Genomic DNA, 56,755 nt, shown 5'->3' with positions numbered 1-56,755 from the left:
GATCGCCGCGCGGCTCGATCTTGCGCTTGGCGATCTGATCGGCAAACCGCTCACCACGATCTTCGCCGCGGCCGACCGCGAAGAACGCGGCAAGTCGCTCGCGTTGATGCTCGGCGCGCACCGGGCGTTTTCGGGGATGTCGCTGCGCGCCAGCCAGCGGCCCGAAGGCGCAGTGCTGCGGCTGGCAGGCCAGCCGGTCAAGGACGCGCAAGGCAACTTCATCGGCTTTCGCGGCACCGGCGCAGACATCACCGAGGAATTCTACCGCGAGGCGGAAACCGCGCGGCTGGCGCGCTTCGATTCGCTTACCGGGCTCAGCAACCGCCACCGCATGGCGCAGCATATCGACGCCACGCTGACCGCGTTCCGGCAGGCCAAGCGCAATTGCGCGCTGATGATGCTCGACCTCGATCGCTTCAAGCATGTCAACGATACGCTGGGGCATGCGGCGGGGGACGAACTGCTCAAGCAGGTCGCGGCCCGCCTTGGCCGCGCGATCGACCGCGAATGCGAGATCGGCCGGCTGGGCGGCGACGAATTCCAGGTGCTGCTGCCCGATATCGACGACCGCGGCGTCCTGGGGGACATCGCGATGAAGATCATCACGATGCTGCGCCAGCCCTATAGTCTTGACGAAGGCCGCTGCGTGATCGGTGCCTCGGTCGGGATCGCAATCGCGCCGCACGACGGGGTGAGCCGCGAGGATCTGGTGCGCGCGGCGGACCTTGCGCTCTACGCAGCCAAGAACGGCGGGCGCGGGCAGTTCCGGTTCTTCTCGGGCGAACTGGAAAACGAGACGATCTTTCGCCGCCGGCTCGAACAGGATCTGGGCACGGCGCTGCGCGATGATCAGCTGTTTCTGCGGTTCGAACCGATCGTCGAAGCGGGCGCCGGCACGGTCGCGTCGCTCGAAGCGCATGTCTGCTGGAACCACGCAGACCGCGGGATCATCGACGAAGAGGAATTCGTGCAGATCATCGAAGGCTCGGCGATGCAGGCCGATGTCGGGCGATGGGCCATCGCCGAAGCCTGTGCGCGCGCGGCGCAATGGCCGGGGACCGTCAGGGTTGCGGTGAATGTTCCGGTGGCGCTGTTCCTCGCCGATGACTTTGTCGCGCTGGTCGCCGGCGCGCTCGAAGAGGCAGGTCTTGCACCGACGCGGTTGGAACTCGAAATCAGCGAAGCGGTGTTCTTCGGCGATACCAGCGTGGTCGACCGCACGCTTGCGGCCCTGTTCAAGCTCGGCGTGCGGCTCACGCTCGACGAATTCGGGTCGGGCTATTCCTCGCTCGCCTACCTGCGGCGCGCGCCGTTCGATGCGATCAAGATCGATCCCAAACTGGTCGCCGAGGCCGAGCGTCACGACAGCCGCGAGATGGGCCTTGTGCGGGCGATTGCCGCGCTTGCCGGCGCGTTGCAGATGGACACGATGGCCGGCGGGATCGAAAGCGCAGCGCTGCTCGCGGCGCTGACGACGAGCGGTGTGCGCTATCTCGAAGGCCCGATCTTCTGCGAGCCGGTCGATGCCGAGATCGCGCTGGCCGAAATGGCGGGCGGCACATGGAAGATCGATCCCAATGCCGAACGCACGGTGCGCGCACGGCGCCGCACGGTGTTCCGCAAGATCCAGGTCATCCACGACGACTATGCCTATGAAGTCACCTTGCGCAACCTGTCGCGCACCGGCGCGCTGATCGAAGGCCTTGCCAATGTGCCCAAAGGCACGCAGTTCGTGGTCGACCTCGGCGGCGGCCAACTCGCCGTGGCAACGGTGACGCGCACCAACGGCGATGTGCAGGGGCTGGAATTCGAGCAATCGCTGGTCGAGGATGGCGCGGGCGGCTTATGCACCCGCAACCGCGTCTCGCCCTATGCGCTCGCCGCGGCGGGGACGCCGGTTGCGCCCTTGGCCCCGGGGAAGTTTGCCGGCTTCGCCAATATCGGCGCGATCCCCAAGTTCGGTTATGCCGCATCGCCCGGCGCGGAGATCGGGTGACGGGCAAGACGGTGAGCGCAGTTGCGTTTTTGGCGCATGACATTGCCGCGTTCCGACGCTAATCGGCGGGGGCAATGACTGACCTCTCCAAAATCCGCAATTTCTCCATCATCGCCCATATCGACCATGGCAAGTCGACGCTGGCGGACCGGTTGATCCAGTTCACCGGCGGCCTCACCGCGCGCGAGATGTCCGAGCAAGTCCTTGATAACATGGACATCGAGAAAGAACGCGGGATCACCATCAAGGCGCAGACCGTGCGCCTCGAATACACCGCCAAGGATGGCGAGACCTATCAGCTCAACCTGATGGACACGCCCGGCCACGTCGACTTCGCCTATGAAGTCTCCCGCAGCCTCGCCGCGTGCGAGGGCGCGCTGCTGGTGGTTGACGCGGCGCAGGGCGTCGAAGCGCAGACGCTCGCCAACGTTTACCAGTCGATCGAGCACGATCACGAAATCGTCCCCGTCATCAACAAGATCGACCTGCCCGCCGCCGAACCCGAGAAGGTCAAGGCCGAGATCGAGGACATCATCGGACTCGACGCGTCGAACGCCGTGCTCGCATCGGCCAAGTCGGGCATCGGCATCGAGGAAGTGCTCGAAGCCGTGGTCGAACGCATCCCGCCGCCCAAGGGCCGGATCGATGCCCCCCTGACCGCCAGCCTCGTCGACTCCTGGTACGACCCCTATCTCGGCGTCGTCATCCTCGTGCGCGTGATCGACGGGAAACTGACCAAGGGGCTCAACATCAAGTTCATGCAGGGCGGCACGCAGCACCTTGTCGACCGCGTCGGCTGCTTCACGCCCAAGCGCACCGACCTTGCCGAACTCGGCCCGGGCGAGATCGGCTTCATCACCGCGCAGATCAAGGAAGTCGAACAGGCCCGCGTCGGCGACACGATCACCACGGTCAAGGGCGGCTCAGAAGTCGCGCTGCCGGGCTACAAGGAAGTCCAGCCGGTGGTGTTCTGCGGGATGTTCCCGGTCGACGCTGCCGATTTCGAGAAGCTGCGCGAAAGCATCGCCAAGCTGCGGCTGAACGACGCCAGCTTCAGCTTCGAAATGGAATCAAGCGCGGCGCTGGGCTTCGGCTTCCGCTGCGGGTTCCTCGGCCTCCTGCACCTCGAAATCATCCAGGAACGCCTCTCCAGAGAATACGATCTCGACCTCATCACCACCGCGCCATCGGTGGTCTACCGCATCCACCTTGGCCATTCGCGCTATGAAGATGCCAAGGTGATCGACATCCACAACCCCGCCGACTGGCCCGATGAAAACCGCATCGACGCGATCGAGGAACCGTGGATCAAGGCGGTGATCTACACCCCCGACGAATATCTCGGCGCGATCCTGAAACTGTGCCAGGACCGCCGCGGCATCCAGACCGAACTGACTTATGTCGGCGGGCGTGCGCAGGTGTCCTACGAATTGCCGCTCAACGAAGTCGTGTTCGATTTCTACGACCGGCTGAAGTCGATTTCGCGCGGCTATGCCAGCTTCGATTACGAACAGATCGGCACGCGCGAGGGCGACCTCGTCAAGATGAACATCCTCGTCAACAACGAGCCCGTGGATGCTCTGTCGCTGATCGTCCACCGCGCCAACGCCGAAGAACGCGGCCGGGGCATGTGCGAGCGCCTGAAAGACCTGATCCCCCGCCACCTGTTCAAGATCCCGATCCAGGCCGCGATCGGCGGCAAGGTGATCGCCCGCGAAACCATCGCCGCGCTGCGCAAGGACGTGACCGCCAAGTGCTATGGCGGCGACATTTCCCGGAAGAAGAAGCTGCTCGACAAGCAGAAGAAGGGGAAGGCCAGAATGAGAGAATACGGCAACGTCAGTATTCCTCAGGAAGCTTTCATCGCAGCGCTTCGCATGGGTGAAGAGTAACCTCTCTCATTCTGAGCGGATGGGAGTGAAGCCCCGCGCCTAGCGCAGACGTTCGCGCTGCGAACGGCAAGCTAAAAGCGAGAGGCTGTAACTCCGGCCGGCGGGTGGCCGCAGGCCATCCCGTTCGACGTCATGGCCGCGGCTTTGCCGCGGCCTTTTTTATAGGTTTATCAGTCGCATGTCTTGCGCCTTTGCACGATCGCATTCATCATGTGCCAAACGATATGAGGGCAATTGATGGATTCGGTAACACAAGCACTCGTTTTGGACTTTGCAGAAAGCAACGGTCTGAAAGGCATGTCGGATGACAAAAAATTCGAACACTTTGCAGCGTATAGTGTCATCTCTTCGAGATACTCGGAGGAGTTCGACACTATCGATCTAGTAGCTGGCGATGGCCAAGATTTAAACGTCGATGCGTTCGCAGTGAAAGTAAACGGACGTATAGCCAATGATGCGGATTACATTGATGACGTTTTGCAGTTAAATGGCTACCTAGATGTAGAATTTATTATCGTTCAAGCAAAGTCATCATCCAGTTTTGATGGTTCCGCAATTATCGCTCTCGGTGATAACTTGGTTAATGAGGTATTTGCTGATGAACAGAACCTCCCATTCAATGATGATATTAAAAAGTTAATTGAAATCAAGCAGCGAGTTTATAAAAACGCCTCTCGGCTGAAAGATAATCCCTCATGCAGAGTGTATTATGTCTGCACCGGCAATTGGCTTGAAGACACATATCTTGTTGAGGCAATTAAAAGAAAAAAGCAGGAGCTCTTTGATACAAACTTGTTTTCTCATGTCGAATTCGAGCCCATCGGCGCCAAGCAGCTTCAGGCGCTCTACCGGGCGACTAAGACCAGCATCTCTCGTCAAATAGAATTTGAGAAGTTGGTCACTCTTCATAAAATAACGGGTGTTAGTGCATCATATCTTGGAGTGTTACCGGTCAAAGAATTTTTGAAATTACTCGTTGATGATGGCGGAGACATCATTAAGTCCGTTTTCGTCGACAACGTTAGAGACTTTCAAGGCGACAATCCCGTCAATGCTGACATAGCAAAGACGATAACTGACCGGCTTTTTGACCAATTCGTTTTGCGTAATAATGGAATTACTATCGTTGCCCGAAATATTAAAGTAACATCAAGTCAATATATTTTAGAAGACTACCAGATCGTCAATGGATGTCAAACAAGCCACGTAATATTTGGAAACAGGGATATCATAGATGGCGATCTATATATTCCTATTAAGCTAATCCATACTAATAGTGAAGACGTTGCACAGAGCATCATAAAATCTACAAATAAGCAGACAAATGTAGAGGAAAACGATCTTCTTGCCTTAACCCAATTTCAAAGAGATTTGGAAGATTTTTACTCTGGAGTGCAGGGGGAGGCAAAGCTTTTTTACGAGAGGCGTGCAAAGCAGTTCGCTTCAACTGTAGGCATAGAGAAAGGTCGGATTGTCACTATCGGAAATCAATTAAAGTTTTTTGCGTCGATGTTTCTTAATTTCCCTCATCAGGCAAGTCGCTATCAGGGGACGCTGCTGAAGTCGGTTAAAGACAGAGTTTTTCAAGCAGATCACCGACCTGAGCCATACTTTGTCGCTGCGCTTGCAGCTTACCGATTTGAGATAGCGTTACGCAAGTTGAGCATAGAAGATCGTAACATTAGGCCGTTTAAATATTTCCTGCTTTATGCTTTTCGTGTTCGTTATGAAGAAAATGAATTTCCGGGAGCAAAAAATAAGAAAATCGCATCATATTCAGGTAGACTTCTCGAAAAGATTGACGATGGCATTAAGTCAAAATCAGTTTTCGATGAGTGCGTGGCGATTGTGCGAGAGGCTCTTCAAAACCTTAATTTGCCTATCGAGAGAGATAGCGCGAAATCACGCCCCCTCGTTGACGAGGTGAGGAAAGTTGCCGAATTACGTCGGCCTGATCCTATGGCAAAATGATTAGTTCGCATTGGCTTCCAGCTTGCCGTTTGCTACGCAAACGACTCCGCTGCGAGCCTTCCCCGCCTAAGGCTCAAAACTGTCATCCTTGATCGTCCAGCGCGTCTTGGGCGGCGGCGCGGGCTTCGGCTTGCCATACGAGTACCCCTCGGGCGGATGCTGCGGCGGCGCCTCCTCCTCCTGCGAAGGCCCAGGCAGCGCAGGCACGGCGGGCGGGTCGAAATGCGTCGTCGGCGTGTCGAGGGTCACCTCGACCATCGCGGCGAGGCGCGCGTCCGCGCCGTGGGCGGCGAGGTCGCGGTCGCGTAAGCTACAGAAATGCGCGAAGGCGGCGAGCGCCTCGTCCGAGAGCACCGCGCGGCGTTGGGGGCGTTCGCGTTCGATGCGGCGGCGGATGTCCTCGATCTTGCGATCGATGCTCGCGCGCACGTCGGCGGCCGAGACGAAGCCCTGTTCGGCCTCCCATTCCTTGCGCCATTGTTTCTTGTGCCGTTCGAGCGTCTGGCGGTCGACCGCGTTGAGCCGCCGTGCGCCGCCGCCGGTGGCGAAGCGTTCGGGGGCGCGGTTGCGCAGGATGAACATGAGGAGGCCGTCGTTGCGCTTGATCCGGGTGCCGATCAGCTTGCCATAGGAATAGACGGGTTCCTCGGTGCCGTTGAGGGCGCGGTCCATCGCGACATCCTCGACCCGCTGGACGCCGAGATCGAGCGCGGCGGCCCAGGCGGCGCGGAACGCCTCGGCCCCCGGCTGGCGGCGCAGGTGGTAGGCGCCCTCGGTGCTCATGTCGACCGCGCGCGCGGCGGCCTCGACGCTGCCGGTGTCGGCGAGCGCTTCGATGAAGCCGCGCTGGCGGGCGGGAGTCCAGCCGTCGTGGCGGTTGCACCGGCGCGGGACGGGGGCGAAATCGGGCAGCTCGCCGGGATCGACGGCGCGGCGGGTGGTGCGGGGGTCGGACTTGCGGGTCATGGCGGGCCTTTCGCAGGGTGGGGCGCGAAGGGCCGGTTGGAGCAGGAAAGCGCGCAGTAGGAAAATCTGGGGTCGGTGGGCGTGAGGGTATGCAGCTTCACTTGGCGTTCAGCGCGGGCCTCGTTATACGGCTGGCCATGTCGAGACATCTCCCCCGCCAGATCGCGCGCGCCGCGCTTGCCGCCGCCACCTTCGCCAGCCTTTCGGCCTGCGCCAGCAACGATGCGGGCAAGGACGTTGCCTATGTCGCGCGCGATGTCGAATCGCTCTATGCCGAGGCGCAGAAGCGGCTCGACCGGGGCAATACGCTGCAGGCGGCGGCGCTGTTCGACGAGGTGGAGCGGCAGCACCCCTATTCGCCGTGGGCGCGCCGGGCGCAGCTGATGAGCGCGTTCAGCTATTATGTCGCGCGCGATTACAACAAGGCGATCCAGAACGCGCAGCGGTTCCTGTCGATCCACCCGGGCAACAAGGATGCGCCTTATGCCTATTATCTGATCGCGCTCTCCTATTACGAGCAGATCAGCGATGTGAACCGCGACCAGAAGATCACCGAGCAGGCGCAGACCGCGCTGCGCGAAGTGAACCGGCGTTTCCCGCAGACCGAATATGCGGCTGACGCGCGGCTCAAGCTCGACCTTGTCGCCGATCACCTCGCGGGCAAGGAAATGGAGATCGGCCGGCATTACGAGCGGATGGGCCTGTGGCTTGCCGCCGACATCCGGTTCCGCAACGTGGTCGAGAAGTTCCAGACCACCAGCCACACGCCCGAGGCATTGTTCCGGCTGACCGAGACCAGCCTGGCGCTGGGCGTGCGCGAGGAAGCGGTGAAATATGCCGCGGTGCTCGGCGCGAACTATCCGGGTTCGGAATGGTATGAGCGCGCCTTCAAGCTCGTCGACAAGAACGCGAGCGGCGTTTCGGCGTCCTGACGGCCCGGCCGCCGCGCCCCGTCAAGGGCGCGGCAGGCGAGGGTTCAGTCCGTGCGCTTCCACGCCCATGCCAGATGGCAGGGCAGGATATTGAGCCATTCGAAACCCCAGTCGACGCGGTCGAAATACCGCGCGCTGAGATTTCCTGCGACCTTGCTGAACTGGTAGGTCAGAAACGCGCCGCCCGGACGGATCGCGCGCGCGGTCGCCGCAGCAATCGCCGGGCCGACCCCGTCGGGCAGCGTCGAGAAGGGCAGGCCGGACAAGACATAGTCGGCATGCGCGTGCCCGTGCGCGCGGATGATATCTTCGACATCCTCGGCCGATCCGTGCACCGCGACAAAGCGGCTGTCGGTGATCGTGCGCTTGAGATAGTCGATATAGAGTGGGTTGGTGTCGATCACGATCATTGTGCCGTCGCGCGGCAAGCGGTCGAGCACCGGACGGCAGAAGGTGCCCACGCCAGGGCCATATTCGACGAACAGCTTGCACGCCGACCAGTCCACCGGGGCCAGCATCCGCGCGATCGTGAAGCGGGATGAGGGGATGATCGAACCGACCATCCGCGGATGCTCAACAAAACCCTGAAAGAACACGCCCCACGGCCCCAGCACCCGGCGCAGATCGCGGCTCCAGCGGCGCAATCTGCCTTCGCGCGCGATATTATTGACAGTCATGGAGGCCACGCGATCCCTTGTTATCTTCGCCACTGCGGCAAAGGCGCAAGGCGCGCGTTCGCAAATCCGATCACGCTTGGCAAGCGCCCGGCGCTCCGATTGGCGACGAGATGCGGCATAACATCGCCCGCCGGCACCGGCACGGCGGCCGGGCCGCTCCTTTCGCATAATCCCATGGGATCAATGGCATTCCAGCCACACCTCGACCTGCGAGAAGTCGCCCGCAGCAAGGTGCTCGGGGCGGATCCAGAAATAATAGGCCCCCCCGTCGCCCCAGCACCAGTCCATCGCATCGTCGCTGGCAAGTTGCAGCAGCAGCAGCTTGCCGAACGCGGGGTCCTCGATCGGATCGCTTTGCACGCCGTCATGATAACCGCCCATCCGGTGCGGCCGATTGTTGTAGAGCGACCGCCAGCCGGGTTCCTGCGCGCGGGCATAGCCATCGGGCAGAAGCGCGCGCCGCGCAGGGTCGAGATAATATTCGATCGCGACCTGATCGAGCCCGCGCGGCGGCGCAATCAGGATCGTTTCGCGCGGCGACATCAGCGCCGCGGGAAAACCATCGCCGCGGTGCCGCATATGGCGCAGTTCGAGATAGTCGAAATGCTTGCCCGCAAAACTCGCTGCGAGCTGCTGCCAGTGATCTTCGCCCAGCGGGGTATCGGGATCGCTGCGCGCAAGCATCGCAGCGATCTGGTCGCAGCCACCGGCAATCTTTTCGCGCCACACCAGCCAAGCTTCGTGAAGCGCCGCAATGTCGGCGAGCAAGGCATCGGCATCGCCCTGCGCCCAGCGCCCCGGGGCCGCTTCGAGAAAGGCGAGGCGACGCTGCTGCCCTTCGTTGAAATCGCCTGCCGCGCTTTCGCCCAGTCGCAGGCGCGCCTGTTCGCATTCGGCGATCAGCAGCGCCAGCCCGCCTTCGGCCAGCAGCGCATCGCGGGCTTCGGGATCGACCGGTTCGCGCGGTAACCGGCGCAGGCTTGCCGCCAGCGTTTCGACCGCGCTTCTCGCCTGTCCGAAGGTCATCGGGCGCAGCGCGGGGGCAGGCGTTGCATCGTCGATCCCGGCTAGCGGCACATCGGCATAAAGCAGTTCGGACAGATTGGCGGGGCTTGCCGATTTCCAGCTTGCCCCATCGGTTTCATGCACCGTCAGGCGATTGGGCATGGTGACGATATCGACCGGCCAGCGCCGCCAGACCGGCGGCACGTCTTCAGCGGCGAGCCAATTGTAGCTGCCCCCAGTATAGACCTTGTCGTGCACCGGGCCGCAATCATCGGGCGGGCGGCGTTCCGGCCCGATTTCGGTGATGTGGATCACGCGGTGCAGATCGCCGTCCTCGGCGGAAAAATGGTTGGGATTGACGAAGAACAGCAGCCAGCCATCGCGCGGCCCGATGCCGCCCCACAGATCGGCAGGCAGATCTGCGCAGGCAATCTGCGCCAGAAAATGCAGCGGGATGGCCCCGCGCTGCGGATATTGATCGTCCACCCCGCGCGGCCATGCGATGCTTTCGGGCATCATCGGCAATCCGCCCAGCCACGAGCGCGGCGGATCGCTGCGCAGCGGCACCTGCCGGCGCAGCACCGCGGTGACGCTTTCGGCCGGTTCGGGCAGGGTGGTGGCGTGGTCGGGGGCGATGGGCTGTGGCTCCGGCTCGGGCGGCAGCACGGCGTCCTGCATGGCGGATGGTTCGGGATTTTGGGCGCGATTATCGTGCGCGGCGGCATCCGGGCCGGAATCATGATCGCTATCGGGAGCGGCAGGAGCGGCATCTCCGGGGTGATGCGCAGCGCGCACCCGCGCCAGCCGCGCGGCATAGGCCTGCGCGGTCTGCGCCGCATCCGCTTCAGGCTCGGCGGCGGGCGCGGATCGTGCCTTTCTGCCGCTGCCGTGATCGGGCGATGTCGCGGGATCATCGTCACCCCGCAGCGGCCCCGATCGGGCATTGCGGCGTTTGATGGCAAGGCGGACGAGCACGATCAGCGCGAGCGCGCCTGCCACCGCCAGCAATACCGGCAAGACCAGGAATGTAACGTCCATTGCCGCAAACCTCTTTGCCCTTCGCGGGCGCTGCCCAATCGCGTGCCCTTCCCTTATCGGCGGCTTGGTTAATTTGTTCAAAAGGCGGGATTGCACGCACCGCCACAAAATCGGCGCGCCGCGTCTTGCGGTTGTTCGCAGATTGGCCCACCTGCCTGAGTGACGCGCGTGCGAAGCTGCGCTATTCGTGAAAACAATCCATGCTGACCCGTCTTTCGATCCGCAACATCGTCCTCATCGAAGCGCTCGATCTCGATTTCGCGCGCGGCCTTGGCGTGCTCACCGGGGAAACCGGGGCGGGCAAGTCGATTTTGCTCGATGCGCTGGGCCTGATCCTCGGCGACCGCGCCGAAACATCGCTGGTGCGCAGCGGTGAGGACAAGGCGAGCGTGATCGCCAGTTTCGAATTTGCTGCGCTGCCGCCTGCGATCGCCGCAGCGCTCGACGATGCCGATATCACGATCGAACCGGGCGAACCGCTGATGATCCGGCGACAGGTCAAGGCCGATGGCGGGTCGAAGGCGTTCATCAACGACCAGCCGGCGAGCGTCGCCTTGCTGCGCGAGTTGGCGCCCGCACTGGTCGAACTGCACGGCCAGCACGATGATCGGGGACTGGTGAACCCGCGCGGTCACCGTGCGCTGCTCGACCGCTATGCCGGGACAGAAGTTGCCGGGCTCGAACGCGCCTATGCCGACTGGGCGCGCGCCGAAGCGCAGTTGGCGCAGGCGCGCGATGCCGTGGAACAGGCCAGAACCGATCAGGACTTGCTGATCGCGCATCTGGCCGAACTATCCGCGCTCGAACCGCAGGCGGGCGAGGAGGAACGCCTCGCGCTGGCCCGCGCCGACATGCAGAAGGGCGAGAAGCTGTCGGGTGATCTCGATGCGCTGCGGCATTTGTGGGACGGATCGGATTCGCCGCTGGCGAGCTTGCGCGTCGCTGCGCGCAAACTCGACCGGATCGCCGATCAGCACCCGCTGCTGGCCGAGGCGCTGGCCGCATTGGACCGCGCGGTGATCGAAGCGAGCGAGGCCGAAGACAAGCTGCGCTCCGCGGCCGAGGCGCTGGTGCACGATCCGCTCGAACTGGAGCGCGCCGAAACGCGGTTGTTCGAACTGCGCGCCGCCGCACGCAAGCACCGCTGCGAGGTCGATCACTTGCCCGAACTGGCGCGCACGATGCGCAGCCGATTGGACGCGATCGAAGGGGGCGAGGCGCAACTGGACGCGCTCGAAGCGGCAGCGCGCGAGGCCCGCGCCGCCTATGTCGCGATGGCCGAACAGGCGCGCACTGTGCGGACGGCGGGCGCCGCGCGGCTCGATGCGGCGGTGGCGGCGGAATTGGCACCGCTGAAACTTGATGCCGCGCGGTTCCGCACGCAATTGACGCCGCTGCCCGAAGATCGCTGGAACGCACACGGGATGGATGCGGCGGAATTCCTGATCGCGACCAACCCCGGCGCGCCATTTGCGCCGCTGGGCAAGATTGCCAGCGGCGGCGAATTGTCGCGCTTCATCCTCGCGCTGAAGGTGGCGCTGGCGGAAAAGGGCGGCGCAGCGACGATCATCTTCGACGAGATCGACCGCGGTGTGGGCGGCGCGGTGGCCAGCGCGATTGGCGAACGGCTCGCGCGGCTGGCGGCGAACGAGGGGCAATTGCTTGCGGTCACGCACAGCCCGCAGGTCGCCGCGCGCGGTAGCCAGCACTATTTCATCGCCAAGGCATCGAGCGGCACGGTGACGCGCACCAGCGTGGTGTTGCTCGACCATGCCGGGCGGCAGGAGGAAATCGCGCGGATGCTGTCGGGCGCGGAAGTCACGCCCGAAGCGCGCGCGCAGGCGGATCGTTTGCTGGAAGGGGTGTGAGATGATGCGCTGTATTGCTGTTGTCTCGGCGGCGCTGCTGGCCGCGGCCTGTTCGCCCGCCACCCCTGCGCCCGAGGAGGCCAAGACCGCCGTGAAGCCCAACAATGCGAGTTTCGGCACCGACGCCAATCTGGCGGCCTCCACGCCCGATGCGGTGCTGCGCTATGCCGATCATGCCCGCGGCTTTGCCGAATTGCGGCTGCCCCAAGGGGCGGGGCCGTTTCCTTTGGCGGTGATCTATCACGGCGGGTGCTGGAAGACCGGGATTGCCAGCCAGGCCTATATGGCGCCGCTCGCGACGCGCTGGCAGGCGCTGGGGATCGCGACGCTCAATGTCGATTACCGCGAAGTGGGCGATGGCGGCGGCTGGCCGGGATCGTTCGAAGACTGGGCCGCGTCGGCGCGGCTGATCGATGCGGTGGCGGCGCGTTATCCGGTCGACCGGGACGCGGTGACGCTGGTGGGCCATTCGGCAGGCGCTCTGCCCGCGCAGTGGTTGGCACGCAGCGACGGGGCCGATGGGCCGGTGGGTGCGAGGGCGGCGGTGCCGGTGGCAGGGGCGATCGTGCTCGATGGGCCGGCCGATGTCGGGGCCGAACGCGCGGGCTTCGATGCGCTGTGCCAGTTCTCCGCGGTCGATCCCTTCATGGGCGGCGCGCCGGAGCGGTTCCCCGAACGCTACACCGCGATCTCGCCCGCAACGGTTGCGCCCAAGCTTGCCGAGCTTCTGTTCGTGCAGGCGAAACTGCCCGCACCCTCGGCAGCGACGCAGGCATCGCTCGCCACCGGGGCGGGGCGGGTGACAGTGCGCGAGAACGCGGGGGCGAGCCATTTTGCGATCATCACGCCGGGCAACCCCGCTTACACCGCGAACGAGCCCGCGATGCTGGCCGTGCTGAAGCGCGGGCGGTGACACGATGACCGGCGAACTCTCCGAAGCACAGGCCGCCAACGAGCTGATGCGGCTCGCGCGCGAGATAGCGCGGCACGACCGGCTGTATCACGCCGAGGACAGCCCCGAGGTTACCGACGCCGAATACGACGCGCTGGTGCGGCGCAATGCGGAGCTGGAAGCGGCCTTCCCGCACCTCGTCCGCGCCGACAGCCCGTCGCGCAAGGTCGGCCACGCCATCGCCGCCTCGCCGCTCGGCAAGGTGACGCACGAAGTGCGGATGATGAGCCTCGACAATGCCTTTTCGGCCGAAGAGGTCGCCGAATGGCTCGCGCGGATGCGGCGGTTTCTGAGCCTGCCGGCTGACGCCGCGATGGCGGTCACCGCCGAGGACAAGATCGACGGGTTGTCGTGCAGCTTGCGTTACGAGAACGGCACGCTGGTCCGCGCCGCCACCCGCGGGGACGGGCAGGTGGGCGAGGACGTGACCGCCAATGTCGCGCATATCCCCGACATCCCGCAGCAGCTTCCCGCCGGCGTGCCGCAAGTGTTCGAGGTGCGCGGCGAGGTCTATATGGAAAAGGCCGCCTTTGCCGCGCTCAATGCCGCGCAGGCCGAGGCCGGGGGCAAGTTGTTCGCCAATCCGCGCAACGCGGCGGCGGGCAGCCTGCGGCAGAAGGACGCGGGCGTTACCGCCAGGCGCCCCTTGCGGTTCTGGGCGCATGGCTGGGGCGCGGCAAGCAGCGTGCCGGGCAGCACGCAGAGCGAGGTGGTCGAGAGCTTGCGCGAATGGGGCTTTCCCGTCTCGCCCCTGTTCACCACGATCACCGGCGGGGCCGAGGCACTGGTCGCGCATTTTGCCGCGATCGGTGCGGGCCGCGCGGCCTTGCCCTATGATATCGACGGGGTGGTCTACAAGCTCGACCGATTGGACTGGCAGGAGCGGCTGGGTTTCGTTGCCAAGGCCCCGCGCTGGGCGCTGGCGCACAAGTTCCCGGCCGAGCGTGCCGAAACCACCGTGCAGGGGATCGACATTCAGGTGGGGCGCACGGGCAAGCTGACCCCGGTGGGCCGCCTTGCCCCGGTGCTGGTCGGCGGGGTGACCGTCACCAACGTCACGCTCCACAACCGCGACGAGATCGCGCGGCTGGGCCTTCGCGTCGGCGACCGCGTGGTGATCCAGCGCGCGGGCGACGTGATCCCGCAGGTCGTCGAGAACCTCACCCGCGAAGAACCGCGCGCGCCCTTCGTCTTCCCCGATCATTGCCCCGAATGCGGCAGCGAGGCGGTGGCCGAGGAGGGCGAGGTCGATGTGCGCTGCACCGGCGGGCTGATCTGCCCCGCGCAGCGCACCCAGCGACTGGAGCACTTCGTCAGCCGCAAGGCATTGGATATCGAAGGCCTGGGCGAGAAGACCATCGCCCAGTTCTTTGCCTTGGGCTGGCTTGAAAGCCCCGCCGATATCTACCGCCTGCGCAGGCGGCGCAGCGATATCCTCGGCCTTGAAGGCTGGCAGGAAAAGTCGGTCGACAATCTGCTCGCCGCAATCGAGGCCAAGCGCGCGCCCGATGCCGCGCGGCTGCTCTTCGCACTCGGCATAAGGCACGTGGGCGAAGTCACCGCGCGCGACCTGATGAAGCGGTTCCATGAACTGCCGATCTTGCGCACCCTTGCCGAGCAGGCGCGCGCCGGCGAAAGTGATGCCGCAGCCGAATTGCTCGCGATCGACGGGATCGGCCCATCGGTGGTCGAGGCGCTGGGCGATTTCTTCCACGAACCCCACAACGTCGCAGTCTGGGAAGACCTGCTAAACGAAGTCACCCCGCCGCGTTACGAGGTGAAAACCGTCGCCAGCCGCGTTTCGGGCAAGACCGTGGTGTTCACCGGCAAGCTCGAAACGATGAGCCGCGATGAAGCGAAGGCGCAGGCTGAACGGCTGGGCGCGAAAGCCGCAGGCTCTGTCAGCGCGAAAACCGATCTGCTGGTGGCAGGGCCGGGGGCGGGATCGAAGATGAAGAAGGCCGCCGAACTCGGCATCGAGGTGGTCGACGAGGCAGGCTGGGCCGCGATCGTTGCCGAGGCGGCGGGCGGCGGCTGATGGATCTGCTGCGCGAACTGCACCCGCAGGCCGTGCGGATCGCGCAAATGCTGCGCAGCCGCGGCGAAAAGCTCGCCGTGGCGGACGGCGCGACCGGCGGGCTGATCGCGGCGGCGATGCTCACCGTTCCCGGTGCGCTCGATGTGTTCAAGGGGGGCGGGGTGGTCTATTCCTTCCGCGCGCGCGACGTGCTGTTCGGCCTCCCGCGCGAGGCTTACGAAGGGATGCGCGGCGCGAGCGAGGAATATGCCTTGCTACAGGCGCGCAGCATCGCTGCCAATTTCCGTAGCGACTGGGGCCTTGCGGAAAGCGGATCGGTGGGTGGATCGGCCCATCCCAGCGGCGCGCCGTCGGGGCGCAGCGTCGCCGCGCTGGCGGGGCCGGGGGGCGAGCACACCCGCCAGATCGACACCGCCAGCGATGACCGGATCGCCAACATGGCCGCCTTTACCCGCAACGCGCTCGCGCTGCTCGAAGACGCGCTCGCCCGCGCTTAATCGGTCGGCATCAGGTAAATCTCGCGCACCGCCGAGGTTTCGGATTGTTCGAGCGCGAACATCACCGCGCCGGCGATATCCTCGGGCTGAAGCTTGGTGGGCTTGGCTTCATCGAAGAAAGCGGTGTTGACCATGCCGGGTGCGATCACGGTCGCGCGCCCGCCCCATTCGCGCATTTCTTCGGCGATGTTTTCGGACAGGCCGTGGACGAACCACTTTGTCGCCGAATAGACCGATCCTTTCATATGATCGCGTCCGGCCTTCGATCCCGTCAGGATGAAATGGCCCTTGGTCTTGCGCAAGTACGGCATCGCGGTGTGCGCGGCATAGAGCACGCCGAGGATGTTGAGATGGATCATCGCGTGCCAATCATCGGGATCGCCGTTCTCGATCCCCGGCTTGTCGGTGCCCTTGCCGGCATTGGCGAAGACCGCGTCGATGCCGCCGAACTTGTCGGCAACCTTGGCAAAGGCATCGGCCAGCGCATCGCGGTCGGTCACATCGCAGGCGACCGCCAGCGCGGCATCGCCGATGTCTTCGGCCAGCGCGGACAGCTTGTCTTCGGACCGGGCGAGCAGCGCGACGTTCCAGCCCTTGGCAGCAGCAGAGCGGGCGGTGGCGGCGCCGATGCCTGACGAGGCACCGGTGATAAGCAGTGTGCGGGACATGGATTGGAGTTCCTTGAAGGCGGGGGGAAGGGCGTGTTCCCCGCCTCAACCGGCCTGCCGCCGCGGTGTTCCGTGTGTCCGCCTGCGATGCGATGATGCGCCGCAAGGCCGCGATCTGCGGTGGATCAGCGTCGCGCCTGCCGCCGGCGCAGCCACAGGATCGCCCAGTCGCCGCGTTGCAGCCGCGCGGCCATGCGGAAACCGGCAAGGTTCATCGCGCGCTTGACCGCGGCCTCCTGTTCGCCGGCGAGCAATCCGGCGAGCAGCAGGTGCCCGCCCGGCGGCACCGCGCGCGCGAAATCGGGGGCAAGGCTCACGAGGGGACCGGCGAGGATATTGGCGATCAACAGGTCATACGGCCCGCGCAGTTGCAGCAGCGGATCGTCCATCCCGTCGGCAACGATCATCACCGCTTCGCCCGCGCCCGCGCCCATCGGCACATCGTTCAATCGCGCATTCTCCTCGACCACACTGGTGCAGACCGGGTCGATATCGGTGAGCGTGAGAAGCGCGCGCGGCCACAGCGCCAGCGCGGCAAAGCCGAGCAGTCCGGTGCCCGTCCCGATATCGGCGACATTGCGCGCGGCAACCCCGCTCGCCTTCATCGCGCCGAGCATTTCGAGGCACCCCGCGGTGGTCTTGTGCTGGCCGGTGCCGAAGGCCTGGGATGCGGGGATCACGAAGTCGATCAGTGCGGGATCGGCGGGGTAATCGGGCGTGTGCACGTGAAAACGCCCGGCGCGGATCGGCGGCGCGTTGTGCTGGCTCAGCGTCACCCAGTCCTCGGGCGGGAGTTCCTCGACCGTGATCGCGGGAGCCTCGCCTTCGAACAGCCCCGCGAGCGCGGCCTTCTCGGCCTTGCCGGGCTTTCTCGGGAACCAGCCTTCGAGCACCCAGTCATCGGGCCTGTCTTCGGCTTCCTCGCGCCCGGCAATGACGAGTTCGTAATCCCAGTCGTCGATCAGATCATGCGCGAGCAATGCGGCCTGCACCACGGGCTTGGGCGCGTGGGCGGTGAGTTTCCAGGTGGTGCTCATGATGCGGCCTTTTCCTTGGCCAGCCGGCCATCCAGCGCCTTGGTCTTGCTGTCTGCATAGGCTGCGCAGGTCATCCCGCCGGCAAGCGTGCCGGTGCCCGCGCGGGCGATCATGTCGCTGGCCGAGGGGTGCGGGGTCAGCAGCATCGTGCATGCAAGCGGGCGCAGCCGCGCGATCCCCTTGCGGAACATCGCGACGTAATCGGGGTGGTCGGTGAAGCGATAGGCATCGGCGCTGACGGGAGAAAGGCTGTCGGCATAGACGATGGTGTGGCAGCCGCCGACATCGCAGCTTTCCCACTGCCAGCTCACCGCGCCGACGGTGTGGCCGGGCGTATTGATCGCGGTCAATTCCAGACCGGCGATTTTCACAACCTCGCCGTCTTTGACAGTGCGGATTGGCCCGGTGACGGGGGCCATCGGCGGGTGGAGGCCCGCCTGCGGATCGCGCGGATCGTCTTTCCCGGTGCGGATCACATCGGCGGCCCCTTCGCCCACCACCACAGGAGCACCGGTCAGCCCCTGCATCCGGGCAAAGCCGCCAACGTGGTCGAAATGCTCGTGACTGGCGAGGATCGCTTTCACATCGGACAGCTTGACGCCGATCTTGGCGATGTTGGCCGCGACCGCCTCTGACCCCTTGGCGGTGCCGGTGTCGATCAGCACCGCGCCCTCGCGCCCGCGGATCAAGAGCGCGGTGATCCCGCAGGTGCCGACATACCATGTGTCGCCGTGGATCTGGAACGGCTCGGTCGGCTTGTCCCAATCGTCGCCGTCCTCGCACACGGCGCCGAAGCGGGCGATGTCGCTCGAATGCTGCGCGTCCTCAATCTTGGCGGCAAGGTCGGCCGAACCGGCGCTGTTGCTGCAGGCGGACAGTGCCAGTGTGCCTGCGATAAGGGCGGTTTTAGCGGACAAAGCTTGCTCCATTCGCGTCGATCACTGCGCCGGTCATGCTGGGGGGCGCGTCCAATGCGCAGAAGGTGATGATGCGCGCGATTTCATCTGGCGTGGCGACGCGGCCCAGCGGAATGTCTGCGAGCAGCGCAGGCCCGCCGCGCGATGCCAGATAGTCATCGGCCATGCTGGTGTCGGTGAAGCCGGGGGTGACTGCAAAGCTGAAGATGCCGTCCTTGGCATAGGCGCGGGCGATGGTCTTGTGCATCCCCACCATCCCGGATTTCGCGGCGGCATAGTGCCAGTGCGCAGGGGAATCGCCGCGATAGGCCGCGCGGCTGGCGACATGGACAAGCCGGCCGGGGGCGGCGCGTTCCTGCCAGTGCAACACCGCCAGCCGCGATAATTGCGCCGCGCTGGTGAGATTGACGCGCAGCGTGTCTTCCCACGCGTCGAGCCATTCGATGTCCGAGCGTTCGAGCCGGTTGGCCTCGAAACGGCCCGCATTGTTGACCACCGCGTCGATTTCGCCGCCCGCGATTTTTAGCGCCTGATCCCACAGCGTTTGCGCGGCGAGCGGATCGGCGAAATCGGCGGCGATCATCGGGATGCCGCCGGGGCCTTGCGTGCCTACGCGGCTGGCATGACCGATCACCTTGGCACCGCGCGCGGCCAGCGCTTCGAGCGCCGCCCTGCCAATTCCGCGGCTTGATCCGGTTACAAGAATGTGTCCCATGCAAGCGCCTATCCGAAACTTTGCAAGTCATGTCCACTGCTCGCCGCTTGCCTCGTGCGACAGCCGCGCTAAGTGGGATGCCAAATACCAGGGACCAGACGGGATCACCATGAACCAAAGACCGCTTTCGCCCCACCTGCAGATCTGGCGGTGGGGGCCGCACATGCTCATTTCGATCCTCCACCGCGCCACCGGCGACGGGATGGCGCTGGTCGGGCTCGGCGTGCTGGTGTGGTGGCTGGGCGCGCTTGCGAGCGGGCCGGAAGCCTACGCCACCTTCCAGGGCGCGATGGGGTCGCCGCTGGGCCTGATCGTGCTGGTCGGGCTGTCGTGGGCGTTCTTCACCCACATGATGAGCGGCCTTCGGCACTTCGTGCTCGACATCGGAGCAGGCTACGAACTCGACACCAATCGCATGTGGTCGATCGCTGCGCCGATCATCGCCATTCTTCTGACCATGGCCTTCTGGGCCGTGATCCTGACACGCTGAGGAGCAGGTCACATGGGTAACGGAACCTCCATCGGCCGCGTGCGCGGTCTTGGCGCGGCCCACCACGGCGCGCATCACTGGCTGCTCCAGCGCTTCACCGCGATCGGCAACGTCGTCCTCATGAGCTGGCTGATCGTAAGCCTCGCACTGATGGGTGACTATGGCTATGCCAATGTCGCCAAGTGGCTGGGCAATCCGCTCAACGCGACCGCGATGATCCTGCTGGTCTTCAGCCTGTTCTGGCACGCGCGTCTTGGGCTTCAGGTGCTGATCGAGGACTATGTCCACGAAGCCGGCACCAAGTTTGCGGCACTTGCCGCGCTCAATCTTGCAACCATCGGCGGCGGCGCCTTCGGGATTTTCAGCGTCGCCGCGCTCGCATTCGGAGGTAACGCCTGATGGCCACCGCAGCACCCAAGGGCACTGCCAATGACGTTGGCGGCGCGCACCTGACCGGCGCCTACACGATCGTCGATCACACCTATGACGTCGTCGTCGTGGGCGCAGGCGGATCGGGCCTGCGCGCGACGATGGGCGCGGCCGAGGCCGGCCTGCGCACCGCGAACATCTCCAAGGTGTTCCCCACGCGTAGCCACACCGTGGCCGCGCAGGGCGGGATCGCCGCGTCGCTCGGCAACAATTCGCCCGACCACTGGACCTGGCACATGTACGACACCGTCAAGGGGTCGGACTGGCTGGGCGATCAGGACGCGATCGAATATCTCGCACGCGAAGCCCCGGCGGCGGTCTATGAACTCGAGCACGCGGGCGTGCCCTTCAGCCGCAACGCCGATGGCACGATCTACCAGCGCCCCTTCGGCGGGCACATGCAGAACATGGGTGCCGGCCCGCCGGTGCAGCGCACCTGCGCCGCCGCTGACCGCACCGGCCATGCGATGCTTCACGCGCTCTATCAGCAGAGCCTGAAGTATGACGCGGACTTCTTCATCGAATATTTCGCGCTCGACCTCATCATGGACGAACGCGACGGGGTGAAGCAGTGCGTCGGCGTGATGGCGATGTGCCTTGATGACGGCAAGATCCACCGCTTCCGCGCGCAATCGGTCGTGCTGGCGACCGGCGGCTATGGCCGCTGCTATTACACCGCCACCTCGGCGCACACCTGCACCGGCGACGGCGGCGGGATGGTGCTGCGCGCAGGGCTCCCCTTGCAGGACATGGAGTTCGTCCAGTTCCACCCGACCGGCATCTACGGCGCGGGCGTGCTGATCACCGAAGGCGCGCGCGGGGAGGGGGGGTACCTCACCAACTCGCAAGGCGAGCGCTTCATGGAGCGTTATGCCCCGTCGGCGAAGGACTTGGCCAGCCGCGATGTCGTTAGCCGTTCGATGGCGCTGGAAATGCGCGAAGGGCGCGGCGTGGGGCCCGATGGCGACCACATCTACCTGCACCTCGACCATATCGATCCGAACGTGCTCGCCCAGCGCCTGCCGGGGATCACCGAAAGCGGCAAGATCTTTGCCGGTGTCGACCTTACCCGCCAGCCGCTCCCCGTCACCCCGACGGTGCATTACAACATGGGCGGCATTCCGTGTAACTATCACGGGCAGGTCGTCACGCTTGGCCCGGATGGCAATCCCGATACCGTGATCCCGGGCCTCTATGCCGTGGGCGAGGCTGCGTGTGTTTCGGTGCACGGCGCGAACCGCCTCGGCTCGAACTCGCTGATCGACCTTGTCGTCTTCGGCCGTGCGACCGGGCATCACCTGCGCGACAATATCAAGGCCGGCGCCAAGCAGCCCGAACTGCCCGCCGACAGCGCGGACTTCGCGCTGACCCGGCTCGATCACTTCCGCTATGCCAAGGGCGGTTCGCCCACCGCGCAGATCCGTGCCGAAATGCAGAAGGCGATGCAGAAGCACTGCGCCGTGTTCCGCGACCAGAAGCTGATGGACGAGGGCGTGGCCAAGCTGGCCGAGCAGAACAAGCGGATGGAGGACATCCACGTCACCGACCAGTCGCTGATCTGGAACTCGGACCTGATCGAGACGCTCGAACTCGACAACCTGATGGCGCAGGCCAACGTGACGATGGCATCGGCCGCCAACCGCAAGGAAAGCCGCGGCGCCCACGCGCACGAGGACTTCCCCGAGCGCAACGATGCCGAGTGGATGAAGCACACCATCGCCTGGTTTGACGGCTGGGGCGGGCGCGGCAGCAACAGCCGCATCGATTACCGCCCGGTCCACGAATACACGCTGACCGACGACATCAAGTATATCGAGCCCAAGGCCCGCGTTTACTGACGGATCAACCGGCGTTGATAAAGCGGCGGGCGGGGAAGGCCATCACCTTCCCCGCCCGCTTTTTTTCATCCGGTTATCCGGTTATCCGGTTATCCGGTTCGCCTGTCCGATCAGCGCGGCGTGCCGGCGTCTGCCACCTTGGGGCGCGCCGGGTAGGCGCAGCCGCGGCCCAGGCCCCAACCTTTCAGAAACGCGCGGCGCACCATGCCCGCGGTGTAGGCCGCCTGCAGCGCGCGGTCGTTGCTGGCCGCGCCGGTCACTTCCCGCACGATCCCGCGGAACGGCATCAGCGAACCCACCATGCGCTGCGCGATCCGGCCTTCGCTGAAGCGGTCGTTGCCGTCGTCGGTGGCGATGTCATAATCGCCGCCCAGCACCGTATCGAGCTCCGCGATCGCGCTGACCAGCGCATCGCACTTGGTCATCCCCGCGGTGGTATAGGGATCGAGCGCCGCGGTCTTGAGCACCGCGGGAATGTCGCGCCGGTCGATGTTGAGATCGCGCAGCGGGGTTCGTGCGACCTCCTTGACATCGGGTTCGGGCACGACCTGCGCGCTGGCAGGGGCGGCAAGCGCGCCGGCGATGGCAACCAGACCGGCCAGCGGCAGGGCGCGCAATGCGGGGCGAAGGGACAAAGATTTCACGTTCAAGCTCCTTGGAAGAATACGTCGCAGGCGTTGTTGTCCCTGCTCTCCAGCCCCAGCTTCAGCGCCGCCATCCGCTGCGCGCTGCTGCCGTGGGTGAAGCCTTCGGGATTGACCGACTGGCCGGCATTGCGCTGCAAGGTATCGTCGCCGATCGAACTTGCCGCCTGCAATCCTTCCTCAAGATCGCCGGGCTCGATAAGGTTCCGGTTCTTGCCCGCCCACATCCCGGCATAGCAATCGGCCTGCAATTCCATCGCCACCTGAAGCTGGTTTGCGGCGCGCGGGTTGCGTTGCTGCGCGCTGCGCACTTGGCTCGCCAGACCGGTGATGTTCTGGATGTGGTGGCCGTATTCATGCGAGATCACGTAGAGCCGCGCAAAATCGCCGCCGGTGCCCGACATGCGGGCCAGTTCGTCATAGAAGCCGGTGTCGATATAGATGCCCTTGTCCGCCGGGCAGTAGAACGGGCCCGCCGCCGAGGTCGCGCTGCCGCAGCCGTCGGTGGTGACACGGCCATTGCGGTAGAGATCGAGCGCGGGTTCTTCGAAGGGCAGGCCGACCTCGGCAAAGGTCGCGCGCCACGTGCGGTTGAGGCTGGCGAGCGCGGCGCATGACTCCTGCGCATATTCGCCGCTTGAGCACACTTGTTCCTCGGTCAGATCGTCGCCGCGGTCGCCGCTGCCGGTCTGCTGCTGCACGCCTTCGACCATCCCGATCGTCTGCATCGGGTCGAGCCCGAAGAACACCGCGCCCAGAAGCGCGATCACCAGCGTCCCGCAGCCAAGCCCGCCGGCGCCGATCCCGCCGCCCCCGCTTGAACGGACATTGATTTCCGACGTATCGAAAGGCCCCAGACGCATCCCATTTTCTCCGTTCATCCCGTTGCGCGACGCAAAGTGCTGGACAGCCGACAATGGCACGGCAAAAGCGACTGCATCAGGCCAAACGTGCAGGAGTTACGGTGAATGCTCAAGAACCGGCGTGCTCTCATCACCGGATCGACTTCGGGGATCGGCCTCGCCATCGCGCGCGCGCTGGCGGCGGAAGGGGCCGAGGTGATCATCAACGGGCTGGGGGATCAGGGACAGATTGCCACGCTGTGCGAGGAACTTGGCGCGACCTATAACGGCGCCAACCTGTTGGATACCGGCGCGATTGCGGCGATGATGGACGCGGTCGGCCCGGTCGATATTCTCGTCAACAATGCCGGGATGCAGCATGTCGCCCCGGTCGAGGAATTTCCGGCCGAAAAATGGGACGCGATTCTCGCGCTCAATCTGTCCGCAGCGTTCCACACCACGCGCGCCGCGGTGCCGGGGATGAAGGCGAAGGGCTGGGGGCGGATCATCAACACCGCAAGCGCGCATTCGCAGGTCGCCTCGCCGTTCAAGAGCGCCTATGTCGCCGCAAAGCACGGGCTGGCCGGTTTTACCAAGACGATCGCGCTGGAACTGGCGACCCACGGGATCACCGTCAACTGCATCTCTCCGGGATATGTCTGGACGCCGCTGGTGGAAAACCAGATCCCCGACACCATGGCCGCGCGCGGCATGACGCGCGAACAGGTGATGAACGACATCCTGCTCGCCAAGCAGCCGACCAAGCAGTTCATCACGCCCGAAGACGTGGCGGCGATGGCGGTGTTCCTGTGCAGCGATGCAGCGCGCGGGATCACCGGCGCGAATTACGCGATCGACGGGGGCTGGACCGCCGAATGATCGCCTTGATGCGCCAATTGCTGGGGCTGGCGGCGGCGGGACTGGTGCTGACCGGCTGCGCGCCCGCGCCCGCCGCGCGCGCGCCCCAGGTCGACCGCGACGAGATCGGCCTGCGTCTGTCCTCTGATATCGCGGTGCTGGCCGCCGACGACATGCGCGGCCGCAAGCCCGGCACCCCCGGCGGACGCGCGGCCTATACCTATATCGAAAAGCGGATGGAGGAGGTGGGGCTGGTGTCGGGCACCAACGACCCCGGCTCCTACTGGCGCCTGCCGGTCGATCTGCTCGCCACCGAGCCGCAGACCGCGCAATTGGTCCTGACGCAGGGCAAGCGCCGCGTGGTTATTCCCGCAACCGATGCAGCGGCATACACGCTGCGCCGCCGCGCGCTCGCGTTCGGCGGGCCGGGGACGGGGGTTCCCGTGGTGTTCGTCGGCTATGGCGACGGATCGGTGCTGGGCGAGGCGCTGGCGGGGGCGGTGGCGGTGATGCTTGCCGATCCGGGCCGCGATGCCGACCGGCGCGACGCCTTGTTCCGCCAGCGGGCGACTGCCGTTGTCACCGTGCTGCCGGACCGCGAAAGCCTCACCCGTGTTCGCGCCTTGCAAGAGCGCGCGCATGTGCAACTCGCGAACGAGGAAAGCGATACGCTGGCGGCTTACGTCACCGATTCGGTGCTGGCCGACATGATCGGTGCGCGCCGCTGGGAAGGATTGAAGCGCGAGGCCGAGGCGGGCACCTTGCCCCCTTACGAGCTCAACCTTGCGATCAGCATCGAGGCGACCTCGGACCGCCGCGAATATCCCAGCCAGAACATTCTCGGAATGATCCCCGGCACCGCGCCGGGCATGGGCGCGGTGCTGGTGCTGGCGCATTGGGACCACCTTGGCGAATGCGGCGCAGCAGAGGCGAGCGATCACATCTGCAACGGCGCGGCGGACAATGCCAGCGGGGTGGCGATGATGCTCGAACTGGCGCGGCGGCTGAAACAGGGCCCGCCGCTGGCGCGTGACATCTATTTCCTGGCGACCACTGCGGAGGAACCGGGGCTGCTCGGCACCCGCGCCTTCGTCAAGGACCCGCCGCTGCCGCTCGGCAGCATTGTCGCCGCCTTCAATCTCGACATGATGGCGGTCGCTCCCAAAGGCAGCCCGGTGGGCTTCATCGGGCGCGGGTTCGATGCTGCGCTCGATGCCGCGGTGCTCGATGCGATCGCTGCGAGCGGGCGCGCGGTCGGCGACCAGGCGCTGGCCGACAGCTTCGTGCAGCGGCAGGATGGCTGGGCGCTGGTGCAGGCGGGCGTGCCGACGGTGCTGGTGTCGGGCACCTATGGCAGCCGCGCGGTGCTCGACCCGTTCATCGCCGCGCGCTACCATCAGCCGGGCGACGAGGCCGACGCGGTCGAACTTGGCGGCGCGATCGAAGACACGCTTCTGCACGAGGCGCTGATCCGCCGCATTGCCGATCCTGCACGCTATCCTGCGACCGATCGTTCGGGCCCCAAGACCCGCCCCTAGCGCAAAAGGCAATCCGCGGTTACATGGGCCGCCACGAATCTCCCGCCAGAGGAGATGCCTCCCTATACTCTCGCGAAAGTGGCGCTCATGGATATCCCGCTCGGTCTGACCTTCGATGACGTTCTGCTCCGCCCGGCGGAATCGAGCGTGCTGCCGAGCATGGCGGACACCTCGACCCGGCTGACGCGCGAGATCGCGCTCAATATCCCGGTCTTGTCCTCGGCGATGGACACCGTGACCGAAGCCGACATGGCGATCGCGATGGCGCAGCTTGGCGGGATCGGCGTGCTCCACCGCAATCTCGATGTCGAGGCGCAGTGCGCCGCGGTGCGCGCGGTCAAGCGCTATGAAAGCGGGATGGTGGTCAACCCGATCACGATCCACCCCGATGCGACGCTGGGCGATGCGCAGGCCCTGATGCAGGCGCACCGGATCAGCGGTATCCCGGTGGTCGACGCGGCGGGCAAGCTGGTCGGCATCCTCACCAACCGCGACGTGCGCTTTGCCGAGAACGCGCAGCAGCCCGTGCGCGAGCTGATGACGACCGAGAACCTCGCCACCGTGCCGCTGGGCACGAGCCAGGAAGACGCGCGCCGTCTGCTGCACGCGCGCCGGATCGAGAAGCTGCTGGTGGTCGACGATGCCTTCCACTGCATCGGCCTGATCACGGTCAAGGACATCGAAAAGGCGGTCAATTACCCCCACGCCACCAAGGACGCGACCGGACGCCTGCGCGTTGCAGCGGCGACCACCGTGGGCGATGCCGGCTTTGCCCGCACCGAAGCGCTGGTCGATGCCGAAGTCGACGTGATCGTGATCGACACAGCGCACGGCCACAACGTCGAAGTCGCGCGCGCGGTCGAACGGGTCAAGCGTCTGTCGAACACGGTGCAGGTGATCGCGGGCAATGTCGCCACGGCAGAGGCGACCCGCGCGCTGGTCGATGCGGGCGCCGATGCGGTCAAGGTCGGGATCGGGCCGGGGTCGATCTGCACCACCCGCGTGGTTGCGGGCGTGGGCGTGCCGCAGCTGACCGCGATCATGGAAAGCGCTGCCGAAGCCGCCAAGTCGGGCGTGCCGGTGATCGCCGATGGCGGGCTGCGCACTTCGGGCGATGCGGCCAAGGCGCTGGCCGCCGGCGCATCGAGCATCATGGTCGGATCGATGCTGGCCGGCACCGCCGAAAGCCCGGGCGAGGTGTTCCTCTATCAGGGCCGCTCCTACAAGGCCTACCGCGGGATGGGCTCTGTCGGCGCGATGGCGCGCGGCAGCGCCGACCGCTACTTCCAGCAGGACGTTTCCGCCATGAAGCTGGTGCCCGAAGGCATCGAAGGCCAGGTGCCGTTCAAGGGCCCGGCAGCCAATGTCGTCCACCAGCTTGTCGGCGGGATCAAGGCTGCGATGGGTTACACCGGATCGAACACCATCCCCGAATTGCAGCAACGCGCGCAGTTCGTGCGGATCACCAATGCCGGGCTTTCCGAAAGCCATGTCCACGACGTCGCGATCACCCGCGAAGCGCCCAATTATCCCACCCGCTGAGGAAACACCATGACCCCCGCCGCAAGAGTCCAGGCGGCGATCGAGCTGCTCGATACCGTTATCGCGTCAGCCCGGGCCAAGGGCGCGCCCGCTGACCGGATCATCGCCGAATATTTCCGCACCCGCCGCTATGCCGGCTCCAAGGACCGGCGCGCGGTGCGCGATCTGATCTACCGCGCGATCCGGTTGTGCGGGCCCGTGCCCGCCAATGGCCGCGCCGCGATGCTGGCTGTCGCCGCGCAGGACGAAAGCATCGCCGCTTTGTTCGACGGCTCGCCCCACGGCCCTGCCGCGCGCGGCGAAGGCGAGAAGGTTGCCAGCACCGGGCTTGCCCCCAAGTGGCTCGCCGCAGCCTTGCGTGCGTCCGATCTTGGCGGGCGCGAGATTGCCGCGCTGCTCGACCGTGCGCCGCTCGACATCCGGGTCAATGCGCTCAAAGCCGACCGCGAAAGCATTGAACTGCCCGAAGCGGGTGAGCCGCTGACCAGCGCGCAGGGGCTGCGCTATCCCTCGGGCGTGCAGGTCGAACAATGGCCTGCCTACCTCGACGGGTTGATCGAAATTCAGGATCTCGGCAGCCAGCTGATCGTCGAGGCGCTGCCGGTGAAACCCGGCGATACGATCGTCGATCTGTGCGCGGGTGCGGGCGGCAAGACGCTGGCGCTGGCCGCACGGCTGGGCAATGCGGCAAGCCTCGTTGCCGCCGATACCGACAAGCGCCGGCTGGGCAATCTTGCGCCGCGCGCCGCGCGGGCGGGCGCGGCGGTCGATCACATCGTGCTGCTCGATCCGGGCAATGAGATGCGCGCTCTCAACCACTGGGTGCGCAAGGCCGATCATGTGCTGGTCGATGCGCCGTGCTCTGGCAGCGGCACATGGCGCCGCAGCCCCGAGGCGCGCTGGCGGCTCGACCCGGCGGAACTTGCGCGGTTGAACAGGCTGCAGGACCACGTGCTCGATCTGGGCGCGCATCTGGTGCGCCCCGGCGGGACGATGGCCTTCGTCACGTGCTCGGTGCTCGATGCCGAGGGGCCGGACCGCGTTGCCGCCTTCCTGACGCGCCATCCGGACTGGAGCGTGATCGAACTGTCGCTCCCGGTCGGCGCGCCGCGCGGCGGCGGTGTGCGGCTCGAACCGCTGCGCGACGGGACCGATGGATTTTTCATCGCGTGCCTTCGCGCGCCGTGATAGCATCGCTGGATATGGTCCAGCTTTCCGGTTCCCGGTCGCAAGCATTGAAGGAGCTTCTGATGCGTTTTGCAGCCCCTGCCGCCGCCTTGTCGCTTTGTCTGATGATGAGCGCGAGCATCTCGCTGGCAGGCGGCGCGGGAACGCCCGATCCGCGCGCGGCGGCATTGATCGCGCAAGGTCAGGCGCTGCTCGCCTCGGGCGAAGCGCAGGGCGCGACCGATGCCTTCGAAGCCGCACTGGCGGTCGACCCGGCCTATACGCCGATCTTCGTCGATCTGGCCGAAGCTGCGCGGCTGCAGGGCCTGCCGGGCAAGGCGATCGGTTACTACCGGCAGGCGCTGGCGCGCGATCCGGGCAGCTATGCCGCGATCGCGGGTGAAGGCGCGGCGCTGGTCGAAAAGGGCGCGCTGGAAAAGGCCAAGGGCAACCTTGCCAAGCTGAAATCGCTGTGCGGCGATGGCTGCCGCGAGACAGCCGCGCTCGAAGCCGCGATCGCGCGCGGCGTGCCGCCAAGGCTGGCGGTCGAAAGCAAGAACGATACGGGGCCGGCTGCGAACTGACCGCGGGGGGCGTCAGATCAGGTCGCGAAACTCGGCCAGCACTTCCTCGTAAACCGCACGCTTGAACGGGATGATCAGCTCGGGCAGCTGATCGGGTGCGATCCAGCGCCATTCGTTGAATTCGGCCGGATCATGCGCGTTGAGGTCGATATCGGCATCCTCGCCCAGAAAGCGGCCCAGGAACCAGTGCTGTTCCTGCCCGCGATACTTGCCCTTCCACACTTTGCCGACGAGTTCGGGGGGCAGATCGTAGCAGATCGGGCGCGATGTCTGCGCGATCACCTCGACCTTGTCCGCGGGCACACCGACCTCCTCCTCAAGCTCGCGCAAGGCAGCTTCGCGCACGTCTTCGCCCTTGTCGATCCCGCCTTGCGGCATCTGCCAGTAGCCGTGCGCCGAAGGGTCGATCCGCTGGCCGACGAAGACGCGGCCCTCGGCATTGACCAGCATGAAGCCCGCGCAGGGGCGATAGGGAAGGTGGTCGAAGCTCACGCGGGGTTCTCCAGCATGAAGCGCATCGCGGCGATGATGCGTTCAAGATCGCGTTGGGCGCTCGGCACTGCTGCACGCAGATTGGTGAAGGAATGCGTGACGCCGCGCATTTCGAGGAACACGCAGTCGCGCCCCGCATCGACCAGCGCGCGTGCATAGGCGCGGCCCGAATCGCGGATCGGATCGAGACTGGCGGTAACGACGATCGTGGGCGGGGCGCTGGCGTGGTCCGACAGGATCGGGAAGCCGCGCGGATCGCTGCGGTCGGCGGCGTAGGCGGCATCGAAAAAGCCCATCGTGTCGGCGGTGAGCAGGAAGCCGTCGCTGAATGCCGCCATGCTGTCCGAACCGATCGCGTCGGCCACCAGCGGGAAGATCGGCACCTGCAGCACCACCGGAACATCCGCCGGGTTCGCCCCGAGCATCTGGCTTACGACCACGGTTGCATTGCCGCCCGCGCTGTCGCCGATGGTGATGATCCCGCTCGCGATGAGGCCCAGTTCGGCCGGGCTCGAGGCGACCCAGCGCGCCGCCGCCTCGCAATCGAGGATCGCGGCGGGGAAGGGCGCTTCGGGCGCGAGCGCATAATGCACCGCGACCACCGGAAGATCGGCGAGCGCGGCGATTTCGCTGCACAGCGCGTGGTGCGTGTCGAGATCGCCGATCACGAAGCCGCCGCCGTGGAAGAACACGATCACGGGAGAGGCCTCGCTGCGGCTTTCGCGCGCGTCATAGAGGCGCAGCGGAATATCGCCCGCCGGGCCGGGGCAGGCCAGATCACGGATCACCGGAAGCTGCCGCGCCGGGCGGTCGGCGATCCCGTGCATCGCGACATAGGATTGCCGCGCCTCGGCCAGCGTCATGTCGGCAAGCTTCGGGCCGTTCACCTGCGCCATCATGTCGAGGAAGGCCTTCATGTCGGGCCGGATGAAAGGCGCGTCGGTCATCGTGGTTCTCTCCCGTGTCTTCGGCGCAAGCGATAGGCGCTGCGCCCGCGGATTTCCACTCGCTAGATTGGCGACGGCGCGCTAGCCATCCTTTCCATGGACAATCTGACACATAGCCTCGTCGGCGCGGTCATGGGGCAGGCGGGGCTGAAGCGCACCACGGGGCTTGCCATGCCCGCGCTGATCATCGGCGCGAACCTGCCGGACGTGGACGCGGGGTGTTTCTTCTGGCTGGAGGGCACCGAACATCTCGCCTTCCGCCGCGGCATCACCCACGGCCCGCCCGCGCTGGTGCTGCTCCCGTTGATTCTGGCGGGGATATTGTGGGGCTGGGACCGGTGGCAAACGAAGCGCGGCGCCCGGCCCGAGGGGCGGCTACCGGTGCGCTTCGGGTGGCTCTACGCGATGGCCTTCATCGGGTGCCTCAGCCATCCCTTCTTCGACTGGCTCAACGTCTACGGCATCCGGCTGCTGGAGCCCTTCTCCTCGCAATGGTTCTACGGCGACACGCTCTTCATCATCGACCCGTGGCTGTGGGCGGTGCTGATCGCGAGCATCTGGGTGTCGCGGCGTCGGGAGAAGGCGAGGGGCAATTGGGCACGCGCGGGTCAAGTCGGGCTGGCAGCGGCGCTGGCCTATGTCGGGATGAACGGCGCCGTCACCTGGTTCAACTACCAGACCCGGGGCATGACGACCGAACCCTATCCGCAAGCCCATATCGCAGCGCCTGTCCCGCTGGCATTCTGGCGCCGCGAACAGATTGCCCGGACCTACGACGGGCGATGGATCTCAAGCGATTGGGAAGGAGCGGCAATTGGACATGGGTACGCCAATTCCGCGGAGACCCAGTGCAAACTGCCCAATCTCGCTGCCGCCCGACGCACCAATTCCCAGCTTGATGCCTTCCTGTTCTGGTCGCGCGCGCCATTTGCGACGCGGGCGGCGGATGGTTCGGTGATCCTCTACGACGCCCGCTTTTACGATCCGCGCGCGCGGGACCGATTCTCGGTCGCGCTGCCGGATGTGCGGTGTAAGCCTTTGCCATAGTCCGTCATGCTGAACTCGTTTCAGCATCCATTGTGCCCCACCGAGCCGACATTGCGACAAGAGGAATGGATCCTGAAACAAGTTCAGGATGACGGCGTTGGGTGGGTTTGGATCAATTAGAGTATCAAATGCCCCAAACCCAACTCGTATGGCTGCGGAGAGACCTTCGCCTTGCCGATAATCCTGCGCTTTACCACGCCGCCAAGGCTGGCCCGGTCATCGCGGCCTATGTCCTCGACGAAGAGAGCCCCCGGCATCACGCCTATGGCGGAGCCTCGCGCTGGTGGCTGCATCATTCGCTGGAGTGCCTTGCCAAGAGCCTTGAGGCCAAGGGCAGCAAGCTGATCCTGCGGCGCGGCGATGCGGTGGCGGAACTGGCGAAACTCGCACAAGAAACCGGCGCAACGACGATCCACGCCAACCGCCATTACGAACCGTGGTGGAGAAAGGCGCAAAAGAAGCTCGCCGAAAGCCACGCGCTCGAACTCTACGACGGCAATTACCTGATGCCGCCGGGCAGCATCACCACCGGCAGCGGCGGGCAATACAAGATCTACACGCCCTTCAGCCGTGCCGTCCGCGCAGAATTCCCCCCACGCGACGAATTGCCTGCGCCCGAAAGGCTCGAAGCGCCCGAAAGCTGGCCTGCAAGCGACGATCTGGCCGGTTGGAACCTGCTCCCCACCAAGCCCGACTGGGCCGGCGGGATGCGCGGATTCTGGGAGGTGGGGGAAGATGCCGCCCACGCGCGGCTCGATGCCTTTGCCGACGATGTCGACGACTATGACGACAAGCGCAATTTTCCCAGCGTCGACAAGGTCTCGCGCCTGTCGCCGCACCTCCATTTCGGCGAAATAACCCCGGTGCAGATCTGGTACGCGTTCAAGCACAAACGCTCGGCCGGGTGGCAGACCTTTGAAGGCGAGCTGATCTGGCGCGACTATGCGCAGAACGCGATTTGCCAGTTTCCCGACTATGCAAGCCGGAACTACCGCGAGGATTTCGACCGGCTGCCCTGGCGCGATCCGGCGACCGATGCGAAGGCCGCCAGCGACCTCAAGGCATGGCAGCAGGGCCGCACCGGATACCCGATCGTCGATGCCGGGATGCGCCAGCTGTGGCAGACCGGGTGGATGCACAACCGGGTGCGGATGATCACCGCAAGCTTCCTTATCAAGCATCTGCTGATCGACTGGCGCGAGGGGGAAAAGTGGTTCTGGGACACCTTGTGCGATGCCGATTATGCGTCCAACGCGACCAACTGGCAGTGGACCGCGGGCACGGGGGTCGACAGCAACATGTTCAGCCGGATCATGGCCCCGCTGACCCAGTCGGAAAAGTTCGATGCCGCGGGTTACATCCGCGAATATGTGCCCGAACTGAAGGGTGTGGACGCGCCGCACATCCATGATCCCGACGAATTCGGTCGGCGGCCATCGGCCTATCCGCGCAAGATCATCGGCCACCGCGAGGCGCGCGAGCGGGCGCTGGCGGCATTGAAGGTGGTAAAATCGCGGTAGGAGAGGGCTTGCCCGGCGTCCCCGCACCGGCCTATGCCCCCTCGCGACAAGACACGAGAGGGTGACACGATGGGTTTGAGACACGCGATGCTGGCGGGCGCGGCAATGGTGCTGGGCTTGGGCGGACCGACGCTGGCGCAGGCGCAAACCGCACGCGAGACACCTGCGCTGGCCAAGCCACCGCAATATCCCGAAACCCCCGATGCGCGTCTGACCCAGCCGCCGCAGCGCGATCCGGCCGATCTGCAGGTGTTGTTCTGGACCGATGCGCAGCGCAGCGAGCGGTTCCGGGCGATGGAGCAGTGGTTCGCCGGGCACGAGGTCGCCGCCGCCGCCAATCCGCGCAGCCTTCCGGCGGGCGAACCGCTCGGGGCCGAACTTCAGGCGGAAATCTCGCGGCTGATGGCCGATACAGGCACCGCGGGCGTGATGGTGCTGCAGGACGGCAAGGTGCGTTACGAATCCTATGGCCTCGGCCTTGGCCCGCAGGATCGCTGGACCAGCTTCTCGGTCGCCAAGAGCTTCACCTCGACGCTGCTGGGCGCGGCGGTGAAGGAAGGGCGGATCAGCATGGATGATCCGGTGACCAGATATATCCCCAAGCTTGCGGGCAGCGCCTATGACGGGGTGACCGTGCGCCAGCTTGCGACGATGACCAGCGGGGTCAAGTGGAACGAGGATTACACCGATCCCAATTCCGATGTCGCCAAGACGCAGAGCTTCGTGATCGAGCATGGCGGCGATGCGATCGTGGCGCAGATGCGCTCGCTCCCGCGCGAGGCCGAACCGGGCGCGAAGTGGGTCTACAAGACCGGCGAGACCAACCTGATCGGGGTGCTGGTGGAAAACGCGGTCGGCGTGCCGCTGGCCGAATATGCCAAGGCCAAGATCGTCGATCCGGCAGGCTTTGCGGGCGATCTGTTCTGGATGGTCGATCCGCGCGGCGGGAATATCGGCGGGTGCTGCCTGTCGGTCCGGCTCGCCGACTATGCGCGCATGGGCCAGTTCGCGCTCGACGGCGGGAATGGCGTGGTGCCCGATGGCTGGTTTGCCGAAGCCACGGGCAGCGCGGTCGATTTCGGGGACACGGGCTTCGGCTATGGCTACCAGTGGTGGACCTATCCGAAGGGCACCTACGGCGCGCAAGGGATCTTCGGGCAAGCGATCACGGTCTTCCCCGACAAGCGGCTGGTGTTCGCCTATGTCGGCAACTGGAAGACGGCGAGCGGCGGGCCCGAACGCGGGCAACTGCTCGATCTGGCGCGCAAGGTTGCCGCGAGCGTCGAATAGGCTTGGGGGAAGGGGCGTTCGGGCGGTGTCAGGCGCCTGCCTGACCCCCTCCAGACCCCCTCTTGCCCCGTTCAGACGGCGTGTTGCCTGCGCAAAGAGCGATGTTTCACATGAAACATTGCTGTGTGCGCGGCGGAATCAGATCACCTGCCGGAACGTCCCGACATTGCTGTAACGCTGCAGGATGTTGTCGTGCACGATCGGGCTGAGCAATTCGTTGAACGCGCAGCCGACGATGCAATTGTCCCACCAGATCACTTCGGCCTGCAAGGACTCCAGACCGGGCAGCGTCAGCCAGCACATCTGGCCCTCGTGCATGCGGTTGATCGACGAGGCCGAAAAGCCCGAGATCGACAGATCCTGCACCACGCTCTGGAACGCGCGCCCGCCCGACGCGCGCAAGGTCGCCGGGATCGTCAGCCGTGTGCGGACACTGCAACGGTCCTCCTGAGAGGCGGTGCGATAGGGATCGGAGCTCTGCGGCATTGCCGTGTTACCTTGTGTCGAAGCCTGCGGTCTCACCGGGCTGGTCAGGCCCGGGCGGGAAGATGCACCCTGCGGTGCTAAGCAATGGCTTCGGACAATAGTTAACGGCTGCGTAGGGATGATCGCGCAGGGCGCGCCTGCGATCAGCCGATACGTTCGCGGTGGAGCGTGTCAAAGCCCTGCGTCAGCAGCGCGACCAGCCGGTCGGCGACGACTTCGGGGCCTTTCAGCTTTTCGGCATCCTCGCCCGGATAGGCGCGCGCGCGCATCTCGGTGCGGGTCGCACCCGGATCGATGATCGCCACCCGCAGCGGCGACAGGCGCTCAACCTCTGCGGCGTAGGTTTCGAGCAGGTTCTCGAATGCCGCCTTGGTCGCGCTGTATGCCCCCCAGTAGGGGCGCGGCGCGGTGCCGACCGAGCTGGTCAGTCCGATGATCCGCCCGGCCTTGGCATGGCGCAGCATCGGATCGAACCCGGCGATCAGCGCCTGCGTTGCGACGACATTGGTGAGCAGCGCCTGGTTGAACTGCTTGGGCTCCATTTGCGAGGCCGGGGTCAGTTCGGGGAGGTAGGCCGCTGCCAGCACCATGATGTCGATGCTGTTCCAGCGCCCGCCGATGGCATTGGCGAGCCGGCTGATCGCTTCGGGTTCGGTGAGATCGAGCGGAGCGATGGTCGATGTGCCGCCGTCAGCGTGGATCGCATCCTCGACCTCTTCGAGTGCCTTTACCTTGCGCGCGACGAGAATCACGTGCGCGCCTGCCGCGGCAAGCGCCTTGGCAGTGGCGGCGCCGATCCCGCGGCTGGCGCCGGTGACGAGCGCGGTCTGACCGGAAAGCGGCTTGGTCGAAGTGGTGTCGGTCATGGGATGTCAGGCAGCCTTGGGATCAGCGAAGGGAAGCTCGGCGTTGCGGGCTTCGGCCAGCGCGAGGTCGGTGAGCGAGGTGGGATATTCGCCGGTGAAGCAGGCATCGCAGAATTGCGGGCAGGCGCTGTCGCGCTTTTCCTTGCCCACCGCGCGGTAAAGCCCGTCGATCGAGATGAAGGCAAGGCTGTCGGCCTTGATGAATTCGCGCATCGGTTCAAGGTCCATCCGCGCAGCCAGCAGCTTGGAGCGTTCGGGCGTGTCGACACCGTAGAAGCAGGAATGCGCCGTCGGCGGGCTGGCGACGCGGAAGTGGACTTCCTTGGCACCCGCCTCGCGCATCATTTCGACGATCTTGAGGCTGGTCGTGCCGCGCACGATCGAATCGTCGATCAGCACGATCCGCTTGCCTTCGACCAGCGCGCGGTTGGCGTTGTGCTTGCGCTTCACGCTCGAATGGCGCGCGCCGTCGCCCGGCTGGATGAAGGTGCGCCCGACATAGTGCGAGCGGATGATGCCGAGTTCGAAGGGCAGGCCCGATTGCATCGCAAAGCCGATTGCGGCGGGCACCCCGCTGTCTGGGACGGGGACGACAAGATCGGCCTCGCACGGGGATTCGATCGCAAGCTGCATCCCGATCGCCTTGCGCGCTTCATAGACCGATCGGCCCGCAAATACGCTGTCGGGGCGGCTGAAATAGACGTGCTCGAAGATGCAGGGCCGCGCCGGCGGGCTGCCGAAGGGGCGGACCGAGCGGATCTCGCCAGCAAAATCGACCAGCACCAATTCGCCCGGCTCGACTTCGCGGATGACTTCGGCGCCGACGACATCGAAGGCGACGGTTTCCGAGGCGAAGGCGATCGCATCGCCCATCCGGCCCATTACAAGCGGACGGATGCCCAGCGGATCGCGGCAGGCGATCATGCCTTCGGGCGTCATCACGATCAGCGCATAGGCGCCTTCGACAAGCCGCAGCGCATCGACCAGCCGGTCGGCGATGGTGGGATAGCGCGAAGTGGCGACGAGGTGGATGATTACCTCGGTATCCGAGGTCGACTGGAAGATTGAACCCTTGGTCACCAGATCGGTGCGCAGCGCCATCGCGTTCGAGATATTGCCATTATGCGCGACCGCGAACCCGCCGCTGGCCAGATCGGCATAAAGCGGCTGGATATTGCGCAGGCCCGATCCGCCGGTGGTGGAATAGCGCACGTGGCCTGCGGCCATGTGGCCGGGCAACGCGGCGATGGCATCTGACGATGAGAAGTTCTCGGCCACATGGCCAAGCCCGCGGCGGGCGTAGAATTCCTTGCCGTCGAAACTGACGATCCCGGCGGCTTCCTGACCGCGGTGCTGGAGCGCGTGGAGGCCGAGCGCGGTCGTGGCCGCAGCATCGCCGGCGCGGATCACGCCGAAGATCCCGCACTCCTCGCGCAGCTTGTCGCCATCGGCGTCGAGGAAGGGATGTGTCACATTGAGGGGCGTCATCGCATCACCGAAAAGGTTTGCCGCGAACCCGGCCGCCGCGGCGCCCCGCTCCAATGGCGATGTGACAGCGCAATTACAAGGCAAAGCACGCCGGACCGCGCGCTCTTTTTGGCGACCGGCGTGTGACCGATGCGACGGAACGGGGTGGCGCGGCGCGGCAATGCGCACGGGGATTGCGGCAGGATGATGCGCGCACTACAGGCAGGTTTCAGCCAACAACGGGCGCACCTGAACCTTTTATGCTCTCCCCTTTTGAACGAATGATCGCCAAGCGGTATCTCTGGCCGGGCAAGTCGGAGGCCTTCATTGCGCTTGTCGCCGGGATATCGGTGGGAGTGGTGATGCTCTCGGTCGCGATGCTGGTGATCGTGATGAGCGTGATGAACGGCTTTCGCGGCGAACTGCTCGACAAGATCACCGGGCTGAACGGTCATGCGGTGGTGCAGGCCTATGGCGGCCGGATCGACGACTGGCAGTCGGCGGTCGCCGATCTCAAGCGCACGCCGGGTGTGACCAGCGCGACCCCGATGATCGAAAAGCCGCTGCTGGTGAGCGTCAACGGCAATGTCGAAGGCATCCTGGTGCGCGGGCAGATGCCCGACAACCTCGCCGCGATGCGCGACAAGGTGCTGATGGGCGACATGGCCAGCCTGTCGGCGCCGGTGACGGGCGAGGGCTTCCCGCGCGTTGCGGTGGGCAGCCGGCTGGCGCAGAACCTCGGCATCCGCGTTGGCGACGTGATCACCATCATCAATCCTGCGGGCCGCGCCACGCCGTTCGGCACCACGCCGCGGCAGGTGCCTTATGAAGTCGGCGCGATCTTCGAGATCGGGATTTCGACCTTCGATGAAAAGTTCATCATGATGCCGATCAGCGAGGCGCAGAACCTGCTGCTGATGGGCGATGCGGTGGCGCAGATCGAAGTCACAGTGGACGATCCCGACAAGGTCGGCGAAATCCTCGCCCCCGTGGCCGAGCGGCTTTCGGGCCGCGCGGTGATCGCGGACTGGAAGACGATGAATTCGGCCCTGTTCGAAGCCCTGCAGGTCGAACGCGTCGCGATGTTCTTCGCGCTGTCCTTCATGGTGCTGGTGGCGGCGTTCAACATCCTGTCCAGCCTCGTGATGCTGGTGCGCGCCAAGACCCGCGATATCGCGATCATGCGCACCATGGGGGCGACCCGCCGTTCGCTGCTCAAGATCTTCGTCACGACCGGGACAACCGTAGGCGCGATCGGGACGATGGCGGGTCTGCTGCTGGGCGCGCTGGTGCTGTATTTCCGCGAACCGATCGTCGGCTTCATCACCTTTGCCACGGGGCAGGAAATCTGGGACCCGCAGGTGCGGTTCCTGTCGACCCTGCCGTCGCGCACCGATCCGTGGGAAGTGACGGGCATCGTGCTGCTGGCGCTGACGATGAGCTTCCTTGCGACGCTGTATCCCGCCTTGAAGGCCGCCAATACCGATCCTGTGCAGGTGCTGCGTTATGAATGATGGCCACAACCCCGGCGCGCCGATCGTCAGCCTCAAGGGCCTGAAGCGCAGTTTCGAGCAGGGCGGGCACCGGATCGACGTGCTGCGCGATGTCAATCTCGACATCATGCCGGGCGAGATCGTCGCCTTGCTGGGGCCTTCGGGTTCGGGCAAGTCGACGCTGCTTCAGGCGGTTGGCCTGCTTGAAGGCGGGTTCGAAGGATCGATCACGATTGCCGGCAGTCAGGCGGAACACCTCGCCGGAGACGACCGCACCGCGCTGCGCCGCGATCACCTTGGCTTCGTCTATCAGTTCCACCACCTGCTGCCCGATTTCGATGCGCGCGAGAATGTGATCATGCCGCAGATGATCCGCGGCACCCCGCGCGCCGATTGCGAAGCGCGCGCGGACAGCCTGCTGACCAGCCTTGGCCTTGGCGCGCGCCTGACGCACCGGCCCAGCCAGCTGTCGGGCGGCGAACAACAGCGCGTTGCGGTCGCCCGTGCGCTTGCCAACCGGCCGACGATGGTGCTGGCGGACGAGCCGACCGGCAATCTCGACGAGAAGACCTCGGACACCGTGCTCGCCCAGTTCCTGTCGCTGGTGCGCGGTGAAGGCAGCGCGGCGCTGGTCGCGACCCACAACGAACGGCTGGCGGCACGAATGGACCGCGTGGTGCGACTGAAGGATGGCGTGCTGGTCTGACGGGCGGAACCTTCGTCGGCCCGCGTGGCTTTGTGGCGGTCATAAGGAGAATACCATGACCGACCACCCCAGCACCTTCAATGGCGAGACTATCGCGTCCGGCGCGATCGCGTGGGACGACCGCGCCTCGCTCGTTTCGGCAAGCGCCGATGCGCCCCACGGCGAAGGCGGCGCGACGCTGCTGCGCGGCTCGTTTGCCGAAATGATCCGCCACATCACGCATCTGCCTGCGGCCGACCGCAGCCGCTATGTCATCCGCAAGGCGGGCGACCGGACCTACACCGCGGACGAGGCGATGGCGCTTGCCTCGGAACCCGGTTTTCCGGCAGACGGGATCATCTGACGTCAGCCCTCCGACTGGAGCCACAGCGATGACCACGATTGCCGACTTCACCGTCACCACCAATCGTGGTCAACCGCTCGATCTCAAGGACAAGCTCGGCACCGTGCTCTTGGTGGTCAACACCGCGAGCAAGTGCGGTTTCACCCCGCAATATGACGGGCTCGAAAAGCTGTTTCAGCAATACCGCGATCGCGGGTTCGAAGTGCTGGGTTTCCCCTGCAACCAGTTCGGCGCGCAGGAACCCGGCAATGCCGACGAGATCGAACAGTTCTGCAAGGTCAATTTCGGCGTCACCTTCCCGCTGATGGAAAAGGTCGACGTCAACGGCGCGGACGCCTCGCCGCTGTTCGATTGGATGAAATCCGAGAAAAAGGGCCTCATGGGCACCAGCGCGATCAAGTGGAATTTCACCAAGTTCCTGATCGACCGGCAGGGGCGCGTGGTCAAACGCTACGCCCCCACCGACAAGCCCGAAGCGATTGCCCGCGACCTCGAAAAGCTGTTGTGATCGCACGCACCGCCCTGTGCACAGGAAAGGGCTGCGAAAAGGTTTGAGAATCGCCGCGACTTCCTAGATTGGCTCTCATGCCCTTTGCCCCCTTTGTTCCGCTGCGTGTGATGTCGTCCTATTCGATGCTCGAAGGGGCAATCGATCCCAAGGACATCGCCAAGCTCGCAAAGGAGCGCGGCTATCCCGCGATTGCGATCTGCGACCGCAACGGGCTTTACGGGATCATGGCGTTTGCCGCGGCGTGCAAGGCCGAAGGCGTGCAGCCGCTGATCGGCGCATTGGTCGGGGTCGCGCGCGACGATGCGCGCACCGTGGTCGATCATCTCGCGCTGTTTGCGCAGGACGACACGGGATACGACAATCTGTGCCATCTGGTTTCGGCGGCGCACCTCGACCGCCCGCTCGAACGCGACCCGCATGTCACGCTGACCGATCTCGAAGGGCGCACCGGCGGGCTGATCGCATTGACCGGCGCGGGCGAGGGCGGGTTGACCCGCCTGCTCGCCGAAGGGCAGCACGATGCCGCCTTGCGGCTTGCCGAAAGCCTTGAAGCGCTGTTCCCCGGCCGGCTTTACATCGAGCTGGCGCGCAATGGCGATCCGGTGTGCGAACGCGCGGAGGACGCGCTGATCGATCTGGCCTATGCGCGCAATCTGCCGCTGGTCGCCACCAACCCCGCCAACTTTGCCGAGCCGCACATGCACAAGGCGCATGACGCGATGCTGTGCATTGCCAATTCGACCCAGATCGAAGCCGACGAACGCCCGCGGTCGAACCCGCAGGCCTTCGTCAAGCCGGCGAGCATGATGGCCGAAGCCTTTGCCGATCTTCCCGAAGCGACCGCCAACACGCTGGTCGTTGCGCAGCGCTGCGCCTTTGCGCCGCCCTATCGCAAGCCGATCCTGCCCAGCCTTGCGGGCGATCTTGCAGGCGAGGCGCGGATGCTGGCCGAAGATTCGCGCCGCGGCCTCGAAGCGCGTCTGGCGGCCTATCCGGAACTGACCGAGGAAGAGCGCAAGGTCTATTTCGACCGGCTCGAATTCGAAATCGACGTAATCGTGAAGATGGGCTTTCCCGGCTACTTCCTGATCGTCGGCGATTTCATCAAGTGGGCCAAGGACAACGGCATTCCGGTGGGACCGGGGCGTGGTTCGGGTGCGGGCTCGGCGGTGGCATGGGCGCTGACGATCACTGACTTGGATCCGATCAAGCTGGGGCTGCTGTTCGAACGCTTCCTTAACCCCGAACGCGTGTCGATGCCCGACTTCGACATCGACTTCTGCGAAACGCGCCGCGGCGAGGTGATCCGCTATGTGCAGGCCAAATACGGCAGCGACCACGTCGCGCAGATCATCACCTTCGGCAAGCTGAAAGCTCGCGCGGTGCTGCGCGATTGCGGGCGCATTCTGCAGATGAGCTATGGGCAGGTCGACCGGCTGTGCAAGATGGTGCCAAACCATCCGACCGACCCCTGGCCGCTGCCGCGCGCATTGAACGGCGCGGCCGATTTCCGCAAGGAATACGACACGCATCCCGAAGTGAAGCGGCTGGTCGATCTGGCGATGCAGCTTGAAGGCATGCCGCGCAATTCCTCGACCCACGCGGCGGGCGTGGTGATCGGCGATCGGCCGCTGGCGCAGCTGGTGCCGCTTTACCGCGATCCGCGCTCTGACATGCCGGTGACGCAGTTCGACATGAAATATGTCGAATCCAGCGGGCTGGTGAAGTTCGACTTCCTCGGGCTGAAGACGCTGTCGGTGCTGAGAAAGGCGGTCGACCTCCTCGAAAAACGCGGGATCACGATCGATCTGGGCGCGCTCCCGCTTGATGATGCACAGGTCTACGCGCTGATGCAGACCGGCAATACCGTGGGCGTGTTCCAGCTGGAATCCGAGGGGATGCGGCGCACGCTGAAGGCGGTGAAGCCGACCAACTTCGGCGACATCATCGCGCTCGTCTCGCTCTATCGGCCCGGCCCGATGGACAACATCCCGCTGTTCGGCCAGCGCAAGGCCGGGCAGGTGCCGATCGAATATCCGCACCCCAAGCTCGAAGGCATCCTGTCCGAAACCTACGGCATTTTCGTCTATCAGGAACAGGTGATGCAGGCCGCGCAGGTGCTGGCCGGTTACTCGCTGGGCGATGCAGACTTGCTGCGCCGCGCGATGGGCAAGAAGGTGCAGGCCGAAATGGACGCCCAGCGCGGCCGGTTCGTCGAAGGCTGCAAGACCCATTCGGATATCGAACCCAAGCGCGCCAACGAATTGTTCGATTTGATCGACAAGTTCGCAGGCTACGGCTTCAACAAGTCGCACGCTGCCGCCTATGCGTTGCTCGCCTATCAGACCGCTTGGATGAAGGCGCATTATCCGGAAGAATTCTACGCCGCCTCGATGTGCTTCGACATGCACCAGTCGGAAAAGCTCAATGTCTTTGTCGACGATGCGCGCCGCTATCCGGGCAGCGCGGGCGGGGTGGAAATCCTTGCCCCGTGCATCAACGCCTCGGAGGCCGAATTTACGGTCGAGCAGACCGACCATGGCTATGCCGTGCGTTATGCGCTCGCCGGGATTCGCAATGTCGGCGAAAAGGCGATGGAAGCGATCGTGGCCGAGCGTCAGGCAAACGGGCCCTTCGCCAGCCTCAAGGACCTGTTCGAGCGCGTGCCGCAAGGGACGATGAACCGTCGCCAGCTGGAAGGGCTGATCTGCGCCGGCGCGTTCGACGGGCTCGAACCCGATCGCGCCTTGCTTTTCGCCAACGCCGACATGCTGATGGCGGTCGCCGATGCTGCCGCGCGTGAACGCTCAAGCGGGCAGGCGGGATTGTTCGGCGGGGATGCGGGGCCTGCCGAAGACCTGCGCCTGCAACCCTGCGCGCCGTGGAGCCGTCCGGAAAAGATGGCGAAGGAGCGCGAGAATTTCGGGTTCTATTTCTCCGCCCACCCCGTGCAGCAATACCGCGAGGCGGCCAGTGCCAACGGTGCGCGCACCTATCAAAGCCTGATGGAAGCGGGCGCGCCGCCGGGGGGCAAGGGATCGGCGGCGATGGCGGCGCTGGTCGAAGGGATCACCAAGGCGCGCACCCGCAAGGGCGCGATGTTCGTGCGCGCGGATTTCTCGGACAGTTCGGGCCAGTTTTCCGCTGCCTGTTTCGAAGAGGCGCTGGTGCCCGATTTCGAACGCTGGGCGCAGGCGGGCGAATGTCTGCTGCTTTCGGTCGAACTCGACGCGCCGAGCGTCGATGAGCCCCCGCGCCTGACCGTGCGCGGAGCAAAGCCGCTGTCGGCGGTGAGCGGATCGACCGCGATGGAATTGACCGCGGAAATCAGCAGCCTCGAGGCTTTGCGCGAATTGCACAGCGAGCTGACTGCGGCGCGCGGCGATCGTCCCGCGGGGGTGAGCGAAGTGACGGTATGGCTGGTGCTGGCGAGCGGCGAGCGGGTGAAGCTGAGGCTCGGGCGCAATTTCGTGCTGACGGGCGAATTGGCCGAGCAGCTTTCGGCAGTTCCCGGGATCGCCAAGGTCACGCTCGCGCCGCTCAAGAAACGCGGCAATCTCAGGCTGGTGGCATAAAAAAAAGGGGGCCGGATCGCTCCGGCCCCCTTCCTTGGGGATTGCTTACATTCCCGAACCCGGGCCGTAGGTCACTTCCACGCGGCGGTTCTGTGCTTCGCGCACACCGTCGGCGGTCGGGACGCGCGGCTGGGTTTCGCCGAAGGCCTGCGCCATGATCTGGCCGGTGGGGATGCCGCGGCCGTTCAGATAGCTGCGAACAGCTTCGTTACGACGCTGGGCGAGGCCCTGGTTGTACTGTGCGCTACCCGCGGCATCGGTGTGACCGGCGAGCATGACGCGTGCCGAACCGCAGTTGGCGTAAGCGTTGACGGCATTGTTAAGGATGCCGGCAGCTTCGGGGCTGACGTCCGAACGGTCAAAGTCGAAGAACACGATGTAGGGGCCCGTGTTGCACTGTGCCACCGGCGGCGGCGGGGGAGCAACGACCGGCGCCGGCGGCGGCGGAGTATAGACGGGGGCCGGTGCCGGTGCGACCACCGGGGCGGGCTCCGAACGGCCGCCGAGGTTGACGGTCAGGCTGGCGAGTACCGAGTGAGCCGAGTAGTTGGCGCGCAGATCGTTGCCGTTGGCGGCCTGCAGGCGGAAATCGTCGATGTTGAAGTAACGATACTTCACGCCGAGATCGATGTTGTCGTTCACGGGGAAGCGGAAGCCGCCGATCAGCTGCCATGCGAAATCGGTTTCGCCGTCATCGACGACCGTGCCGACGCCAGCGACTTCGACGGGCAGGTGCAGACGGGCAACGCCCACGCCGCCGCCACCGAAGACCTGGAAGCCATCGTCATCGCCGATGTCGACCATCGCGTTGACCATGCCGCTCCAGATTTCGAGATCGCGCTCGTTATCGACCACGGTGCCGACCGGCACGGCGACGCCGGCGGGGAGGATCGCCGCGTTGTCGACGCGCAGGTTGCGGTAACCGTTATTCTTGTAACCGCCTTCAGCTTCGAGACGGAAGCCGCCGAAGTCGTAGCCTACGACCACGTCGGTATCGAGACCCATCTTGGTGCGTGCGGTTGCCGCGCGAACGAAGGTGTCTTCGGCAGCCGGGGTGTTGGCATCGACCGTCACCTTGTCCTTGAAGCTGACGCCGCCGTTGATGCCGATATAGGCTTCGCCATCGCGTGCCTGTGCCGGCATGGCGATGATGGCAGCAACGCCTGCCAGCAGGAGCCCTGTTTTCTTCATGTGATGTTCCCTCAAAATTTGGTCAATTCGGTCTGTCATCAGTGCGCCATGCCGCAACCGGCTCTGTTCGCACTTGCGATAGGTCGGGGGTAAGCAGCGGCCAGCGCCAATTGTTCCATCTCTTTTTTTCGCGAAGTCTCAGGGTTCTGCCGAACCGATTGCCAACCCCGATGGGCAAAGGCATGAAAGGCACACGAACCCGACAATACGCGTGGGCAAACCACCGCGAAAAAGGAGAGAGACGAGCATGGCGAATGCACGCCTTGGCGCAATGCAGGACTGGACGATGCGGGTGACGGCGGTGATCGATCACGCCGCGCGCGAGGCGGGGGAGCGCGAGATCGTGACCCGCTGGGCCGATGGCAGCATCACCCGGACCAATTGGGCAGGAATTCGCAAGGATGCCTGCAAGATGGCGCAGGCGCTCCAGCGGCTCGGCCTGAGGCCCGGCGACAAGGTGGCAAGCCTTGCCATGAACCATTCGCGCCATCTGGTCAGCTGGTATGGCGTGGCGGGGATGGGCGGGGTGCTGCATACCGTCAACCCGCGCCTGTTCGACGACCAGCTCGACTATATCGTCAACCACGCCGAAGATCGCGTGCTGTGCTATGACGCCGCTTTCCAGCCGATCGTCGACCGAATGAAGGACCGCTGGCCCACGGTCGAACATTATATCTGCTACGACAGCGGCGACCACGCGCCCGCCTTCGAAGACTGGATTGGCAGCGAGGATGGCGATTTCGAATGGGTCACCGGGCCCGAAAACGATCCCTGCATGATCTGCTACACAAGCGGAACCACGGGCAATCCCAAGGGTGTGCAATACGAACACCGCTCGACCGTGCTGCACGCGATGGCAGGGCTGCAACCGGCGGCCTTCAATTTCTCCAGTGCGTCAGTGATGCTGCCGGTGGTGCCGATGTTCCACGCGGCGAGCTGGGGCCTGCCCTATGCGGGCGCGATGGCGGGGATCAAGTTCGTGTTCTCGGCGGTCAACGATCCGGCGGTGCTGCACGATCTGATGATCGGCGAAGGCGTAACCGACAGCGCGGGCGTGCCCACGGTGTGGCTGGCGCATTTCCAGTATTGCGATGCCAACGGCCTCGACCTGCCGCCGCTCAAGGCCGCGACCATCGGCGGATCGGCCGCGCCCAAATTCATGATCGAACGCCTGCTCAAGAACGGCACCCGCGTCCAGCACGCATGGGGGATGACCGAAACCTCGCCGATCGGCACGGTGGGCGGGCCGACCTGGGACTGGGACAGCCTCAGCCTCGAAGAAAAGGTCGAAAAGACCGCGATGCAGGGTCGGCCAATCTTCGGGGTGCAACTGCGCACGGTCGACCTTGCCGACATGACCACCGAATTGCCGCGCGACGGAAAGACCAGCGGGGCGCTCCAGATCCGCGGGCCGTGGATCATCAAGCGCTATTTCAAGGCAGAAGCTGACGCGGTAGGCAATGACGGCTGGTTCGATACCGGCGATGTCGGGATCATCCATCCCGACGGCACCCTGCAACTCACCGACCGCACCAAGGACGTGATCAAGTCGGGGGGCGAGTGGATTAGCTCGGTCGAGCTTGAAAATGCCGCCTGTGGGCATCCGGGCGTGGCCGAAGCCGCGTGCATCGGCATTTTCCATCCCAAATGGGACGAACGCCCGGTGCTGTTCGTGGTCAAGAAGGCCGGAGCCGAGGTCACCTCCGAGGATATTCTGGAACACCTCAAACCGCAGATCGCGAAGTGGTGGATGCCCGACGCGGTCGAGTTCGTCGACGATATCCCGCACACGGCAACGGGCAAGATCAGCAAGAAGGATCTGCGCGAACGGTTCAGGGATTATGCGCTTGGCTGACATCGCAATCCGGCCTGCGTGTCCGGGGGATGCGCAGGCTGTGTGCGATATCTATGCCTTTCACGTCGCGCACAGCACGGCAACCTTTGATACTTCCGCGCCTGATACGGGCGCATGGCGTGAAAAGATCGGCGACTTTGCCGCGCGCGGGCTTCCCTTTCTGGTTGCCGAGCGGGAGGCCGCCGTGGCCGGCTATGCCTATGCCGCGCTGTTCCGCGAACGGGCCGCCTACGCGCATACGTGCGAGGACAGCATCTATCTCGCCGATGCTGCCCGCGGCATGGGAGCGGGGACGGTTCTGCTCGGCGCGCTTGTGGTCGCCGCACGCGCCGCGGGCTTTGCCCAGATGATCGCGGTGATCGGCGGAGGCGAGCCGGCGTCGGTCGCGCTGCATGCCAAATGCGGCTTCGTCCATGCGGGGCGGATGCGGCAGGTCGGCTGCAAGTTCGGCAGGCTGCTCGATACCGTGTATATGCAGGCCGATCTTACGGGGAAGGGATGGGACAATGGCTGAGTTTCACATCGATCCAAGTGCGGCGAATTTCGCAGCGTTCAAGAACCTGCCGCGCGATACGCCGATCAACATGCTCAACCTGCTGCAATACCGCGACACCGCGGCCTATCCCGCAGGGCACGAACATGCGGGCAAGGGTTGGAGCGGGCGTGAGGCTTACCGCGAATATGGCCGGACAAGTGCGCCCATTTTTGCGCGGGTCGGCGGCACGATCCTGTGGCGCGGCCGCTTCGAGACGATGGTGACAGGGCCAGAGGCCAAGCAGTGGCACGATGGCTTCATCGCGCAATATCCTGATGCCAATGCGTTTTTCGCGATGATAAAGGACCCGGAGTATCAGCAGGCGGTCGTGAACCGCACGGCGGCCCTGCGCGACAGCCGGTTGATGCGCTTTGCCCCAGGGGAGGCGGGCGAAGGGTTTGCCTGAACCCACGGTAGCCGCGGCGCAAAAGCTGGCAGGATGGTCGCCGTCCGGTCGGTCAGAGCAATGACAATTGGCCGCCAGGAGCCGGAGGGCGGAAGCGCGAACAATCAAGTTCGAACCGCGCCTTGCCGATCCCGGCGCGCCGGCATGCAACCGCGAAGCGGGAGCGGATCAAATCGGCCCAGACGCCTTGCGCCTTGAACCGGCTGTGAAAATTGGGATCGTTGTCACGGCCCCCGCGCATGTCGCGCACGATGCTCATCACCTTGCCCGCGCGTTCGGGGTAATGGACGCCAAGCCATTCGCGGAAAAGCGGGGCCACTTCGTGCGGGAGGCGCAGAGGTATCCAGTTGATACTCCGGACGCCGCAGTCAGCCGCCCGGGCGACGATGCCTTCGAGAAATTCGTCAGTGATCGCGGGGATGATCGGCGAGATCGAGCAGTGCGCCGGTATGCCTAATTCGATCAGCTTTGCCAACGCTTTCAGCCGCTTGGCAGGGGATGCGCAGCGCGGTTCGAGCTTGCCCGACAGCACGGGATCAAGCGTCGTGATCGAGATCGACACCGCGACCAGCTTCTCGCGCGCCAGCGCCGTCAACAGATCGGTATCGTCGAGCACGCGGTCGGACTTGGTGGTGATCGTGACCGGGTGGCGCGTTTCGAGGCAGACTTCGAGCACCTGCCGCGTGATCCGCCAGTCCCGTTCGATCGGCTGATAGGGATCAGTGTTGGTCCCCATCGCGATCGGCTTTGGCGAATATCCCTTTTTCGCCAGTGTCTTGCGCAGCAGATTGGCGGCATCGGGTTTGGCGAAAAGCCGCGTTTCGAAATCCAGTCCGGGGGACAGTTCGTGGTAGGCGTGGGTGGGCCGCGCGAAGCAATAGACGCAGCCGTGCTCGCACCCGCGATAGGCGTTGATCGAGCGATCGAAGGGGACGTCGGGGGACTGGTTGAAGGTGAGGATCGATTTGGGGCGTTCCTCCGTCACGGTGGTGCGCAGTTTGACCGGCGGACCATCGAGGCTTGCCACATGATCGCGCCAGTCGCCATCGACCTCGCGCGCTGCCAGTCCGAAGCGGGTGGGGACGGCCCCCGATTGCGCTCCGCGACCTTTGATGGCTGAATGTTTCACGTGGAACATTTACGGAACAAAAGCGCCTTTGCCAAGGCAAAACCGGCAATTCGGCTTGGGCAAAAAGGGTCTGGACGGGGTCTAGAAGGGGTCTAAACCGTTCTCGCACCGCAGTGACGCGGCGCTGAGCGCCCTCTGAAACGTGGTCAGATTTCGCGCAAGCGCGGCATCAGCTCGACAAAATTACAGGGCCGGTTGCGACTGTCCAGCTGCTCGGCGAGGATGCCGTCCCAACCATCCTTGACCGCGCCGTTCGAGCCGGGCAGCGCAAAGATATAGGTCCCGCGCGCGACCACGGCACATGCGCGCGATTGCACGGTGCTGGTGCCGATCGTCCTGAAACTGAGCCAGCGGAACAACTCGCCAAAGCCGGGAATATCGCGCGCGCCGGCGATCATCGCCAGCGCCTCGGGCGTGACATCGCGCCCGGTCAGCCCGGTGCCACCGGTCGAGACGATCGCATCGATCGCGGGATCATCGATCCACGCCTCGAACTGCGCGGCGAGGAGTGCAGCGTCATCCTTGACGATCGCCCGCGCGGCAAGATGGTGGCCTGCGCCCGTGACCCGGTTCGCAAGAATATCGCCCGAGGTGTCGGTCTCGGGCGTGCGCGTGTCCGACACCGTCAGCACCGCGATATTGATCGGCTTGAACGCCCTGCCTTCGTCGATTGCCATGCGGCCTTCGCTCCTTACCGGTCGAGGCTGGCTGAACGCGTCACCGCCGCGCGCGGGAAGGCGGGCCATTGCCCTTGCGCCAGCGCGCGCCGGCTGGGCGACTGCACGCCTGCGGCGCGTTCATACATCCAGTAATTGCGCATCACGATCGCGACATAGCCGCGCGTTTCCCAATAGGGGATCGATTCCATCCAGAGCAGCGGGTCGCCCTGGTCGTTGATCTCGGCATTCCAGCGCGCCACCGGGGTCAGCCCCGCATTATAGGCGGCCATGATCTTGGGCAGCACGCCACCCGTGGCCGCCGAATCCCGCAGCATCGCCAGATGGCGCTGGCCATAGGCAAGGTTGACCTGCGGATCGTTCAGATCCTCGTAACTTGCCCCGAGGCTCAATCGCCCCGAATGGTCGCGCGCGGTCGATGGCATGATCTGCATCAGCCCGCGCGCATTGGCCGGGCTGACCGCACCGGCGCGGAAGTTCGATTCCTGCAAGGCGTGCGCAAAGGCGAGCGCGGGGTCGACCTGCCAGCCGCCCACCGGCTGCCAATAGGCGAGCGGGAAGCGCAAGCTGGGATCGCTGCTGGTGCCGTAGGGCGCATTGTGCGCCATGAACAATTGCGTGGAGGGCAGGCCAAGCTCGCGCGCCAATCGCGCGAGGGCGGTGAATTGATAGGCGGGGCCAATCCGCGCCTCGTGGCGCAGCACATCATCGGCCAGCGCGGGTCGGCCGATCTCGATCAGCGCGGCGGCGACCGCAACATTGGGCCGCTGGCGCAGCTGGGCCCAGTCCTCGCGGGTCAAGGGCGCAGGCGCGGCCTTTTGCGGCAGTTCGATCCCGAGCTGGTCGGCGGCGAGCATGCCATACAGCGTTTCGTCCATCCGCGCGGCGGCGGAGAGGTGCTGCTGTGCCTGACCCGGCTCGCGGCAACGCACCAGCGCGCGGCTGGCCCAGTAATGGCCCGCAGCCGCCAGCTCGACATTGGCGGCGCGCCCTGCCACGCGGGCAAACGCCTCACCCGCAAGCTGACAATAGCCCATCCGCCACGCGGCAAGGCCTTCGACCCATGCGGCTTCGGCCACCCATTCGCCGCTGCCTTCGGCTGCGGCCCGCGCCAGTTCGAGTGCAGGCGTATCCTCGTTCTCGATGTAGTAGCTCCACGCGACCCGCTGGCGCCATTCGGCGCGCGCATCGCCCGACAGGAACGGATCGGCTTCGGCCAGCAGGCGCTGGGCTTCGACCGGATTGTCGGCCTTGATCGCGGCCTGGATCAGCGCGGCGGTTTCGGCGGGCATCGTGCCGTCGTTCACGGGCCGCGGCTGGATGCGTTTGGGCGCGTAGGGCTGGCGCGCGAAACCCTGTGCGGTGGGCAGCGGGGGGAGCATCGTCACCCCGCGCTTGGCACCCATCTTGGCGAGCTGCTCGGCCTGCGGCAGATCGGTGCCGGCAGCAAACCATGCCGCGATCTGTTCGGGCGCGATCTTGGGGCTGTTGGCGTGGGTATAATATTCGGCGAGCGCCGCCTGCGTCAGGATGCCTTGCGGGCGCTGTGCGAGCAGGGCTTCAACCTGCGGCCATTGCTGCGTGTCAATCGCGGCGAAGATCTCGCGGTAGGCGGCGCGGTCTTCGGGCGAAAGCACCGGGGTCAGCACGCGTTCGGCAGGCGTTGCTCCGTTCCAGCGCGCGACAAGATCGCCGGCCTGTGCCGCCGCGGGTGCAGGCAACAGGCATGCGGCAAGCAGCATTGCAGTCACCGCCGCGCCGGAGCGGCGGCCCGCGCGCGTCGCAGCCTTGTTCAATGTGTGGCCGACCATTCGATCCATCTCCGCCAGAACCGGGCCTTGAGCCGGGGCATATCCATCAGGGCGTCGAGCGTCTCGCTCGGCAGGACAGGGGTAGTGCCACCTGCATGGTTGATTTGTCGTAAAGGTTCATCGCCCTTTGCGCCGAGCATGGGCGCGAGCCCTGCGCCGAAGGCGATCAGCCGCTGGGGGGCGACAAGCTGCACGTGATGTGCGGTCACCGCGTCCATGCCGCTGGCCGCGAGCTGCGCCAGATCGGCAAGCGGGCGGTGCGCAGGCAGCGCGGCGGCGATATAGACCGCGCTGTCGTCAAGCCCCATCGCCGCGAGAATATTGGCGAGCAGACGGCCCTGCGCGCCAGACAACAAAGTGTCGCGGTCTTCGGCCTCGGGCTGGCACACCAGCACCATTAGGGCGGGATTTTGCGGACCGCGCGGCAGCACGCGGGGAAAACCGCGCGCATCGTCGAGCATCGGGCTTTCCAGCCACCACTGGCCGAAGGCTGCAAGATCGGCCGGCGGCGAATCGCCCAGCAGATTGCGGCGTTCGGTCACACCTTGCGCGGGCGGATCGGCAAAGGCAGAAGGAATGGCACGCGGATGGGCGCCGCCCGGATGAGGCTGGCTCGCAGGCCCGCCGCGGCGCGCTGAAACAGGAATTGCGCCTGGAGCGCCAGCGCCTGCCGGGGCGCGCTCGGTCAGCCACGTCGTAGCGTCATCGGCAAAGTCGCAATCGACCCCCGCCATGTGCCACCAGGCCATCGCGCTCGCAAATTCCTGGGTGAAGGTGGGGTCGAGCCGGCTCATCTGGGGGTCATGCTATCCATCGCGGGTCTTGACTGTGTGCCAGTCGCTTAGCAAGTGGACAACCAAGGCATATCGCCAGATCGTGCGGAGCGCGCGGCAAAAACCAACTAGGATCAGGATGTCCTCGATGAGCGAACGTGAATCAATGCCCTGCGATGTCGTGATCGTCGGTGGTGGTCCTGCGGGGCTGTCGGCTGCGATCCGCCTGAAGCAGATCAATGCCGATCTGGAAGTGATCGTGCTTGAAAAGGGCTCGGAAATTGGCGCGCACATCCTCTCGGGCGCGGTGGTCGATCCCAAGGCACTGGACGAACTGCTCCCCGAATGGCGCGAGCAGGGCAACCCTATGGCGCAGACCCCGGTGACCGACAACTGGCACTGGGTGCTCTCGAAGACCGGCAAATCCGCGATGCCGCACGCGATCATGCCCCCGCTGATGAGCAATCACGGCTGCTATACCGGCAGCCTCGGCAGCATGACCCGCTGGCTGGCCGAACAGGCCGAGGCGCTCGGCGTGATGGTCTTCCCCGGCTTCCCTGCGGCCGAAGTGATGTTCGATGACAGCGGCGCGGTGTCGGGCGTGATCACGCAGGACATGGGCGTTGCCGCCGATGGCAGCCACAAGGGCGATTACCAGCCCGGCATGGAAATCCATGCCAAGTATACGCTGTTCGCCGAAGGCGCGCGAGGGAACCTGACCAAGCGCATGAAGGCGATGTTCGACCTCGAAGCGAACTGCCAGCCGCAGGTCTATGGCCTCGGCATCAAGGAATTGTGGGACATTGATCCCAAGAAGCACAAGCCGGGCCGCGTGATCCACACGCAGGGCTGGCCGCTGACCGAAAGCGACAGCTGGGGCGGGGGCTTCCTCTACCATCAGGCGAACGGTCAGGTGGCCTTGGGCTTCGTGACCGCGCTCGACTACAAGAACCCCTGGGTCTCGCCCTATCAGGAATTCCAGCGCTGGAAGAACCATCCCGCGATCCGCGAATATCTCGAAGGCGGCAAGCGCGTGGCTTACGGCGCGCGCGCGATCAACGAGGGCGGCTGGCAGTCGGTGCCCAAGCTCGCCTTCCCCGGCGGCGCGCTTATCGGTTGTGCCGCAGGCTTCGTCAACGTGCCGCGCATCAAGGGCAGCCACACCGCGATGAAGAGCGGGATGCTGGCCGCTGAAAGCATCGCGGCGGCGATTGCGGCGGGCGCGGAAAAGACCGAGCTGATGGAATATGACGCGGCGGTGCGTTCGAGCTGGATCGCGACCGAGCTGAAGCTCGTCCAGAACGCCCAGCCTGCGGTCGCCAAGTATGGCGGCGACATCGGCACCGCGCTCGCAGGCATCGACATGTGGATGCGCACGTTGAAGATCGGCCTGCCGATCAGCATGAAGCATAAGCCGGACTATACCTACACCGGCCGCGCCGATCTCTATCCCAAGATCGAATATCCCAAGCCTGATGGCGTGATTACCTTCGACCGCCTCACCAACGTCGCTTACAGCTACACCAACCACGCCGAAGACCAGCCTTGCCACCTTCAGGTGAAGGACTGGGAACTCCAGAAGGAGAGCGAGCTTGCGGTCTATGGCGGGCCTTCGGCGCGCTATTGCCCGGCGGGGGTCTACGAATGGCTGGTCGATGCAAGCGGCGAGCCCAAGTTCCAGATCAACTCGCAGAACTGCGTCCACTGCAAGACATGCGATATCAAGGACCCCAACCAGAACATCAACTGGGTGACGCCCGAAGGCGGCGGCGGGCCGAACTATCCGAACATGTGAGACGGGGGCAGTTCTGTGGCTAAGTTCGAGCCTTTGGCAGCATACTGCCGAGATCAGAGGCTTTCCGAGTTTGAGCTGCCCTTTCACAAGATCGAGGCAATCATTGGAAGCAAGCTTCCTCCGAGCGCCGCACGGCCTCAATACTGGGCAAATGTCGTGGACGGCAGCGGCCCCGTCCGCTCAGCAATGAAGGCCACCCCCTATGAGACGTTCCTTGTTGAAGGGTCCAAAAGAGTCAGGTTCAAGCGGAAAGCCTAAGCTTCGGTTTTGCGTGCTTCAAGCCGAAGGTTCGCATCGGCATGAATGAAACCGCCTACGCCAAGATCAACCTCGCGCTGCATGTCCGTAGGGTGCGGGAGGACGGGTATCACGCGCTTGAGACGCTGTTCGCCTTCGTCGATGCGGGGGATGTGCTGACGGCACAGCCGGCCGCGCAGGACAGCGTAACCACGCTGGGCGAGTTTGCGGGGGTGCTCGACAATCCCTTCGAAAACCTCGTCGCCCGCGCGCTCAATGTCCTCCCGCGCCCGCAGGGCCTTGGTGTTACGCTGGAGAAGAACCTGCCGGTGGCGGCGGGCCTTGGCGGCGGGTCGGCGGATGCAGGGGCGGTGTTCCGGATGGTCGAGGCATTGCACGGCCTGCCCGATGACTGGCAGGCGCGCGCCGCAAAACTCGGCGCGGATGTGCCCGCCTGCGTGCTCAGCCGCACCCATATCGGGCTCGGCACCGGCACCGAGCAGGTCGAGGTCGAGGACGACCTCGCCGGAAACCCGGTGCTGCTGGTCAACCCGCGGGTGCCGCTCTCCACCGGCCCGGTGTTCAAGGCGTGGGACGGCGAGGATCGCGGTCCGCTGCCCCAAGGCCCCGCATCGCAAATCGCGCGGGAAGGGCGCAATGACCTCGAAGCCCCTGCGATTTCGCTGTGCCCGGTGATCGCCGAGGTGCTCGCAGCGCTTGAAGTTACCAACCCGTGGCTTGCCCGCATGTCGGGTTCGGGCGCGACCTGCTTTGCGCTCTACGACAGTCCGGAGGCCCGCGATGCGGCGCAGGCCGCGATGCCACAGGAATGGTGGACGATGGCAGGGCGGCTGCGGTGAGCGAGGCCTTCCGTCAGATCGGCACGCCCACGCGCGGCGGTATCGTCTGCACCGCCGACCATGCCTCCAACCATGTGCCTGCCGATATCGACCTCGGCATCCCAGCCAGCCTGCTCGATGAGCACATCGCGATCGACATCGGCACCGAGGCGATCGCCCAAATCCTCGCACGCGAATACGCGATCCCCGCCCATATCGCCGCCGTGAGCCGCCTCGTATGCGACCTCAACCGCGAGGAGAGCGCACCCGGCCTCGTTCCCGAAATATCCGATGGGCACGCAATCCCAGGCAATATCGGCGCGGATCGCGCGGCGCGGCTCGCCCGGTTCTATCGTCCTTATCATAGCGCGCTCGGCGAATGGCTGGCGGCGGCGCAGCCGGCGCTGATTCTCTCGCTCCATTCCTTTACCCCGCGGCTCGAAACTTCCGATGCCGCGCGGCCGTGGGAAGTGGGGGTGCTCTACAACCGCGACGACCGCGCCGCGCGCATCGCGATCCCCCTGCTCGAAGCCGAGGGACTGATCGTCGGCGACAATCTGCCCTATTCGGGGCGCGATCTGAATTACACGATGAACCGCCACGCCGAAGACGAGGGGCGCGCCTATGTCGGCGTCGAACTGCGGCAGGATCTAACGCAAATGCCCGACGATCAGGCCCGATGGGCAGCGCTCTTGGCAAAAATTGCGCAAAGGGTTGCGTCTGACCTGCGCTGAGGGCAAGGGCATGTCGCAAATCGCTGTCTTCGGGAAATCTTATGTCGCAGAAGTTTGACAAGTCCAGGCTGCCCAGCCGCCACGTTTCGGTCGGGCCGGAGCGCGCGCCGCATCGCTCATACTATTACGCGATGGGCATGACCGAGGAAGAAATCGCCGCGCCCTTCGTCGGCGTGGTCAGCGCGGGCAACGATAGCGCGCCGTGCAACACCACGCTCAACGCGCAGGCCGATATCTGCCGCGAGGGCGTGATTGCAGGCGGCGGCACCCCGCGCCGGTTCAACACGATCACCGTCACCGATGGCATCGCGATGGGCCATCAGGGGATGAAATCCTCGCTCGTCAGCCGCGAAATCATTGCCGATTCGGTTGAGGTGTCGGTCAGAGGTCATTGTTATGACGCGCTTGTGGGCTTTGCAGGCTGCGACAAGAGCCTGCCCGGCATGATGATGGCGATGCTGCGGCTAAACGTGCCGTCGATCTTCGTCTATGGCGGCTCGATCCTCCCCGGCACCCACCGGGGCAATGACGTCACCGTGGTCGACGTCTTCGAGGCGGTGGGGCAATTCGCGGCCGGCAACTGCCCGCTGACCGAGCTGATCGCGCTGGAAAAGGTCGCCTGCCCCGGCCACGGTGCCTGCGGCGGACAATTCACCGCCAACACCATGGCCTGCGTCGGCGAAGCGATCGGATTGTCCCTGCCGAACGGCAATATGACGCCGGCACCTTACAGATCGCGCGATGAAATCGCGGTTGCTGCCGGGCGTCAGGTGATGGAACTGGTCGCGCGCAACTTGCGCCCGCGCGACATCTGCACCCGCGCCGCGTTCGAGAATGCCGCGCGCGTGGTCGCTGCCACGGGCGGATCGACCAACGCCGCGCTCCACCTGCCCGCGATGGCGAGCGAGGCAGGGATCGACTTCGATCTG

General features: G+C 65.2%; 50 protein-coding genes (2 of these 50 cut by a window edge). 31 read left to right on the top strand and 19 right to left on the bottom strand.

What is annotated here, in order from left to right:
- The 3 genes from A9D12_RS13110 to A9D12_RS14560 form a co-directional block, all read left to right on the top strand.
- Window positions 1-1,996, top strand: partial view of a sensor domain-containing protein gene (locus A9D12_RS13110; protein ID WP_231889632.1) — the 3' portion only. It extends 200 nt beyond the left edge of the window; 1,996 of the gene's 2,196 nt are visible here — the last part of the coding sequence; its start codon lies off the left edge, out of view; it ends in the stop codon at window positions 1,994-1,996.
- Window positions 1,997-2,070: 74 nt separating this feature from the next.
- Window positions 2,071-3,888 (top strand): translation elongation factor 4, encoded by a 1,818-nt coding sequence (gene lepA / locus A9D12_RS13105; protein ID WP_068352549.1) that lies wholly within the window; start codon window positions 2,071-2,073, stop codon window positions 3,886-3,888.
- A 237-nt stretch (window positions 3,889-4,125) separates the two neighbouring features.
- Window positions 4,126-5,859 (top strand): AIPR family protein, encoded by a 1,734-nt coding sequence (locus A9D12_RS14560; RefSeq protein WP_082925564.1) that lies wholly within the window; start codon window positions 4,126-4,128, stop codon window positions 5,857-5,859.
- Window positions 5,860-5,925: 66 nt separating this feature from the next.
- Here A9D12_RS14560 and A9D12_RS13100 read toward each other — a convergent pair whose 3' ends face one another.
- Window positions 5,926-6,825 (bottom strand): hypothetical protein, encoded by a 900-nt coding sequence (locus tag A9D12_RS13100; RefSeq protein WP_068352548.1) that lies wholly within the window; start codon window positions 6,823-6,825, stop codon window positions 5,926-5,928.
- Window positions 6,826-6,962: 137 nt separating this feature from the next.
- Here A9D12_RS13100 and A9D12_RS13095 point away from each other — a divergent pair, with 137 nt between their 5' ends.
- Entirely contained in the window at window positions 6,963-7,757 is a 795-nt protein-coding gene (locus tag A9D12_RS13095; protein WP_068352538.1) for an outer membrane protein assembly factor BamD, read from the top strand.
- Window positions 7,758-7,801: 44 nt separating this feature from the next.
- On the opposite strand, the gene A9D12_RS13090 is transcribed toward A9D12_RS13095, so the two are convergent.
- Both A9D12_RS13090 and A9D12_RS14555 read right to left on the bottom strand, forming a co-directional pair.
- Window positions 7,802-8,434 carry a class I SAM-dependent methyltransferase gene (locus tag A9D12_RS13090; RefSeq protein WP_068354527.1) on the bottom strand — a complete coding sequence of 211 codons (633 nt, stop codon included), beginning with the start codon at window positions 8,432-8,434 and terminating at the stop codon, window positions 7,802-7,804.
- 180 nt (window positions 8,435-8,614) lie between these two features.
- Complete coding sequence (locus A9D12_RS14555; protein ID WP_082925563.1) at window positions 8,615-10,477, bottom strand: DUF1963 domain-containing protein; 1,863 nt, start codon at window positions 10,475-10,477, stop codon at window positions 8,615-8,617.
- 200 nt (window positions 10,478-10,677) lie between these two features.
- On the opposite strand from A9D12_RS14555, the gene recN reads away from it, so the two are divergent.
- From recN to A9D12_RS13065, 4 genes are read left to right on the top strand one after another with little or no spacing between them, the layout of a single operon-like run.
- Window positions 10,678-12,345, top strand: a complete 1,668-nt coding sequence (gene recN, locus A9D12_RS13080; RefSeq protein WP_068352534.1) for a DNA repair protein RecN — start codon at window positions 10,678-10,680, stop codon at window positions 12,343-12,345.
- Between the two features lie 4 nt (window positions 12,346-12,349).
- Window positions 12,350-13,258 (top strand): alpha/beta hydrolase family protein, encoded by a 909-nt coding sequence (locus A9D12_RS13075; RefSeq protein WP_197489827.1) that lies wholly within the window; start codon window positions 12,350-12,352, stop codon window positions 13,256-13,258.
- A 4-nt stretch (window positions 13,259-13,262) separates the two neighbouring features.
- On the top strand, window positions 13,263-15,335 hold the full coding sequence (gene ligA, locus A9D12_RS13070) for an NAD-dependent DNA ligase LigA (protein ID WP_068352531.1): 2,073 nt from the start codon (window positions 13,263-13,265) through the stop codon (window positions 15,333-15,335).
- A complete protein-coding gene (locus tag A9D12_RS13065; protein WP_082925562.1) occupies window positions 15,335-15,832 on the top strand; it encodes a CinA family protein in 498 nt (165 codons plus the stop codon). Before ligA ends, A9D12_RS13065 begins: the two co-directional genes overlap by 1 nt.
- On the opposite strand, the gene A9D12_RS13060 is transcribed toward A9D12_RS13065, so the two are convergent.
- The 4 genes from A9D12_RS13060 to A9D12_RS13045 all read right to left on the bottom strand — a co-directional run bounded on the left by A9D12_RS13060 (window position 15,829) and on the right by A9D12_RS13045 (window position 19,169).
- Window positions 15,829-16,500, bottom strand: coding sequence for an SDR family oxidoreductase (locus tag A9D12_RS13060; RefSeq protein ID WP_068352530.1), 672 nt, complete (start codon window positions 16,498-16,500; stop codon window positions 15,829-15,831). The two genes, A9D12_RS13065 and A9D12_RS13060, sit on opposite strands and share 4 nt — an antisense overlap.
- A gap of 125 nt (window positions 16,501-16,625) precedes the next feature.
- Window positions 16,626-17,537: a 50S ribosomal protein L11 methyltransferase gene (locus tag A9D12_RS13055; protein WP_068352527.1), complete on the bottom strand. Its 912-nt coding sequence runs from the start codon at window positions 17,535-17,537 to the stop codon at window positions 16,626-16,628.
- Window positions 17,534-18,454 carry a subclass B3 metallo-beta-lactamase gene (gene bla, locus A9D12_RS13050; RefSeq protein WP_068352524.1) on the bottom strand — a complete coding sequence of 307 codons (921 nt, stop codon included), beginning with the start codon at window positions 18,452-18,454 and terminating at the stop codon, window positions 17,534-17,536. The genes A9D12_RS13055 and bla overlap by 4 nt, the downstream gene beginning before the upstream one ends.
- Complete coding sequence (locus A9D12_RS13045; RefSeq protein ID WP_068352522.1) at window positions 18,444-19,169, bottom strand: SDR family NAD(P)-dependent oxidoreductase; 726 nt, start codon at window positions 19,167-19,169, stop codon at window positions 18,444-18,446. The genes bla and A9D12_RS13045 overlap by 11 nt, the downstream gene beginning before the upstream one ends.
- Before the next feature lie 163 nt (window positions 19,170-19,332).
- On the opposite strand from A9D12_RS13045, the gene sdhC reads away from it, so the two are divergent.
- From sdhC to sdhA, 3 genes are read left to right on the top strand one after another with little or no spacing between them, the layout of a single operon-like run.
- Window positions 19,333-19,659: a succinate dehydrogenase, cytochrome b556 subunit gene (sdhC, locus tag A9D12_RS13040; protein WP_231889631.1), complete on the top strand. Its 327-nt coding sequence runs from the start codon at window positions 19,333-19,335 to the stop codon at window positions 19,657-19,659.
- Window positions 19,660-19,671: 12 nt separating this feature from the next.
- Complete coding sequence (gene sdhD, locus A9D12_RS13035; RefSeq protein ID WP_068352518.1) at window positions 19,672-20,058, top strand: succinate dehydrogenase, hydrophobic membrane anchor protein; 387 nt, start codon at window positions 19,672-19,674, stop codon at window positions 20,056-20,058.
- Window positions 20,058-21,926, top strand: coding sequence for a succinate dehydrogenase flavoprotein subunit (sdhA, locus tag A9D12_RS13030; protein WP_068352516.1), 1,869 nt, complete (start codon window positions 20,058-20,060; stop codon window positions 21,924-21,926). Before sdhD ends, sdhA begins: the two co-directional genes overlap by 1 nt.
- A 110-nt stretch (window positions 21,927-22,036) precedes the next feature.
- On the opposite strand, the gene A9D12_RS13025 is transcribed toward sdhA, so the two are convergent.
- Together A9D12_RS13025 and ypfJ are read right to left on the bottom strand one after the other, a co-directional pair.
- A complete protein-coding gene (locus A9D12_RS13025) occupies window positions 22,037-22,570 on the bottom strand; it encodes a hypothetical protein (RefSeq protein WP_231889630.1) in 534 nt (177 codons plus the stop codon).
- A 2-nt stretch (window positions 22,571-22,572) separates the two neighbouring features.
- Entirely contained in the window at window positions 22,573-23,433 is an 861-nt protein-coding gene (gene ypfJ, locus A9D12_RS13020; protein WP_068352513.1) for a KPN_02809 family neutral zinc metallopeptidase, read from the bottom strand.
- A 105-nt stretch (window positions 23,434-23,538) separates the two neighbouring features.
- On the opposite strand from ypfJ, the gene A9D12_RS13015 reads away from it, so the two are divergent.
- The 5 genes from A9D12_RS13015 to A9D12_RS12995 all read left to right on the top strand — a co-directional run bounded on the left by A9D12_RS13015 (window position 23,539) and on the right by A9D12_RS12995 (window position 29,101).
- Window positions 23,539-24,291: a 3-hydroxybutyrate dehydrogenase gene (locus tag A9D12_RS13015; RefSeq protein WP_068352512.1), complete on the top strand. Its 753-nt coding sequence runs from the start codon at window positions 23,539-23,541 to the stop codon at window positions 24,289-24,291.
- Window positions 24,288-25,808 (top strand): M20/M25/M40 family metallo-hydrolase, encoded by a 1,521-nt coding sequence (locus tag A9D12_RS13010; protein WP_068352511.1) that lies wholly within the window; start codon window positions 24,288-24,290, stop codon window positions 25,806-25,808. The genes A9D12_RS13015 and A9D12_RS13010 overlap by 4 nt, the downstream gene beginning before the upstream one ends.
- 87 nt (window positions 25,809-25,895) lie before the next feature.
- Window positions 25,896-27,350 (top strand): IMP dehydrogenase, encoded by a 1,455-nt coding sequence (guaB, locus tag A9D12_RS13005; RefSeq protein WP_068352509.1) that lies wholly within the window; start codon window positions 25,896-25,898, stop codon window positions 27,348-27,350.
- A gap of 9 nt (window positions 27,351-27,359) precedes the next feature.
- On the top strand, window positions 27,360-28,538 hold the full coding sequence (locus A9D12_RS13000; protein ID WP_068352508.1) for an RsmB/NOP family class I SAM-dependent RNA methyltransferase: 1,179 nt from the start codon (window positions 27,360-27,362) through the stop codon (window positions 28,536-28,538).
- Between the two features lie 62 nt (window positions 28,539-28,600).
- Complete coding sequence (locus A9D12_RS12995; protein WP_197489826.1) at window positions 28,601-29,101, top strand: tetratricopeptide repeat protein; 501 nt, start codon at window positions 28,601-28,603, stop codon at window positions 29,099-29,101.
- Window positions 29,102-29,113: 12 nt separating this feature from the next.
- Here the strand turns inward: A9D12_RS12995 and A9D12_RS12990 are convergent, their stop codons facing one another.
- A complete protein-coding gene (locus A9D12_RS12990; RefSeq protein WP_082925657.1) occupies window positions 29,114-29,551 on the bottom strand; it encodes an RNA pyrophosphohydrolase in 438 nt (145 codons plus the stop codon).
- A 38-nt stretch (window positions 29,552-29,589) separates the two neighbouring features.
- Complete coding sequence (locus A9D12_RS12985; RefSeq protein WP_068352505.1) at window positions 29,590-30,540, bottom strand: alpha/beta hydrolase; 951 nt, start codon at window positions 30,538-30,540, stop codon at window positions 29,590-29,592.
- A gap of 96 nt (window positions 30,541-30,636) precedes the next feature.
- Between A9D12_RS12985 and A9D12_RS12980 the strand changes: the two genes are divergently transcribed.
- The 3 genes from A9D12_RS12980 (at window position 30,637) to A9D12_RS12970 (ending at window position 34,397) form a co-directional block, all read left to right on the top strand.
- Window positions 30,637-31,587 (top strand): metal-dependent hydrolase, encoded by a 951-nt coding sequence (locus A9D12_RS12980; RefSeq protein WP_068352503.1) that lies wholly within the window; start codon window positions 30,637-30,639, stop codon window positions 31,585-31,587.
- Between the two features lie 128 nt (window positions 31,588-31,715).
- Window positions 31,716-33,107 carry a cryptochrome/photolyase family protein gene (locus A9D12_RS12975; protein ID WP_068352500.1) on the top strand — a complete coding sequence of 464 codons (1,392 nt, stop codon included), beginning with the start codon at window positions 31,716-31,718 and terminating at the stop codon, window positions 33,105-33,107.
- 69 nt (window positions 33,108-33,176) lie between these two features.
- A complete protein-coding gene (locus tag A9D12_RS12970; protein ID WP_068352498.1) occupies window positions 33,177-34,397 on the top strand; it encodes a serine hydrolase domain-containing protein in 1,221 nt (406 codons plus the stop codon).
- A gap of 138 nt (window positions 34,398-34,535) precedes the next feature.
- On the opposite strand, the gene A9D12_RS12965 is transcribed toward A9D12_RS12970, so the two are convergent.
- The 3 genes from A9D12_RS12965 to purF all read right to left on the bottom strand — a co-directional run bounded on the left by A9D12_RS12965 (window position 34,536) and on the right by purF (window position 37,237).
- On the bottom strand, window positions 34,536-34,883 hold the full coding sequence (locus tag A9D12_RS12965) for a PilZ domain-containing protein (RefSeq protein WP_068352496.1): 348 nt from the start codon (window positions 34,881-34,883) through the stop codon (window positions 34,536-34,538).
- A gap of 143 nt (window positions 34,884-35,026) precedes the next feature.
- A complete protein-coding gene (locus A9D12_RS12960; RefSeq protein ID WP_068352493.1) occupies window positions 35,027-35,749 on the bottom strand; it encodes an SDR family NAD(P)-dependent oxidoreductase in 723 nt (240 codons plus the stop codon).
- Window positions 35,750-35,755: 6 nt separating this feature from the next.
- The gene (purF, locus tag A9D12_RS12955) at window positions 35,756-37,237 is read right to left on the bottom strand and encodes an amidophosphoribosyltransferase (protein WP_068354517.1); all 1,482 of its coding nucleotides are present in this window, start codon (window positions 37,235-37,237) and stop codon (window positions 35,756-35,758) included.
- 239 nt (window positions 37,238-37,476) lie between these two features.
- Between purF and A9D12_RS12950 the strand changes: the two genes are divergently transcribed.
- The 5 genes from A9D12_RS12950 to dnaE all read left to right on the top strand — a co-directional run bounded on the left by A9D12_RS12950 (window position 37,477) and on the right by dnaE (window position 43,844).
- Entirely contained in the window at window positions 37,477-38,730 is a 1,254-nt protein-coding gene (locus A9D12_RS12950) for a lipoprotein-releasing ABC transporter permease subunit (protein ID WP_082925561.1), read from the top strand.
- Window positions 38,723-39,415: an ABC transporter ATP-binding protein gene (locus tag A9D12_RS12945; RefSeq protein WP_068352490.1), complete on the top strand. Its 693-nt coding sequence runs from the start codon at window positions 38,723-38,725 to the stop codon at window positions 39,413-39,415. Before A9D12_RS12950 ends, A9D12_RS12945 begins: the two co-directional genes overlap by 8 nt.
- 55 nt (window positions 39,416-39,470) lie before the next feature.
- On the top strand, window positions 39,471-39,758 hold the full coding sequence (locus tag A9D12_RS12940; protein WP_068352489.1) for a hypothetical protein: 288 nt from the start codon (window positions 39,471-39,473) through the stop codon (window positions 39,756-39,758).
- A 28-nt stretch (window positions 39,759-39,786) separates the two neighbouring features.
- Window positions 39,787-40,266, top strand: a complete 480-nt coding sequence (locus tag A9D12_RS12935) for a glutathione peroxidase (protein ID WP_068352488.1) — start codon at window positions 39,787-39,789, stop codon at window positions 40,264-40,266.
- 77 nt (window positions 40,267-40,343) lie between these two features.
- Complete coding sequence (gene dnaE, locus A9D12_RS12930; protein ID WP_068352486.1) at window positions 40,344-43,844, top strand: DNA polymerase III subunit alpha; 3,501 nt, start codon at window positions 40,344-40,346, stop codon at window positions 43,842-43,844.
- Between the two features lie 45 nt (window positions 43,845-43,889).
- On the opposite strand, the gene A9D12_RS12925 is transcribed toward dnaE, so the two are convergent.
- Window positions 43,890-45,035 (bottom strand): OmpA family protein, encoded by a 1,146-nt coding sequence (locus A9D12_RS12925; protein ID WP_068352485.1) that lies wholly within the window; start codon window positions 45,033-45,035, stop codon window positions 43,890-43,892.
- A gap of 247 nt (window positions 45,036-45,282) precedes the next feature.
- Between A9D12_RS12925 and A9D12_RS12920 the strand changes: the two genes are divergently transcribed.
- Genes A9D12_RS12920 through A9D12_RS12910 form a run of 3 tightly spaced genes read left to right on the top strand, consistent with a single transcriptional unit; the run spans window position 45,283 to window position 47,831 of the window.
- Window positions 45,283-46,890, top strand: coding sequence for a long-chain fatty acid--CoA ligase (locus A9D12_RS12920; protein ID WP_068352480.1), 1,608 nt, complete (start codon window positions 45,283-45,285; stop codon window positions 46,888-46,890).
- Window positions 46,877-47,404, top strand: coding sequence for a GNAT family N-acetyltransferase (locus A9D12_RS12915; protein ID WP_068352478.1), 528 nt, complete (start codon window positions 46,877-46,879; stop codon window positions 47,402-47,404). Before A9D12_RS12920 ends, A9D12_RS12915 begins: the two co-directional genes overlap by 14 nt.
- Window positions 47,397-47,831: a DUF1330 domain-containing protein gene (locus tag A9D12_RS12910; RefSeq protein WP_068352476.1), complete on the top strand. Its 435-nt coding sequence runs from the start codon at window positions 47,397-47,399 to the stop codon at window positions 47,829-47,831. The genes A9D12_RS12915 and A9D12_RS12910 overlap by 8 nt, the downstream gene beginning before the upstream one ends.
- A gap of 52 nt (window positions 47,832-47,883) precedes the next feature.
- On the opposite strand, the gene A9D12_RS12905 is transcribed toward A9D12_RS12910, so the two are convergent.
- From A9D12_RS12905 to A9D12_RS12890, 4 genes are all read right to left on the bottom strand, one after another.
- The gene (locus A9D12_RS12905) at window positions 47,884-48,969 is read right to left on the bottom strand and encodes a PA0069 family radical SAM protein (protein ID WP_068352474.1); all 1,086 of its coding nucleotides are present in this window, start codon (window positions 48,967-48,969) and stop codon (window positions 47,884-47,886) included.
- Window positions 48,970-49,106: 137 nt separating this feature from the next.
- A complete protein-coding gene (gene moaB, locus A9D12_RS12900; RefSeq protein WP_068352472.1) occupies window positions 49,107-49,637 on the bottom strand; it encodes a molybdenum cofactor biosynthesis protein B in 531 nt (176 codons plus the stop codon).
- A gap of 14 nt (window positions 49,638-49,651) precedes the next feature.
- Complete coding sequence (locus tag A9D12_RS12895; RefSeq protein ID WP_068352471.1) at window positions 49,652-51,448, bottom strand: lytic transglycosylase domain-containing protein; 1,797 nt, start codon at window positions 51,446-51,448, stop codon at window positions 49,652-49,654.
- Entirely contained in the window at window positions 51,430-52,242 is an 813-nt protein-coding gene (locus A9D12_RS12890; RefSeq protein ID WP_068352470.1) for a uracil-DNA glycosylase family protein, read from the bottom strand. Before A9D12_RS12890 ends, A9D12_RS12895 begins: the two co-directional genes overlap by 19 nt.
- 127 nt (window positions 52,243-52,369) lie before the next feature.
- On the opposite strand from A9D12_RS12890, the gene A9D12_RS12885 reads away from it, so the two are divergent.
- The 4 genes from A9D12_RS12885 to ilvD all read left to right on the top strand — a co-directional run.
- Window positions 52,370-54,016, top strand: coding sequence for an electron transfer flavoprotein-ubiquinone oxidoreductase (locus A9D12_RS12885; protein WP_068352468.1), 1,647 nt, complete (start codon window positions 52,370-52,372; stop codon window positions 54,014-54,016).
- Between the two features lie 299 nt (window positions 54,017-54,315).
- Entirely contained in the window at window positions 54,316-55,113 is a 798-nt protein-coding gene (locus A9D12_RS12880) for a 4-(cytidine 5'-diphospho)-2-C-methyl-D-erythritol kinase (protein ID WP_197489825.1), read from the top strand.
- Entirely contained in the window at window positions 55,110-55,826 is a 717-nt protein-coding gene (locus A9D12_RS12875; protein ID WP_082925656.1) for an N-formylglutamate amidohydrolase, read from the top strand. Before A9D12_RS12880 ends, A9D12_RS12875 begins: the two co-directional genes overlap by 4 nt.
- 41 nt (window positions 55,827-55,867) lie before the next feature.
- On the top strand, window positions 55,868-56,755 hold the 5' portion of the coding sequence (gene ilvD / locus A9D12_RS12870; RefSeq protein ID WP_068352465.1) for a dihydroxy-acid dehydratase. Its footprint extends 834 nt past the window's final position; 888 of the gene's 1,722 nt are visible here — the first part of the coding sequence; it begins with the start codon at window positions 55,868-55,870; its stop codon lies beyond the right edge, outside the window.

Source organism: Erythrobacter neustonensis (genome assembly GCF_001663175.1).
GTDB lineage: Bacteria > Pseudomonadota > Alphaproteobacteria > Sphingomonadales > Sphingomonadaceae > Erythrobacter > Erythrobacter neustonensis.
The sequence above is the reverse complement of the archived record's forward strand: the minus strand, read 5'-3'. Positions and strand labels throughout refer to the sequence as shown.

Excerpts from the sequence above, each read along its gene's own strand:
- lepA (WP_068352549.1), top strand. The coding sequence starts at position 2,071 with ATGACTGACCTCTCCAAAATCCGCAATTTCTCCATCATCGCCCATATC.
- A9D12_RS13055 (WP_068352527.1), bottom strand. The coding sequence starts at position 17,537 with ATGAGCACCACCTGGAAACTCACCGCCCACGCGCCCAAGCCCGTGGTG.
- A9D12_RS14560 (WP_082925564.1), top strand. The coding sequence starts at position 4,126 with ATGGATTCGGTAACACAAGCACTCGTTTTGGACTTTGCAGAAAGCAAC.
- A9D12_RS12895 (WP_068352471.1), bottom strand. The coding sequence starts at position 51,448 with ATGGTCGGCCACACATTGAACAAGGCTGCGACGCGCGCGGGCCGCCGC.
- A9D12_RS12910 (WP_068352476.1), top strand. The coding sequence starts at position 47,397 with ATGGCTGAGTTTCACATCGATCCAAGTGCGGCGAATTTCGCAGCGTTC.
- A9D12_RS13015 (WP_068352512.1), top strand. The coding sequence starts at position 23,539 with ATGCTCAAGAACCGGCGTGCTCTCATCACCGGATCGACTTCGGGGATC.
- A9D12_RS12970 (WP_068352498.1), top strand. The coding sequence starts at position 33,177 with ATGGGTTTGAGACACGCGATGCTGGCGGGCGCGGCAATGGTGCTGGGC.
- A9D12_RS13045 (WP_068352522.1), bottom strand. The coding sequence starts at position 19,169 with ATGGGACACATTCTTGTAACCGGATCAAGCCGCGGAATTGGCAGGGCG.
- A9D12_RS12925 (WP_068352485.1), bottom strand. The coding sequence starts at position 45,035 with ATGAAGAAAACAGGGCTCCTGCTGGCAGGCGTTGCTGCCATCATCGCC.
- dnaE (WP_068352486.1), top strand. The coding sequence starts at position 40,344 with ATGCCCTTTGCCCCCTTTGTTCCGCTGCGTGTGATGTCGTCCTATTCG.
- A9D12_RS12890 (WP_068352470.1), bottom strand. The coding sequence starts at position 52,242 with ATGAGCCGGCTCGACCCCACCTTCACCCAGGAATTTGCGAGCGCGATG.
- A9D12_RS13060 (WP_068352530.1), bottom strand. The coding sequence starts at position 16,500 with ATGTCCCGCACACTGCTTATCACCGGTGCCTCGTCAGGCATCGGCGCC.
- A9D12_RS12905 (WP_068352474.1), bottom strand. The coding sequence starts at position 48,969 with ATGTTCCACGTGAAACATTCAGCCATCAAAGGTCGCGGAGCGCAATCG.
- sdhC (WP_231889631.1), top strand. The coding sequence starts at position 19,333 with ATGCTCATTTCGATCCTCCACCGCGCCACCGGCGACGGGATGGCGCTG.
- A9D12_RS12975 (WP_068352500.1), top strand. The coding sequence starts at position 31,716 with ATGCCCCAAACCCAACTCGTATGGCTGCGGAGAGACCTTCGCCTTGCC.
- ligA (WP_068352531.1), top strand. The coding sequence starts at position 13,263 with ATGACCGGCGAACTCTCCGAAGCACAGGCCGCCAACGAGCTGATGCGG.
- A9D12_RS12960 (WP_068352493.1), bottom strand. The coding sequence starts at position 35,749 with ATGACCGACACCACTTCGACCAAGCCGCTTTCCGGTCAGACCGCGCTC.
- ypfJ (WP_068352513.1), bottom strand. The coding sequence starts at position 23,433 with ATGCGTCTGGGGCCTTTCGATACGTCGGAAATCAATGTCCGTTCAAGC.
- moaB (WP_068352472.1), bottom strand. The coding sequence starts at position 49,637 with ATGGCAATCGACGAAGGCAGGGCGTTCAAGCCGATCAATATCGCGGTG.
- A9D12_RS13065 (WP_082925562.1), top strand. The coding sequence starts at position 15,335 with ATGGATCTGCTGCGCGAACTGCACCCGCAGGCCGTGCGGATCGCGCAA.
- A9D12_RS12935 (WP_068352488.1), top strand. The coding sequence starts at position 39,787 with ATGACCACGATTGCCGACTTCACCGTCACCACCAATCGTGGTCAACCG.
- recN (WP_068352534.1), top strand. The coding sequence starts at position 10,678 with ATGCTGACCCGTCTTTCGATCCGCAACATCGTCCTCATCGAAGCGCTC.
- A9D12_RS13075 (WP_197489827.1), top strand. The coding sequence starts at position 12,350 with ATGCGCTGTATTGCTGTTGTCTCGGCGGCGCTGCTGGCCGCGGCCTGT.
- A9D12_RS13100 (WP_068352548.1), bottom strand. The coding sequence starts at position 6,825 with ATGACCCGCAAGTCCGACCCCCGCACCACCCGCCGCGCCGTCGATCCC.
- sdhD (WP_068352518.1), top strand. The coding sequence starts at position 19,672 with ATGGGTAACGGAACCTCCATCGGCCGCGTGCGCGGTCTTGGCGCGGCC.
- A9D12_RS12945 (WP_068352490.1), top strand. The coding sequence starts at position 38,723 with ATGAATGATGGCCACAACCCCGGCGCGCCGATCGTCAGCCTCAAGGGC.
- A9D12_RS12950 (WP_082925561.1), top strand. The coding sequence starts at position 37,477 with ATGCTCTCCCCTTTTGAACGAATGATCGCCAAGCGGTATCTCTGGCCG.
- A9D12_RS13095 (WP_068352538.1), top strand. The coding sequence starts at position 6,963 with ATGTCGAGACATCTCCCCCGCCAGATCGCGCGCGCCGCGCTTGCCGCC.
- guaB (WP_068352509.1), top strand. The coding sequence starts at position 25,896 with ATGGATATCCCGCTCGGTCTGACCTTCGATGACGTTCTGCTCCGCCCG.
- A9D12_RS14555 (WP_082925563.1), bottom strand. The coding sequence starts at position 10,477 with ATGGACGTTACATTCCTGGTCTTGCCGGTATTGCTGGCGGTGGCAGGC.
- A9D12_RS13000 (WP_068352508.1), top strand. The coding sequence starts at position 27,360 with ATGACCCCCGCCGCAAGAGTCCAGGCGGCGATCGAGCTGCTCGATACC.
- A9D12_RS12885 (WP_068352468.1), top strand. The coding sequence starts at position 52,370 with ATGAGCGAACGTGAATCAATGCCCTGCGATGTCGTGATCGTCGGTGGT.
- A9D12_RS12915 (WP_068352478.1), top strand. The coding sequence starts at position 46,877 with ATGCGCTTGGCTGACATCGCAATCCGGCCTGCGTGTCCGGGGGATGCG.
- A9D12_RS12995 (WP_197489826.1), top strand. The coding sequence starts at position 28,601 with ATGCGTTTTGCAGCCCCTGCCGCCGCCTTGTCGCTTTGTCTGATGATG.
- A9D12_RS12940 (WP_068352489.1), top strand. The coding sequence starts at position 39,471 with ATGACCGACCACCCCAGCACCTTCAATGGCGAGACTATCGCGTCCGGC.
- purF (WP_068354517.1), bottom strand. The coding sequence starts at position 37,237 with ATGACGCCCCTCAATGTGACACATCCCTTCCTCGACGCCGATGGCGAC.
- A9D12_RS12920 (WP_068352480.1), top strand. The coding sequence starts at position 45,283 with ATGGCGAATGCACGCCTTGGCGCAATGCAGGACTGGACGATGCGGGTG.
- A9D12_RS12965 (WP_068352496.1), bottom strand. The coding sequence starts at position 34,883 with ATGCCGCAGAGCTCCGATCCCTATCGCACCGCCTCTCAGGAGGACCGT.
- A9D12_RS13010 (WP_068352511.1), top strand. The coding sequence starts at position 24,288 with ATGATCGCCTTGATGCGCCAATTGCTGGGGCTGGCGGCGGCGGGACTG.
- A9D12_RS12990 (WP_082925657.1), bottom strand. The coding sequence starts at position 29,551 with ATGCTGGTCAATGCCGAGGGCCGCGTCTTCGTCGGCCAGCGGATCGAC.
- sdhA (WP_068352516.1), top strand. The coding sequence starts at position 20,058 with ATGGCCACCGCAGCACCCAAGGGCACTGCCAATGACGTTGGCGGCGCG.
- A9D12_RS12880 (WP_197489825.1), top strand. The coding sequence starts at position 54,316 with ATGAATGAAACCGCCTACGCCAAGATCAACCTCGCGCTGCATGTCCGT.
- A9D12_RS12985 (WP_068352505.1), bottom strand. The coding sequence starts at position 30,540 with ATGACCGACGCGCCTTTCATCCGGCCCGACATGAAGGCCTTCCTCGAC.
- A9D12_RS12980 (WP_068352503.1), top strand. The coding sequence starts at position 30,637 with ATGGACAATCTGACACATAGCCTCGTCGGCGCGGTCATGGGGCAGGCG.
- A9D12_RS13090 (WP_068354527.1), bottom strand. The coding sequence starts at position 8,434 with ATGACTGTCAATAATATCGCGCGCGAAGGCAGATTGCGCCGCTGGAGC.